Raw genomic sequence first — 57,671 nt, forward strand, 5'->3', positions numbered from 1 at the left:
ACGCACCGCGGGTGACGCCCGCCTGGAGTGTGACCTCCGGGGGGTCGGCGGCGTCCTCTACGTCGCACTCCCCGGTCTCGGCCCGCCCGCCGCGGCGCCGCGGCGCGGCCCCACCGCCGGCCATGGTCGGGCCGCCATCCCGGACGCGGTCCGGGACGCCGGGGGCGCCCTCGCGGCGCCCCGCCAGGTTCGGGCCGGGGTGCCCGCGTACCTGGACGACCTGACCATGGATCTGCTCGACGCCGAGATCGCTCCGCCGTCGTCCGACGTGCTGGCGGCCGAGTTGGCCCGGCTGGACGTGCCCGCCGAGGAGGAGCACTACCTCGACAACGGCGGGCCGCTGCGGTTCGCCGCCGACACCGAGGACGAGCCGTCACCGCTGGCCGCGGCCGGTGGTCGCAAGGTCGCCATCGGCATCGCCGGCCTGCTGGCGGTCGCCCTGGTCGGTCTGCTCATCGGCATCAGCGCGCTGGGCGGCGACGACAAGGACCCGCAGAACAGCGCCGGGGCCACGCCCACCGCCAGCGCTCCGGCCGGCGAGGCCACCCCGGCCGCCGCCACGGTCCGCAACCTCGGCGTGCAGGGCATCCGGATCATCGACCCGGACAGCAGCAAGCGCGACGAACTCGGTGGCGCCGACAAGATCATCGACGGCGACAACGACAAGGGTTGGGAGACCGACCGCTATCCGAACGCCACGTACGGGAACCTCAAGGCCGGCATGGGTGTCTGGCTGGACCTGGGCTCGCCGCACACGGTGAAGTCGGTGCAGGCCGTGCTCTCCGGTCGAGGCGCCACCGCGAAGCTGCTCGCCGGCACGTCCGGCTACCCGTCGACCTCCAACGGCGACAAGCAGATGGTGGCGAACTACAAGACCGAGATCGGTGTCCTGAAGGAGCACGACGGCACCACGATGACCTTCAACGGCTTCAACGCCGACGAGAAGTACCGCTACCTGCTGCTCTGGTTCACCGAGCTGCCGGCCATCGGCGACGAGGACGGCTTCCGGCTCGGCGTGCAGGAGATTACGGTCCAGGGTTCGTGATCCGGCCAGCACGACCCGGGCACCGCATCCGCTGGACGTGGTGATGGACGGGCGCGACGCGGCAACGGACCTCGAGCTGCTGCGCGCCCACGTCGCCGGTGACCGGGACGCCTTCGCGGTGCTGTTCCACCGGCACCGCGACCGGCTCTGGGCGGTGGCCCTGCGGACGCTCGGTGATCGCGAGGAGGCCGCCGACGCCCTCCAGGACGCCCTGCTGTCGGCACACCGGGCGGCCGGCCGATTCCGTGGCGACTCCGCCGTCACCACGTGGCTGCACCGCATCGTGGTGAACGCGTGCCTGGACCGGATCCGACGCCGGCAGGCACACCCCACCGTTCCACTGCCCGACGGCAACCGGTCCGGCGACGGATCGGGCACCGGCGGGGTCGAGCCGGCCGCGCCGGCGCAGGACCATGACACGGCGCTGGTCGTCCGCGCCGCGCTCGCCGCGCTGCCGATCGAGCAGCGGGCCGCCCTGGTGCTGGTGGACGTGCAGGGCTACCCGGTGGCCGAGGTGGCCCGCATCCTCGGTGTCGCCGAGGGGACGGTGAAGAGCCGCTGTGCCCGGGGTCGGGCACGGTTGGCGGTGCTGCTCGGGCATCTGCGGCCGGCGACGCCATCGCAGCCGGTCCCGGCCGGCCGGAACGCGGACGTGCCCGGCGTCACGCCGGGGAACCCGCGCCCGGCCGAGGGCGTCGGATCGGGGTCGGTTCGGTACCGGCAGGACACCAGCCAGGAGGACGCGTGACGAACGAGGGGTTCAGGGAGGTCGACACCGACCTGCTCGCTGACTACCTCGGCGGCGCGTTGGACGGCACACCACAGCAAGCCCAGATCGCCCGGCTGGTCGACGCGGACCCGGCCTGGGCCGAGGCGTACGCGCTGCTGGCTCCCGCGGTGACGCAGGTCCGCGCCGAGCTGGCCCGCTGGGCCGAGCCCTCCCCGGAGCTGCCCCCGGCCGTCGCCGAACGGATCGCCGCCGCGCTGGCCGCGGCCGACACCCCGACGGACGACGCCTCGGCCACCCTCACCGGCGCCACCGGGTCGCCCGAGCCGGGTGCTCCCGCGACGCCGGTCAGTGTCCCGGCACAGGGCGGGCGTCGCCCCGGCGGCCCGTCGCCGACCGAGTCGGGTCGCGGCAGAGCCACCGGCCCGGGTCGCCGGCAGCGCCGCTGGGCTCGGACCGCCGCTCCGGTGGCCGCCGCGGCGGTCGCCGTCGTCGCGGTCGGTCTGGGCCTGCACCAACTCTCGACGAACACCACGGACAGCGGTGCCATGGACCGTCCGGCGAGCGCACCCGATGTTGCGGCAGCGGCCGGGGCAGCCCGCACCTCCGGGCCGGCGTTGCACAGCGGAACCGACTACACCCCGCAGACCCTCGGCCAGACAGCGACCACACGGCCGTCGCCGCTGCTGGGGGAGAGCAGCGGCGGCCCCCGCGAGCAGCACGGGGTGGACGCCGAAGGGGGTCGACGGCCCGCCCCCGACGGGTCGGACCAGCTGGCTCGGCTGAGCGGCGAGGCGGCGTTGACCGACTGCCTGTCGGCAGTGGCGGCGGAGCACGGCTCGGCCCCGCTGGTCGTCGAAGTGATCGACTACGCGCGGTTCCAGGGCGAGCAGGCGCTGGTGATCCGGTTCACCGACGCGACCGGGGCCCGCTGGGCCTGGGTGAGCGGCCCCGAGTGTGGCGTACCCGGGTCCGGCTCGGACAGCCGGTATTCGGCGCGGGTAGGGTGAATCCGCGGTCGTCGGTGCGATGAGCGTCCACGTGACCTGACCCACGCCGATACCCGGCTCGGGAATCCCCGCTTCGTACGATGACGTTCTGGAAGTCAGCTGCCGGCACCCCCCAGGCGTCGGCACTCGGATCAGCATCGGTGCGCGCGCCGACGCCGAACACACACAACTCGGGAGACGGCAGTGGACGAGGTCCGCAACCTGATCATCATCGGCTCCGGCCCGGCCGGTTACACGGCTGCGGTCTATGCGGCGCGCGCCAACCTGAAGCCGCTGATCATTGAGGGCGTGCAGTCCGGTGGCGCGCTGATGACCACGACCGAGGTGGAAAACTTCCCCGGCTTCGCCGACGGCATCCTCGGCCCCGAGCTGATGGACAACATGCGCAAGCAGGCCGAGCGGTTCGGCGCCGAGTTCCTCACCGACGACGTGACCCGGGTCGAGCTGGTCGACACCGGCGACTCCGGCGCCGGCGCGGTGAGCACCGTGTGGGTCGGCGAGACGGCCTACCGGGCCCGCTCGGTCATCCTCTCCACCGGTTCGGCCTGGCGTCCGCTGGGTGTGCCGGGTGAGCAGGAATACCTCGGTCACGGTGTCTCCTCGTGTGCCACCTGTGACGGCTTCTTCTTCCGCAACCAGCACATCGTCGTCGTCGGCGGTGGTGACTCGGCGATGGAGGAGGCCAGCTTCCTCACCCGCTTCGCCGACTCGGTGACCATCATCCACCGGCGCGACTCCTTCCGGGCCAGCAAGATCATGGCCGACCGGGCGCTGAGCAACGAGAAGATCAAGGTCGAGTGGAACAGCACCGTCGAAGAGGTCCTGGGCGCCGACGGCAAGGTCACCGGCGTACGGGTCCGCAACGTGCACACCGGCGAGACCAAGGTGCTGGACGTGACCGGTGTGTTCGTGGCCATCGGTCACGACCCGCGCAGTGAGCTCTTCCAGGGCCAGGTCGAGCTGGACGACGAGGGTTACGTGAAGGTCCAGGCCCCCAGCACCCGGACGAGCGTGCCCGGCGTCTTCGCCGCCGGTGACGTGGTCGACCACACCTACCGCCAGGCGATCACCGCGGCCGGCACCGGCTGCGCCGCCGCGCTCGACGCCGAGCGGTTCATCGCGACGCTCAGCTGAAACAGGAAACACATCCCGGAGGAGGGCAATAGTGGGAAATACCAAGGCGGTCACGGACGCGAGCTTCGTCGCTGACGTGCTGCAGGCCGACAAGCCGGTGCTGGTGGACTTCTGGGCCGAGTGGTGCGGGCCGTGCCGCAAGGTGTCGCCGCTGCTCGAGGAGATCGCGGGCGAGATGGGCGACCAGGTCACCATCGTCAAGCTCAACATCGACGAGAACCCGGAGACCGCCCGCGCCTACCGGGTCATGTCGGTGCCGACCCTCACCGTCTTCAAGAACGGCCAGCCCGTGCAGTCGATCGCCGGCGCCAAGCCGAAGGGCGAGCTGGTCCGGCTCATCGAGTCGGCCCTCTGATCCGCAGGGACACCACCGAACCCCGTACCCGCTCGTCGGGTGCGGGGTTCGCTGTCTCCCCGGCCGGCACGAACGGCGTTTTTCCAGGCCGAGCCACCTGGTCGCCCCGGAACGCATAACCTCAAGCCGGGGCCGCCCGGCCAGCCAGATTCGTGCAGAGGGGGTCGTGCGTGCGTCCGATCCGAGCCGGAGACCGGGGACCCGCGGTCACGGAGATCCGTACCATCCTCACCGGCCTCGACCTGCTCGCCGCCGCCGGTCCGCACACCGACGAGTTCGACCTGGACACGGAACGCGCGGTCCGGGCGTTCCAGCAGTCCCGTGGGCTCAGCGTGGACGGCCGGGTCGGCTCGGAGACCTGGGGGGCGTTGGACGCCGCCCGCTGGCGGCTCGGCGCCCGCACCCTCTATCACGCGATCCCCGAGCCGCTCACCGGCGAGGACGTCCGGTCGCTGCAGGAACGACTGCTGGAGATGGGGTACGACGTGGGCCGCGCCGACGCCATCTACGGCATCCGGACCTCCCGTGCGGTGGCGCAGTTCCAGCGCGAGGTCGGGCTCACCCCCGACGGCTCCTGCGGGCCGCACACCATGGACGCGCTGCGCCGGATCGGTCGCAAGGTCGTCGGCGGCCGCCCCCAGTGGCTTCGCGAGTCCGACGCGATCCGCCAGTCCGGGCCGGCGCTGGTCGGCAAGACGGTGGTCATCGACCCCGGCCACGGTGGCACCGACCCGGGCATGGTGGTGCCGGACGGGCCGCTGCGCTGGACGGAGGCGGATCTCGTACACGACCTGGCGAGCCGGCTGGAGGGGCGGCTCGCCGCGTCCGGGGTGCGGGTTCAGCTCACCCGCGGTCCCGCGCCCGACACGTGCCTGCCGGACACCGACCGGGCGCTGCTGGCGAATTCGCTCGGCGCCGACGTCTTCATCTCGCTGCACCTGGACGGGCACGCCAACCCGGACGCGGACGGGGTGGCGACGTACCACTACGGCACCGACAACGGGGTGACGTCGGCGACCGGTGAGCGGCTGGCCGGGTTGGTGCAGCGGGAGATCGTGGCGCGGACCGGGCTGCGGGACTGCCGTACGCACGCCAAGGCGTGGGACCTGCTGCGGCTGACGCGGATGCCGGCGGTCCGGGTGGAGGTCGGCTACCTCACCTCACCCGTGGACCGCGCCCGGCTCGTCGACCCCCGGTTTCGGGACCGGGTGGTGGAGGCGATCGTGGCCGCGGTGCAGCGGATGTACTACCCGATCGAACGGGACGTGCCGACCGGCTCCCTCGACGTCAGCGAGCTGCGGGCGGTGGTGACCGCCGGCACGGTGGTCGACTGACGGCGAGCGCGTCAGCCGCTGGTGGAGCGGGTGGCCGGGGCGGGCCGGACCGGCCGGAGCAGGGTCTCCGGGCTCATCGACCCGAGCAGCTTCTCCAGCGCGTACTCGACGTCGGACTTCCAGCTCAGCGCCGTGCGCAGTTCGAGGCGCAGCCGGGGAAACCGGGGATGCGGACGTACCGTCTTGAAGCCGACGGAGAGGAAGAAGTCGGCCGGTGCCACGCACCCGCCGGCCGGATCGTCCGCGTCGCCGAACTTGGCGTCGCCGAACGCCTCGATCGCCTTGATCCCCCGCTTCGTCAGGTCCCGGGCGACGCCCTGCACCAACATGCGGCCCAACCCGCCGCCGGCGAACGCGGCGACCACGTTGGCGGTCATCAACAGGGCGGCGTCGGCGGAGACCGGCGACGTCGGGAAGGCCATCGAGCGGGGCACGTAGGCGGGCGGGGCGTACATCACGAAGCCCGCCGGCATGCCGTCGACGTACGCGAGCTTGCCGCAGGAGCCCCACTCCAGCAGGGTCTGGGAGACCCACGCCTCCTTCTCCAGGCCCGGGTCACCGGCGGCGCAGGCCCGGTCGGCCGAGACCGGATCCAGCTCCCAGTAGACGCACTGGCGGCAGGGGCGCGGAAGGTCCTCCAGCGTGTCGAGGGTCAGGCTGACCAGACGTCGCGACATATGGCGCATCCCCACAATAGGCTCGGTGGTGAGGCCGGCATGGAACGACAGCGCCGCCTTCCTGCCCCCGACGAGCGATCGTACGCCGCCGATCGACCGGACGGGAGGGGACGCGCAAATGCCCACCCCATCGGGGACGGTCCGCCATGTGGTCGATCCGTCCCGGCGCGGAGGCAGGCTGGCCTCGGCGGACTAGGATCGACAATCGGTGTCCCGTCCGCCATGGTCAGGAGCGTGCGGGGTACCCGGGGCGGGAGCCACCCGAGCTGCGATCGAGGTGAGGTCATGACCGGCACGACACTCGACGACTACACCGACCGGTACGCCCGGCGGGTACGCGGGATGACCGCCTCCGAGATCCGAGCACTCTTCGCGGTGGCCAGTCGACCCGAGGTCGTCTCCCTCGCCGGTGGCGCCCCGTACATCGCCGCGCTGCCGCTCGACGCGGTCGGCGAGATGCTGGGTCGGCTCGGCTCGGAGCACGGTGTGACCACCCTGCAGTACGGCATCGGGCAGGGCACCCTGGAGCTGCGCGAGCGGATCTGCGAGGTGATGTCCCTCTCCGGGATCGACGCCGCGTGCGGCGCCTCACCGGAGGACGTGGTGGTCACGGTGGGCGGGCAGCAGGCGCTCGACCTGGTGGCCCGGCTCTTCCTCGACCCCGGTGACGTGGTGCTCGCGGAGGGCCCGACGTACGTCGGCGCGCTCGGGGTGTTCCAGGCCGCCCAGGCGCAGGTGGTGCACGTGCCGATGGACGCCGACGGGCTGATCCCCGAGGCGTTGGAGACGGCCATCGCCGACCTCGCCCGTGCCGGTCGGCGGGTCAAGTTCCTCTACACCATCCCCACCTACCAGAACCCGACCGGCGTGACGCTCAGCGAGGAGCGCCGGGAACGCGTGCTCGACATCTGCGAGCGCGCCGGCCTGCTCGTGATCGAGGACGACCCCTACGGCCAGCTGGGTTTCGAGGGTGAGGCCCCGGCACCGCTGCGGGCCCGGCGGCGCGACGGTGTCTTCTACCTCAGCACCTTCTCCAAGACGTTCGCGCCCGGCCTGCGGGTCGGTTGGATCCTCGCGCCCCACGCGGTCCGCGACAAGCTGGTCATCGCGAGCGAGGCGCAGATCCTCTGCCCCAGCGGCTACGCGCAGGCCGCCGTGGCGACCTACCTCGGCACCATGCCGTGGCGGCAACAGCTCAAGGTCTACCGCGAGGTCTACCGCGAACGCCGCGACGCACTGCTCGACGCGCTGGCCGATCTGATGCCCGAGGGCACCAGCTGGACGACCCCGGCCGGTGGCCTCTTCGTCTGGGCCACCCTGCCGGACGGGCTCGATTCGAAGGCCATGATGCCGCGCGCCATCGCCGCCCGGGTCGCCTACGTGCCCGGCACCGGCTTCTACGCCGACGGCACGGGCACCGGCGCCATGCGACTGAACTTCAGCTTCCCGCCCCCGGAGCGGATCCGCGAAGGCGTCCGCCGACTGGCCGGCGTCATGGAGCAGGAGATCGCGACGCGCCGCGTCTTCGGCGCCGGGGCCGGCCCCGCCGGCCGGCGGGGCCGGCCCGGCTCCGACGTGCCGGGTCCCGACTTGGCATGATGCCGGCATGGGTACGACCGCTGCCGAGCGCTTCTCCGTGACCGATTCCGCCGTCGCGGCCGACCTGCGTGTGCTGGTGCTCGCCGGCGGGCTCTCCTACGAACGGGACGTGTCGTTGCGCTCCGGTCGTCGGGTGCTCGACGCTCTGCGTGCCGTGGGCGTCGAGGCCGAGCTGCGGGATGCCGACGTGGCACTCCTGCCCGCCCTCGCGGCCGATCCGCCGGACGCGGTCGTGATCGCCCTGCACGGCGCCACCGGGGAGGACGGCTCGCTGCGGGGAGTGCTGGACTTGTGCGGCATCCCGTACGTCGGCTGCGACGCCCGGGCCTCCCGGCTCGCCTGGGACAAGCCCTCCGCGAAGGCGGTCCTGCGCGAGGCGGGCATCCCCACGCCGGACTGGGTGGCCCTGCCGCACGACCGCTTCTCCGAACTGGGCGCGGTTGCCGTGCTGGACCGGATCGCCGACCGGCTCGGTCTTCCGCTCATGGTCAAGCCGACGCAGGGCGGCTCGGGTCTGGGCGCCGCGGTGGTCCGGGACGCCGCGTCACTTCCGGCCGCGATGGTCGGTTGCTTCGCGTACGACTCGACGGCACTGGTGGAGCGGTACGTGCCCGGCATGGACGTGGCGGTCTCCGTGATCGACCTCGGGGACGGCCCGCAGGCGCTGCCGCCGGTGGAGATCGTGCCGCGTAACGGCGTGTACGACTACGCCGCCCGCTATACCGCCGGTCGGACCACGTGGCACGCTCCGGCCCGGCTGGAGCCGGAGGTGGCCGCCTCGGTGGCCGAGGTCGCTCTCGCCGCGCACACCGCGCTCGGTCTGCGGGACCTGTCCCGGGTCGACGTGATCGTGGACGCCGCCGGCCAGCCGCACGTGTTGGAGGTCAACGTCTCGCCCGGCATGACGGAGACGTCGTTGCTGCCGCTGGCCGTCCAGGCCGCCGGCCTGGACTTCGGCCGCCTCCTCGGCTCGCTGGTGACCCGGGCCGCCGCCCGCCGCACGGCCTGACCCTGACCTCGACCCATCGCACTACCCGCCGGCCGTGCGGTCGGCGGGTGCCGCATCCGCGGACCTCTCGCCAACCCACGGCCGAACCGGCGGTCAGCGTGGCGCGGGTACGTCGGGTGGGATGCGCCCGTCGTCGGTGACGATGGTGGGGGCGCTGCGGGGGGACGGAATGACCGGGCCGCGTTGATCGCCTGTCGACTCGGGGGCGTCTTCGGGCGCCTTCGCGGATTCGGCCACGGCTTCGGCAGTCGAGCTGTCGGAGTGCGTCGACGCGGCAGCGTCCGCTGCCGTGGCGCCGGTTACCGTGGCGCCGGGGGATGCGGCCCCCGGGCTGGTGTCCAGGGCCGGGGTCTTCGGGCCGCCGTCCCCGTCAGCGCCAGGGTCGGGGGCGTCGGCGTCGCTCTCGACTGCTGGCTCCGGGATCTCCTCGGCCGCCTCGATGACCGACACGACCTCCTCCTGGGCGGCTGCGGCATGGGCAGCCGCCGCAGCGGACTGGGCCAGCAGGCTCGACGGCGCCTGCCACTGGATGCGGGGCGGCTCGGCCAGCGGCCGGCCACCGAACTCGGCGAGCCAGGCAGCGACGAGCGCTAGATTTTCCCGCCACTGCGCCTCGGAGATCGGCGGCAGGATCGAATCCCACAGGGACAGGAAGGTCCCTCGCAACTGAAGCCGGCCGTACGGTCGAGCCAGGAACCACATGTGCAGGTGGGCGGAGCCGTCGCCCCACCGGTTGACGTGCACCCGCGCCACGCCGTCCAGCGACCGGATGGCCCGCTCCAGACGTACGGTCATCACGCCCAGCTCGGCGGCGAGCAGATTCGGCAGGTCACCCAGGTCGAGGTGGGTCCGCGATTCCAGGATGAGCACCATCGGCAGGCCGGTCGGCCGGTCCATGGCGCGGACCCGCCACCGCTCTCCCACCCAGATGTAGGCGTCGTCCGGAGCGTTGCAGGCGGTGCATTCCCGGAGGCCCTCGCCCTTGCGTGGCGGTTCGACCGGGACCGGGTCGTCGAGCTGCTTCACGCGGAGGTCACCCTCGAAGGGAAACGAGGGCCACTGGGTGAAGTCCGGGACTGAGGGAGGGGTGTCGTGCACGACGCTGACCCTAACCGAGTCTGGCACCGCTGTCCCCTACCTGTTCGACCGGTCCCGACCCTCCCGATCAGCGTTCATCGTCGATCGCTGTTCCCGTCAGCGCTGACCGCCGGAGCGATATCCACAGGCTGCCGAGAACGCGAACACAGGCCGTCATCCACAGGCTGGCACCCGCTTTCACGCGGGGTTTCACGTGAAACGAGGGGTGCCTGTGGACAACGGGTGTGGATAACTTTTCGGCCCCTCAGTCGTTGCCGGCGTACCCCGTCGTCGCCGTGTTGGTACCGGGCGGCACCGAGGTCGCCTCGCCCGGAGGGTTGGGGCCTTGGCGGTGTGCCATGTGCCGGCGGGGCCGGTGCTTGCATGGTCGCCGTTTCACGTGAAACGGGTGGCTCTGGCTCAGCCCCGCGACGGACGCCCTTCAGGGCAGACGAGCAGGTGCCCCGTGCGGCCCCTCAGTGAGCCGCTGCCGTCCCGAGGGCGGAGAGGGGTGCCTCGGGTCGACCCGGCGCCCTGCGAGCGCCCCTCGGCGCCCGTGTAGGTCATCCGCCGTCCGGTCTGCCCTCGCGGGTCTCGCGCGCCGTGGGCTGGTCGGTTCCGTGCTCTGCTCCAGCTGACTCGGTGCTGCTGTCCTCGCTGACTCTGCACGGCTGAACCCGCACGGACATCGCGCGACCGTCGGCGCTCACTCCGCGCCACGCTCGCCAGCTTCGCGAGCGTGAGCCCACACTGACTTCGCGGTCGACCCACGCTGCGCTTCGCGCAGCCGGCGCTCGGCCTCTCGGGCCCGTCGACTCCCCAGGATCCGACAGCGCCCCGTCGAGGGACCGGCCGTCCCGGCCCAGATCTGGCACCGCGCCACCGAGGGCCGACCGTCCCGCCGCAGTTCTGGCGCCGCGCCGCCCAGGGGTCGACCATCTCGGTCTAGGTCTGGGCGCCGCGCCACCGAGGGCCGACCGTCCCGGCCTGGATCTGGCACCGCGCCGCCGAGGGGCCGACTATCGCGGCCCAGTCCTGGCACCGCGCCGCTGAGGCGTCGACCATCCCAGCCTAGGTACGGGCAGCGCGTCGCCGAGGGGTCGACCACTTCGACTTACCGAACTCTCGTGTGCCGCACCGAGATGGCACCGGTTCATGCGCTCGCCGCCAGGCACCTGCGGCCGAGCCGGCACCCGGGGCCGGGGGCTGGCCAGCCGAGAGCGAACAGGTTCTGACCGCTGAGCGCGTGGTGCCGTTTCACGTGAAACGGGGACGGATGCGGAACGGCCGCGCACCCCGGGGGGACGCGCGGCCGTAATGGGAGACGGGACGCTCAGTCCTCCGTCTCTTCCTCCTCCTGCGGCACGCCGATGATGCCGACGATCCGCTCCAGGTCGTCCACCGTGGCAAACTCGATCGTGATCTTGCCCTTGCTCCGGCCGATGTCCACCTTCACCCGGGTGTCGAAGCGGTCCGACAGTCGATCGGCGAGATCCGACAGGGCGGGCGCGTGCGGCTTCGGTCGCCGCTTGGCGGCCTGGCCCTTCGCCGGGCCGTCGTTCAGGGTGAGAGCCACGATCTCCTCGGTCGCCCGCACCGACAGCCCTTCGGCCACGATGCGCAACGCCAACTGCTCCTGGGCCTCCGAGTCGTCGAGGCTCAACAGCGCACGGGCGTGGCCGGCAGACAGGATGCCCGCGGCAACCCGGCGCTGCACCTGGGCCGGCAGGTTCAAGAGCCGGATCGTGTTGGAGATCTGCGGCCGGCTGCGGCCGATCCGGCGGGCCAACTCCTCGTGGGTGGCACCGAACTCCTCCAGCAACTGCTGGTACGCGGCGGCCTCTTCCAACGGGTTCAGGTTGGCCCGATGGATGTTCTCCAGCAGCGCGTCGCGGAGCATGGCGTCGTCGCGGGTGTCCCGGACGATCGCCGGGATGTTCTCCCGGCCCACCGCCTGGGCAGCCCGCCAACGGCGCTCGCCCATCACCAGCTCGTACTTCTCGTCGTCGAGCTGACGCACGACGATCGGCTGGAGGAAACCGACCTCCTGGATCGACGTCTTCAGTTCCTCCAGCGCCTCCTCGTCGAAGACCTGGCGGGGCTGCTTCGGGTTCGGCACGATCGCGTCGACCGGGATCTCCGCGAACCGGGCACCCGGCACGGGACTGAGCGTGGGCTCGGGCTGGTGGACTGTCGACACGACGGGAGCCGTCGACTGGGTCCCGGCGGTCGCACCGTCGTCGACGTCAACGTGCCCGTTCTCCGACTCGGCCGTCACGGTGCCGGCGGCACCCGGCACCGGCCCGGTCGGGATGAGCGCCCCCAGGCCCCGTCCCAGACCGCCCCGAGGACGGTTTTTCATGCCACGCCTCCCAGCGACTTGTCCCCACTACGCATTCCGACCCACCGGCTCCTTGACGCCCCGCTCGGCGATCTCCTGGGCGGCCTCGAAGTAACTCGTGGCGCCCCGCGAACCGGGATCGTAGGTCATCACCGACTGGCCGTAGCTGGGTGCCTCGGAGACCCGCACGTTGCGGGGGATGACCGCTTGGAGGACCTTGTCGCCGAAGTGGTTCCGGACGTCCTGCTCGACCGCGTCCGCGAGGCGGGTACGCCGGTCGTACATGGTGAGCAGGATGGTGGACACGTCGAGCTTCGGGTTGAGGTGTTGCCGCACCAGGTTGATGTTGTTGATCAGCTGGTTGAGCCCCTCCAGGGCGTAGTACTCGCACTGGATCGGGATCAGCACCTCCTGCGCGGCGACCAGAGCGTTGACCGTGAGCAGGCCGAGCGAGGGCGGGCAGTCGATGAAGACGTAGTCGAACTGGCCCGGGTAGGCGGCGATCGCGCGGTCGAGGCGCGACTCCCGCGCCACCACCGACACCAGCTCGATCTCCGCGCCGGCGAGGTCGATCGTGGCCGGTACGCACCACAGGTTGGGGATGCCCTCAACCGCCTGCGCCACCTCGGAGAGCGGCACGCTGTTGATCAGACAGTCGTAGACGTCGGGGATGCCGGTGTGGTGCGGCACGTTGAGGCCGGTCGAGGCGTTGCCCTGCGGGTCAAGATCGACCACGAGCACCCGGTTGCCATGCAGGGCGAGTGCCACCGCGAGGTTGACCGTGGTCGTGGTCTTACCCACGCCGCCCTTCTGGTTGGCGACGCACATGACCCGGGTCCGGTCCGGTCGAGGCATGGTCACCTCGCCACTGGGATTCAGGATCTGCACGGCGCGCATCGCCTCCATAGCCAACGGTGGGTCATCCTCTTCGCGCGTCGGGGTTTCACGTGAAACGTACGTGGGATCGGCCGCGACCGCGGCCAGCGACTCGGTCGACGTGACCGGTACGTCCGGGACCACCGGCGCCGCATCGCGTGCCGCCGCTGCGGTCGGCTGGTGCGGCACTGCCGGCTCGAAGCGAACCGCCGCGGCCGTGTTCCGCCGGCCGAGCGGCTGTCGCACCTCGGCGGCGTTGACCGGTCGACTGGGTCCGTCGGATGCTCGACGACCAGCCGTCGGCTCGGGAGTCTCCAACCCGGCGAGGTGAACCGCCGGGTCGTCCCGCGATACCAGCGGATCGCTGTCCGCTGGAGGGGTGGACGCCCCGGTGGCACCGGGCGACCAGCTGGGGTAGTCGGTTTCACGTGAAACAGGGTCGCTGGTTGACCCGGTCACGCGTGGATCGTCGTACCTGCCGTCGTCATGCACCTGTCATCCCTGCCCGCTTCGGATGGTCGGTCCGCGCCCCGGTCAACTTGGCCACACCCGCGCTCGCACCCCGGAGCGTACGGCCCCTCGGGAGCGGTCGGAGTCCGCGACGTCCGTCGGCCGCTCCACATTATCGACGCGCGGTCAGCCTACGGCGGACGGGCGCGGCCGGTCCACGTCGGGTTCTCATTCGCTCGTCCATCCGTACCGGTACAACGAGGCAACCCTCCGACCGGACGCCCGATGGCGCGATGGTCAGCGGCGGCGAGCTCGCCCGCCGCGGGAGCGCTTACTGGCAGCCGGCCGGGCCGGACCGACCATCCGCTCACGGACGATCTCCACCACGGTCGTGGGCGGGTCGATCACCCCGACACCACAGAGGTGTACGGCGGCTTCCCCGCCACCGAGTCGCGCCACGACGTCGGCGTGCTCCTCGATCTCCGCAGCGGCGGACGATCCCTTGAGCGCCAGCAGCCGCCCACCCCGCACGGCCAGTGGGAGGCACCAGGTCGCCAACCGGTCCAGCGGTGCGACCGCGCGGGCCGTCACCACGTCGCCGCTGATCGGTTCCCGGCCACTCGATCCGCTGGCGGCTTCGTCGGCGCGGCCGCGGAACACCCGTACCGACCTGGTCAGGCCGAGCCGCTCAACGACCTCGATCAGGAACGACGTCCGCCGAGCCAGCGGTTCGATCAGGGTGACCGTCAGGTCGGGGCGCGCGATGGCCAGCACCAGACCGGGCAGACCGGCGCCGGAGCCCACGTCGAGCACGCTCGCCCCGGTCGGAATGCGTTCGACCACCGCGGCGCAGTTGAGCAGATGACGGTCCCAGATCCGGGGCGCCTCGCGCGGGCCGATCAGACCGCGGACCACACCGTCGGTGGCCAGGATTTCGGCGTACGCGGCGGCCAGGTCGAGCCGGTCACCGAAGAGGGTCAGTGCGGCCGGAGCCAGCTCGGGCGGCAGCGCGACGTCCGACGGCGACGGTGTGCCGTCGGCCGAGGCGGCCGGTGGCGGCGAGCCGTCGGCGGGGAGAGCCGAGGACGGGCCGGCGGCAGCCTCGTCGTACTCCGTCGGGTCGGTGTCGGCAGTGGCACGCCGGACAGCGGACGGCCCGGACGGCGTACCGCCCGGGCCGGTCACGGCGTCAGCCGTGGTGTCGTCGTGGGTCACCCGGTCAGTCCGCCGGTCGCACGACGATGCGCCGGTTGGGCTCGACGCCCTCCGACTCGCTCTCCACGCCGGACATGGCGTTGACGACGTCGTGGACGCACTTGCGCTCGAACGCGGACATCGCCTCCAGGCGCACCGGCTCGCCGTACTCCTTGACCTTCTCGACGGCGTTCTTGGCGACGGCGGCGAGTTCCTTGCGGCGGTTCGCCCGGTAGCCGCCGACGTCGAGCAGCAGGCGGCTCGGCGTACCGGTCTGCCGGAAGACGGCGAGGCGGGTCAGCTCCTGGAGCGCCTCCAGGGTGGCGCCGCGCTGACCGACCATGTTCTGCAGTCGAGCACCGACCACCTCGACCACCGGACGGCCGCCGGCGACCAGCTCGTCGATGTCGCCGTCGTAGTCGAGGATGTCGAGCAGCCCCTCGACGTAGTCGGCCGCGATCTCGCTCTGCCGGAACAGGTCGGACTCGCCCACGGCCTTCTTCTCACGACCACCGGCGGCGGCCTCGGTGTCGTCGCCGTCGGCCTCGGTCTCGTCGTCCTCGGTGTCGTCGCCGTCGACCGCGAGCGTCGCGGTCTCCTCCTCGTCCAGGGACTGCTCGGCGCGGGGGATGCTGGTCTCGGTCACGGTCTCATCTCCGTACTCGCTCGGCCGGACCGTCGGGTCCGCTGGTTTCCCGGGGCCGGCGGGAGGTCGCCGGTGCCCACGGGCACGTCTGTACGGGCAGTGTCGCCCGTGACCGCGTCGTGCGCGGTCGGTTCCGCCCGGCGCCGGCCGTACGGCGGCTGCGCGGTGCGGGGTCGGGCCGCCGCCGGTTGCCCGGCGACGAGCCCTACGGGGTTCAGCCCTGCCGCTTGGCCGGGCGGCTCTTCTTCGGGTTGGCCGGCTTGGCGCCCGGCTTCGGGCCCGCCACCTTCGGCGCGGTCGCCTTGACCGGGGCCGTGGGGGCGGCCTTGCCGCGCCCGAACAGGCCGCCCGACTTGGCGGGCTGCACCGGGTTGCGAGTGGCCGCGGGGGCGGTGGCCTTCTTGGCGGTCACCGGCGGCGGGAACTTCCGCAGCACCCACTGCTGCTGCCCGAGGGTGAAGAGGTTGTTCGTGACCCAGTAGATGATCACACCGATCGGGAAGATCGAGCCGGAGATCAACAGCGAGGCGGGGATGCCGTAGAGCATCAGCCGCTGGATCATCCGCTGCTGCGGGTCCTCAGCCCACCCGGTCTTGAGGATCATCTGACGGCTGGTCAGGTAGGTGGTCGCGATCATGACCAGGACCAGGATACCGGCGATGATCTTGACCGTGGTGCCGTTGGCGCCGAGACGGGCCAGCTCGTCGGCGCTGGAGCCGAACTTGCCGGCGATCGGGGCGGTGAACAGCTTGGCGTTCGACGCGCTGTCGAACTGTTCGACCGTCCAGCCGTAGAGGGTCTTGCTCTGCTTGGCCGGGTCGAGGCGGCGCAGCACGTGGAAGAGGCCGAGGAAGACGGGGATCTGGAGGAACATCGGAAGGCAGCCCATGAGCGGGTTGGCCTTTTCCTTCCGGTAGAGCTCCATCATTTCCTTCTGGAGCGTCTCCCGGTCACCCTTGTGCTTCTCCTGCAGCTCCTTGACCTTGGGCTGCAGTGCCTGCATCGCCCGCTGAGACTTGATCTGCTTGACGAAGACCGGGAACAGGATCACCCGGACGGAGACCACCAGAAAGACGATGGCCAGGATCCAGGCGAAGTTGGTGCCGATCACCGCGTCGATGGGCACCCCGATGGCGTCCCAGGCGGAGTGCCAGGTCAGCAGGATCCACGAAATCGCGTAGTAGATCCAGTCGAGACTCAATTCGGTGCTCCAGTCACATCGGCACGGCGGCGACCGCCCGGCTCCGGCACCGGGTCATGTCCACCAGGGTGGAAGGGGTGGCAGCGCAACAGCCGCCGGACCGCCAGCGCGGCTCCCCGGAGCGCGCCGTGCCGGGCCACCGCCTCCTGGGCGTACGCACTGCACGACGGGTAGAACCGACAGCGAGCCGGCAGTGCCGGACTTATCCACCGACGGTACGCGATGATGGGCGCGATCAGCACCCTGGCACCGGTTGACGTCGGGCGCGGGGCGGTCGGGTCGGTGCTCACCGGGACCGCCTCTCCCGGGGGGTGCGGGCAACCGCGATGGCGGAGTCCAGATCCGCGGCGAGCCGGGGATACGACGCCTCGGCCGCGGCGGGCAGCGCCCGGACGACAAGGGTGCTGCCGGCGGGCAGCGCGTCCAGCCGCTCCCGGACCAACGCCCGCAGTCGACGCCGGACCTTGTTGCGGACCACCGCGTTTCCGACGGCCTTGGATACGACGAAGCCGGCGCGGGCCGGAGCGGAGGGCTGCTCCGCAACGGTGTCCCGCGCCGGCTCCGGCGAGGTCGTTGTGCTGGTCCCGGTGGCCGACGGCATGGTCAGGTGGACCACGACCGCGCCTCGGCCGACGCGACGGCCACCGCGAACCGCTGCGGCGAAGTCAGTGCTACGCCGCAGTCGCTGTGCGGCGGCCAGCACGACTGCCCACGTCCCCCGGACCGGCCCGGTCGGCTCAGGCCGACAGGGTGGTGCGACCCTTGGCGCGGCGGCTCGAGAGGATGGCACGGCCGGCACGGGTGCGCATGCGCAGCCGGAAGCCGTGGGTCTTCGCGCGCCGGCGGTTGTTCGGCTGGTAGGTGCGCTTGCTCACGTCAGGCTCTCCGTTTTCGTACGCGCCCCGCGCGACGGGATCGCCGGGGTCGTGGGGTGGTCCAGGCCACCTCGACGGTGGCCACCGATCGGTGCTGCCCTGCGGAGCCGAACCTCGGCGGTGCGGGGATGCGACCGCGGACAGCAAGCACCCATCACCCTAGCAGAGGACGAGAGAGCAGCCGCTCCAGCCTACGCAGGGGTGCAATGACCGTCAAACACCCACAGCGGGGGACATCGGGACGCGCCCGGGACCGAAGGGGCGGTTTTCGCTGATGCCGACAAGGCCGCTGCCGCGTCGCCGGTTGATGGGGCAGGGACAACGCTGTTACCGTGCCCGATTGCGGTGAGCGTCGGAAGCTCCGGTCGTCGCGCGCAGGCAAGACCGGACACGCTGGTGAATCGTTCGGCACGGTGAACCCGCTTCAGCGCACGTCCAGGCAGGGGGCAGGTCCCACCCGCGCCCGGCGGGCGGCCACAATCGGTCGGTACACAGGCTGTGGATAACCTGTGGACGACCGCTGGTCAGCTGTCCGGGTGGGTGTTGTTCCACCCGCGCACGCGGCGGGCCCGGGACGGCCGGCTGGCAGACAGCGGCGGCCGGGAGCAGAGGCGAGGGGGTGGCACGACGGTGGCCGGTACGACCGACCTTGCCGCGGTGTGGTTGGCGGCGACCGACGAGCTCGCCGACGAGATCATCTCTGCCCAGCAACGTGCCTACCTCCGGCTGACCCGGCTCCGGGCGATCGTCGAGGACACCGCGCTGCTCTCCGTACCGGACGCGTTCACCCGGGACGTGATCGAGTCGCGGCTCCGCCCGGCGATCACCGAGGCGCTGACCCGCCGGCTCGGCCGGCCGATCCAGGTGGCCGTGACCGTGCGGGTGGCCGAGGACGCCACCGGGCGCCCGGCCGGCACCGTCTACCGCAGCACCCCCGAGCCGGGGCTGCTCGACGTCGAGGATCCGCCGTCCGCCCCGCTCGGCGACGAGTACACCGGGCGAGGTGTGGCCGACGAGGCAATTGGTGAGCAGCAGCGCCCACCCGCGAGCGCCGTGCCGCCGGCACCGGCGGGTCCGCCTCCCGCGTCGGCCGTCGACGGGCACCGGTCCGGCCTGATCCCCGCCAGCCGGGACGGGCAGGAGGCCCTCTTCAGCGCGGCCTTCGTGGAGCCGATGCGGTCGCCCCGACCGGCGCCCGAGCGGCGCGGGTACGACGAACAGGCGGCCCGCCTCGACCCGCCCGGCCCCGACACCCGGCCCTACGAGCCCCGCTACCGCGAGGACGCCGCGTCCCCCCGGGACCAGCACGTGATCCGTTCGCTGCCCCGTGACGGTGCGACGGACAGCGGTCCGGGCCGCAGTGGGATGGAACACCGCGCGGGCGGCCGCGACGACCGCCGACTGCCCGGCACCGACACCGGCGGCAACCGGCTGAACCCGAAGTACATGTTCGAGACGTTCGTCATCGGCTCGTCCAACCGGTTCGCCCACGCGGCGAGCGTGGCGGTGGCCGAGTCGCCGGCGAAGGCGTACAACCCGCTGTTCATCTACGGCAGCTCTGGGTTGGGCAAGACGCACCTGCTGCACGCCATCGGGCACTACGCCACGACGCTCGGCAACGCCCGGTCGGTGCGGTACGTCTCGACCGAGGAGTTCACCAACGACTTCATCAACTCGCTGCGGGACGACAAGACCAGCGCGTTCCAGCGGCGCTACCGCGACGTCGACATCCTGCTGATCGACGACATCCAGTTCCTGGAGAACCGCGAGCGTACGCAGGAGGAGTTCTTCCACACCTTCAACACCCTGCACAACGCCAACAAGCAGATCGTCATCACCTCGGACCGGTCGCCGAAGCAGTTGGCCACGCTGGAGGACCGGCTGCGGACGCGCTTCGAGTGGGGTCTGCTCGCCGACATCCAGCCGCCGGATCTGGAGACGCGGATCGCGATCCTGCAGAAGAAGGCGGCGCAGGAGCGGCTGTACGCCCCGCCGGACGTGCTGGAGTTCATCGCCTCCCGGGTGTCGAACTCGATCCGGGAGTTGGAGGGCGCGCTGATCCGGGTGACCGCGTTCGCGAGCCTGACGCGGTCGACCGTCGAGCTGTCGCTGGCCGAGGAGGTGCTGCGGGACTTCATCCCGGACGGCGCCGGCCCGGAGATCACGGCGGACCAGATCATGGTCTCCACGGCCGACTACTTCGGGGTGAGCCTGGAGGACCTGCGCGGCCAGTCCCGCTCCCGGGTGCTGGTCAACGCCCGCCAGGTGGCCATGTACCTGTGTCGGGAGCTGACCGAGTTGTCGCTGCCCCGGATCGGGCAGGCGTTCGGCGGCCGGGACCACACCACGGTCATGCACGCGGACCGCAAGATCCGCCAGCAGATGGCCGAGCGGCGTTCGCTCTACAACCAGATCGCCGAGCTGACCAACCGAATCAAGCAGAACACCTGAGGGATACGTCGCACGACGCGGCGGACACGCCCGGCCGGAGATCCGGCCGGGCGTTCTTTTTTTCGACTCCGGCGGGCCTCGGCTCGCCTCCCGGGCGGCTTCGGCTTGACCCTCGACATGGTGCAGACCACAGGATCGACGCCGTGTCCACCTTGATACTCACTCGTTGTCCACAGCTCGTTATCCACCGTCGGTGGATAACTACGGTCCGTCCTCCGCCAGTTACCCACAGGCTGTGGAGAAACCCTGTGTACGACGCTGTGGACGGCTGGGGACAACGACGAGGTTGTCCACCGATGACCGTCGACCTGTGTACGAGCTGTTGAAGGTTCTGGGGACAACAGCAATGGTGATCTTCTCGGTCGTCCACAGGCATGGGGAGAAAGTCGGTGGATTACCGGTGGACAACCGGTGGACAACGGTGGACAACCGGCCGTCGTCGCCGGGCTGTGGACACCCGAGGCAGTTGTACCCCCGGTTCTCCACAGCCAACTCACCGGTGGATAACCTGTCTGAGCTGCGCAGACCCGAGTTCTCCACAGTTTGCACAGGTGCGATGAAGACGATGGGTTATCTCTTCTAAGAGAACAAAAACCAATCATCACCGTTGGGCTTTCTGTGGATCGGGCCGAACGCTGCCGGACAGGCCGGTCAGCATCGACACGATCCACGGGGTCGGGCGCACAGCCGATGTCCCTGCGCCCTAAGGTGCGATGGGTACCCGCACGGTCGGGCGGGACGGTAGGCAGCGGTCGGCATGAGAGAGTTGTCGGTGACGTCGACGCGGAGGCATTGATGAAGTTCCGAGTGGAGCGCGACGCGCTCGCCGAGGCCGTGGCGTGGACCGCGAAGAGCCTGCCGAACCGGCCATCCGTACCGGTGCTCGCCGGGGTGATGCTCCGCGTCACCGACGGCAACCTGCGGGTCTCCGGTTTCGACTACGAGGTTTCCAGTCAGGTGACCGTCGAGGTGCAGGGTGACGCCGACGGCGCCGCGCTGGTCTCCGGTCGCCTGCTCGCCGAGATCACCAAAGCGTTGCCGGCCAAGCCGGTCGACATCGCCGCGGTCGGCGCCCACCTCGAACTGGTCTGCGGCAGCGCCCGGTTCACCCTGCCCACCATGCCGGTGGAGGACTACCCCGCCCTGCCCGAGATGCCGCAGAGCGCCGGCACCGTCGACGCCGCGGCGTTCGCCACAGCGGTCTCCCAGGTGGCCATCGCCGCCGGCCGGGACGAGACGCTGCCGATGATGACCGGCGTCCGCGTCGAGCTCTCCGGCAACACGCTGTCGATGCTCGCCACCGACCGGTACCGGCTGGCGTTGCGCGAGATCCAGTGGCGGCCCGACGACCCCGAGGTCAGTATCAACGCCCTGGTCCCGGCCCGCACCCTGAACGACACCGCCAAGGCGCTCGGCCCGCTGGGCGGCGAGGTCACCCTCGCCCTCGCTCAGGGCGCGGCGGGCGAGGGCATGGTCGGCCTCGCAGGCGGCACCCGTCGCACCACCAGCCGGCTGCTCGACGGCGCCAACTACCCGCCGGTGCGCTCGCTCTTCCCGGCCACCCACAACGCCGAGGCCCGGGTGTCGGTCAGCACCCTGATCGAGGTCGTCAAGCGGGTCGCCCTGGTGGCCGAGCGCACCACCCCGGTGCTGCTCAGCTTCAGCGCCGACGGGCTGGTGGTCGAGGCCGGCGGCTCCGAGGAGGCACGGGCGAGCGAGGCGATGGAGGCCACCTTCACCGGTGACGCGCTGACCATCGGCTTCAACCCGCAGTACCTCATCGACGGCCTGGCGAACCTGGGCTCGCAGACCGCCGTGCTGTCGTTCGTCGACGCCTTCAAACCCGCGGTGATCTCACCCGCCGGCGAGGATGGCGAGACCATTCCGGGGTATCGGTACCTCATCATGCCGATCCGCGTGTCTCGCTGATCGCGCCCAGCAACACCCAGATCCACGGAGGTAGGAACAAATGCAGCTCGGCCTGGTAGGACTCGGCCGGATGGGCGGCAACATGCGCGAGCGGTTGCGGGCTGCCGGCCACGAGGTGGTCGGTTTCGATCACAACCCGCAGCTGAGCGACGCGGCAAGCCTCGCCGAGCTGGCGCAGAAGCTGGAATCGCCGCGGGCGGTCTGGGTCATGGTGCCTGCCGGCGTCACCGACGCCACGATCGACGAACTCGCCGGGGTGCTCGGCGAGGGCGACATCATCATCGACGGCGGCAACTCCCGCTTCAGCGACGACGCTCCCCGGGCCGAGCGGTTGAACGAGCGCGGCATCGGCTACGTGGACGTCGGCGTCTCCGGGGGCGTCTGGGGCCGGCAGAACGGCTACGGGCTGATGGTCGGCGGCGCCCAGGAGCACGTCGACCGGCTCATGCCGATCTTCCAGGCGCTCAAGCCGGAGGGGGAGTTCGGTTTCGTGCACGCCGGCCCCGTCGGCGCCGGGCACTACTCGAAGATGGTGCACAACGGCATCGAGTACGGCCTCATGCACGCCTACGCCGAGGGCTACGAGCTGTTGACCGCCTCCGAGCTGGTGACCAACGTCCCGGGCGTGTTCAAGTCCTGGCGCGAGGGCACCGTGGTCCGCTCCTGGCTGCTCGACCTGCTGGACCGGGCCCTCGACGAGGACCCGGAGCTGGCCGATCTGAGCGGCTACACCGAGGACACCGGCGAGGGTCGCTGGACCGTCGACGAGGCGGTCCGTCTCGCCGTCCCGCTGAACGTCATCACCGCCTCCCTGTTCGCCCGGTTCGCCTCCCGGCAGGACGACTCACCCGCCATGAAGGCCGTCGCCGCGCTGCGCCAGCAGTTCGGTGGCCACGCCGTCCACAAGCGCTGAGCGGTATCCACACCCTGTGTACGTCCACCGGCTGGAACTGGTCGACTTCCGCTCGTACGAGCGGGTCGCCGTCGACCTCCAGCCGGGGGCGAACGTCCTGATCGGCGCCAACGGCGTCGGCAAGACCAATCTCGTCGAGGCGCTCGGCTACGTGGCGACCCTGGATTCGCACCGGGTCGCCACGGACGCGCCGCTGGTCCGGATGGGCGCCACCTCGGCGGTGATCCGCTGCGCGGTAATCCACGACGGCCGGGAACTCCTCGTTGAGCTGGAGATCGTGCCGGGCCGGGCCAACCGGGCGCGGCTGGGCCGCTCCCCGGCGCGCCGGGCGCGGGACGTGCTCGGCGCCCTGCGACTGGTGCTCTTCGCGCCGGAGGACCTGGAGCTGGTCCGCGGCGATCCGGCCGAGCGCCGTCGCTACCTGGACGACCTCCTGGTCAACCGGCAACCCCGCTATGCGGGAGTACGGGCCGACTACGAGCGGGTCGTCAAGCAGCGCAACGCTCTGCTGCGTACCGCGTACCTCGCCCGCAAGACCGGCGGTTCCCGGGGCGGCGACCTCGGCACCCTCGCCGTCTGGGACACCCACCTGGCCCAGCACGGCGCGGAGCTGCTCGCCGGGCGGCTGGAGCTGGTCGCCGCGCTCACCCCGCACGTCGCCAAGGCGTACGACGCGGTGGCCGCCGGACGGGGCGCGGCCGGTATCGCCTACCGGCCGTCGATCGAGCTGGCCGAGCCGACCACCGACCGGGCCACGCTGGCCGAGGCGCTGACGACCGCGCTCGCCGCCTCCCGCACCGCCGAGATCGAACGGGGAACCACCCTCGTCGGCCCGCACCGCGACGAGCTGGCCCTGTCCCTCGGTCCGCTCCCCGCCAAGGGGTACGCCAGCCACGGCGAGTCCTGGTCCTTCGCGCTCGCCCTGCGGCTGGCCGGGTACGACCTGCTGCGCGCCGACGGTATCGAGCCGGTCCTGGTGCTCGACGACGTCTTCGCCGAGCTGGACACCGGGCGCCGGGAGCGGCTGGCGGAGCTGGTCGGCGGGGCGAGTCAGCTGCTGGTCACCTGCGCCGTGGACGACGACGTGCCGGCCGCGCTGCGCGGCACCCGCTATCAGGTCGGCGAGGGGACGGTACGACGTGTCGGATGAACCGGACGCCAGGCGGTCAGGCGCCAACCGCACCGGCAGCGGCCGGCAGGCCGGTGACGCCGCGAACGCGCGTACCGCACGGTCGGGAGCGACCGGAGACGGCGCCGGCGGTCCGGTCGTGGCCGGAAGCGGCGCGGCCGGTGTCGACGGCGGCGGGCCGGCGGACGGTGCGACCGGGCCGGAGCTGGCCCGGGCGGTGCTCGACGCGGCGCTGTCCCGCCGGCAGGCGGCGGCGCGCACCCGGCGTACCCCCGGGAGCGGCGCGGACGGCGCCAGCGGCTCGGGACGGCGGCTGCGTGGCTACTCGGGCCCCGGCCCCGACCCGCGCGACCCGCAACCCCTCAGCGCCGTGCTGAACCGGTTGGTCAAGGCGCGCGGCTGGCAGCAGCCCGCCGCCGAGGCCACCGTGTTCGGCGCCTGGGAGCGGGTGGTCGGCGCCGAGGTCGCCCAGCACAGCCGGCCGGTCAAGCTGGAGAACGGCGAACTGACCGTGGAGGCGCGCTCGACGGCCTGGGCGACCCAACTGCGGCTGCTCGCCGGCTCGCTGCTCAAGCAGATCGCCCAGGAGGTCGGGCACAACGTGGTGCGCAAGCTGCACATCCACGGCCCGGCCGCGCCGTCCTGGCAGAAGGGGCCGCGCCGGGTGCGCGGTCGGGGGCCGCGCGACACGTACGGCTGAGCCCGGCCCTCTCAGCGCCGCCGGTCGGCTTCGCGGGCCGCCCGCTTGCGCTCGCGCTGCTCCTGGGTGTAGCGCTTGCGCTCGGCCAGGTCGCGTTTCCACGCCTCGCGGGCCTCGGCCGAGCCACCCTGCACGGCGCCCGCGACCCCGTCGGCCGGGCCGGCGAGGTTCCGGAACGTCCACCGCATCAGGCGACCACCCTCGCCCGGCGTCCTGTTCGCCGTGCCGTCCTCGCTCATCCGCAGTCCCTCCACGCGATCAGTTGCCACACCAATGATTGGCACACCAACGATCGCTACGATAGTCAGCATGCAGTCAGCGAGCAACCGATGAGCGGGCAGCCGGAGGGCGTCGATCCGTTGGCGCTGGAGCAACAGGTCTGCTTCGCCCTGTCGGTCGCCGCACGCAGCGTGGTGGCCGTCTACCGGCCGCTGCTGGAACCGATGGGGCTGACCCACCCGCAGTACCTGGTGATGCTGGCGCTGTGGCAGCACGCGCCGTTGTCCGGCCGCGACCTCAGCCGCCTGCTGCAGCTCGACCCGGGCACCCTGTCGCCCCTGCTCAAGCGGCTCGAAGCAGCCGGCTACCTGCGCCGGGAACGCGACGCCGCCGACGAACGCAGCCTCGCCGTCACCCTCACCGCCACCGGCGCCGCGCTGCGCGTCCAGGCCGAGCGGATCCCGGCCGCGATCGTGCAACGCCTCGGGCTGCCCGTCGAGGACCTGCAGCACCTGCACGCGGTGCTCACGCAGGTGATCGCGGCGGCCAACCGGCCCGGCGGCGACCCGGCCGCCCCGCAGAGCGGGACGGCCGCTCAGGCGTCGGCGTAGACGGCGAAGCCGCGCTCGGCGCAGCGTCGGTAGAACGCCGCCAGCACGCCCAGCTCCGCGCAGGTGAAGTTCCACTGCGGCGGATCACCGCGCTCGTCGCGCAGCGCGTCGAGTCGGGTCTCCAGCCAGCGCAGCTGCTGCTCGGCCAACCGGCCGTCGCCGAGCAGCGCCCGCAGCACCGTGCTCACCGAGTCGAAGGTGACCGTCTCGCCGTACTCCCGGTGGCCGGCCACGAACCGCTCGATGCCGCCGGCGATCCAGGCGCAGCCGTCCGGGTCGATCACCGGATCCTCGTCCTCGGCGGCGGCGTCTGTGGCATACAACACACCTTCGAGGCCGAGCAGGAGATCCACCAGCTCGGTGTACGCGGTCGCCCGGACGGTGCCGGTCTTCGCGATCAGCTCGGCCAGCGCCGCCGTCGGCGCGGAGATCCGTGGCAGGTCGACGATCTCGCCGAAGTCGACGAACTCGGCCGGCGCCACCGGATCGTAGAAGCGGCCGGTCCGCGGCCAGTGCACCGCGACGTTGTCCAGCCCCATCTGTCACCTCTTAGAGAGCACGTGTCGGGTCGATCGGGTCGATCGTCCCGGTTCCGGCCGGTAAAGATCAAGGCCGCTTCCGGGGCGCCGCAAACGTACGGCACGGACGGTCCGGCCGCGACCCCCGACCCGCCCGAGCGCGGGTCAACCCGTCCGGGGGCGGCGCGTCCGATCAAAGCCTGGCGTGTGGGGGGAGTCGAGGGTAATGGGGTTCTGCCGGCTACGGACATCTCAGCCGCCTCGTTGAGGGTGCCGAGTGGTGGTTCTGTCCTCCGCGCACAGTAGGATTGACAGTGAGACGAAGACCCGGTGCGGGGCGAGGGACGGGGCCGGTGGCCCCAGCATCATTCTCCACTCCGGGTTGAGCCGATCGCGATCCGCGGGCAACCGCGGCGACCGGCGCGTTCGACCCGCTGTCCGGAGGTCTCGGGCACCGGTCCACGCGTCGACGTCGCGTCCTGTCCGCCGAACCCGCGCCCGACGCGCCCTCCCGGCGCCGACGACGCGAGAAAGTGGCCGAGGGTGGCAGCGCAGGACAAGCAGGAGTACGGCGCAGAGTCGATCACCGTTCTCGAGGGGCTGGAGGCGGTTCGCAAGCGGCCCGGTATGTACATCGGGTCCACCGGCGAACGCGGTCTGCATCACCTCGTCTGGGAGGTCGTCGACAACGCGGTCGACGAGGCGCTGGCCGGATACTGCGACACCATCGACGTGGTGCTGCTCGCCGACGGCGGCGTCCGGGTCACCGACAACGGCCGAGGCTTCCCCGTCGACCTGCACCCGAAGCTGAAGAAGCCGGGTGTCGAGGTCGCGCTGACCATCCTGCACGCCGGCGGCAAGTTCGACGGCAAGGCGTACGCGGTCTCCGGCGGTCTGCACGGCGTCGGCGTCTCCGTCGTGAACGCGCTCTCCACGCGGATGTTCGTCGAGATCCACAAGTCCGGCTCCGTGTGGCGGCAGCACTACACCAACTCCAAGCCGAGCCCGCTGGAGAAGGGCGAGGCCACCGACCGCACCGGCTCGGCGGTCTCCTTCTGGCCGGACCCCGACGTCTTCGAGACGGTCGACTTCGACTTCCAGACCATCTACCGGCGCCTACAGGAGATGGCCTTCCTCAACCGTGCCCTGCGCATCCACCTGCTCGACGAGCGGGTGGCCGAGGAGGAGGACGGCCGGCAGCGCGAGGTCACCTTCTTCTACGAGGGCGGCATCGCCGACTTCGTCCGGCACCTCAACGCCTCCAAGAACCCGATCCACAAGACGGTGGTCGAGTTCGAGGCCGAGGAGGAGGGCATGTCGGTTGAGATCGCCATGCAGTGGAACGAGTCGTACGGCGAGTCGGTCTACACCTTCGCCAACACGATCAACACCCACGAGGGCGGCACTCACGAGGAGGGCTTCCGGTCCGCGCTGACCAGCGTGGTGAACCGGTACGGCACCGACAAGAAGCTGCTCAAGGGCGACGAGAAGCTCTCCGGCGAGGACATCCGGGAAGGGCTCGCGGCGATCATCTCGGTCAAGCTGGCCAACCCGCAGTTCGAGGGCCAGACCAAGACCAAGCTCGGCAACACCCCGGTGAAGAGCTTCGTGCAGCGGGTCTGCAACGACCGGCTGGTCGACTGGTTCGACCGCAACCCGGCCGAAGCCAAGATGATCATCACGAAGGCGTCCCAGGCGGCCCGTGCCCGGATCGCCGCGCAGCAGGCGCGCAAGCTGGCCCGGCGTAAGTCGCTGCTGGAGTCCGGCTCGATGCCGGGCAAGCTGGCCGACTGCCAGTCCACCGACCCGCGCGAGTCCGAGGTGTTCATCGTCGAGGGCGACTCGGCCGGTGGTTCGGCCAAGCAGGGTCGGGACCCGCGCACGCAGGCGATCCTGCCGATCCGCGGCAAGATCCTCAACGTGGAGAAGGCCCGGATCGACCGGGTCCTGAAGAACAACGAGGTCCAGGCGCTGATCACCGCGCTGGGCACCGGCATCCACGACGACTTCGACATGGAGAAGCTGCGCTACCACAAGGTGGTGCTGATGGCCGACGCGGACGTCGACGGCCAGCACATCCAGACGCTGCTGCTCACCCTGCTGTTCCGCTTCATGCGTCCGCTGGTCGAGCTGGGTCACGTCTACCTGGCCGCTCCGCCGCTCTACAAGATCAAGTGGAACAAGAAGGGCGACGACGCGCAGTACGCCTACTCCGACCGCGAGCGGGACGGGCTCATCGCGCTGCGCCAGCAGAAGAAGCCGAACGCCAAGCCGGACGACATCCAGCGCTTCAAGGGCCTCGGCGAGATGAACTATCCCGAGCTGTGGGAAACCACGATGAACCCGGCGACGCGTACCCTGCGTCAGGTCACGCTCGACGACGCCGCAACCGCGGACGAGTTGTTCAGCGTCCTGATGGGTGAGGACGTCGAGGCGCGCCGGTCGTTCATCCAGCGCAACGCCAAGGACGTGCGGTTCCTGGATATCTGACGGACCTCGGCGGGCCGGTCGGGCACCACCCGGCCGGTTCGCCGGTCCACAGAGTTATCCACAGCTTGGTCGGTATCCACAGCCGTTATCCACAGCACGAAAACGACTCTGAGTCTGATAAGGGTATACAGTGACCGATTCCCCCGAGTCCACACCGAACGAGCCCGAGGTTCCCGCCGAGGCACTCGCCGCCGTGGTCGCGCACGACCGGATCGAGCCGGTCGGCCTCGAGGTGGAGATGCAGCGCTCCTACCTCGACTACGCGATGAGCGTGATCGTCGGGCGCGCGCTGCCGGACGTCCGGGACGGGCTCAAGCCGGTCCACCGCAAGATCCTCTACGCGATGTTCGACTCCGGCTACCGGCCGGACCGCGGCTACGTGAAGTGCTCCCGGGTCGTCGGCGACGTGATGGGTCAGTTCCACCCGCACGGCGACTCGGCGATCTACGACGCGCTGGTCCGGATGGCGCAGCCCTGGTCGCTGCGCTACCCACTGGTCGACGGCAACGGCAACTTCGGCTCGCCGGGTAATGATCCGGCTGCGGCGATGCGTTACTGTATTTCGGGAAATGTCCGTATTCGTACTGCCGATGGTAGCGTGCGGATTGCGGACATGGTGGCGGACGCCGCGCCGTCCAGCGAGACCGACATCGACCTGAAGGTCCGCGACCGCAACGGCGACCTGGTCCGCGCCTCGAAGTTCTTCCACTCCGGCGAGCACCCCACCCTGCGGCTGCGCACCCGCGAGGGGTACGAGCTGACCGGTACGCACAACCACCCGGTGCTCTGCCTGGTGGACGTGGCGGGCGTGCCGACCCTGCTGTGGAAGCTGCTCGCCGAGATCGCCCCCGGCGACCGGGTCGTCCTCCAGCGCAGCGTGCCGGACGAGATCGGCTACCCGATGCTGGAGCACGTCGAGGCTGCTGTCCTCGCCGGTGCTTTCGTCAGCGAGGGCTGGGTCTCCCCGAACCGGGCCGGGTTCAACAACGTCGACCGGGAGTTCTTCGTCCGGGTTCTCGCGGCCTACGACCTTGCGGTGGGCGGTCCGCGTTACGCCAGCGAGCGGGTCATCGCCTCCGGCAGCACTCTGCACGAACTCGACGTGCAGGACCTCAGCGCGCTGCGGACGAGCCTTCTCGGCGACCTTGTGGGCGCTCGTAGCGCCGCGAAGTTCGTTCCCGAGTTCGTCTGGCAGGGGCCGGCCGCGGTCAAGCGGGCGTTCCTCCAGGCGCTGTTCGAGGGTGACGGCTCGTCGTCGCTGCTGCCGCGCAACACCATGCAGATCTCGTACTCGACCCGCAGCGAGCGCCTGGCGGCCGAGGTCCAGCAGTTGCTGCTGGAGTTCGGTGTGATCAGCCGGCAGACCCGCTACGACAGCGGCGAGATCAAGGTCGTGGTGACCAACCGTCGCGACGCCCGGATCTTCGCCGCGCACGTCGGGTTCCTCGGTCGGAAGCAGGCCAAGTTGGAGGCCGAGCTGGCCCAGGTGCCGGCGAGCAGCACGGCGCTCTCCAGCGACCATGTGCCGTTGGTCGCCGACTTCATCCGTGAGCACGGCGCGCAGCGCTGGACGGAGCGGGACTGGCTGCGCCGGCACAACGTGGACCGGGTCGAGCGGTGGGAACGCGACCGCGACGAGATCGCGGCCCGGATCACCAACTCCGAGGTGCTCGACGTGGTCGAGCCGTTGGTCGACGGGCGGTTCTACTACGCCGAGGTGGCGCAGATCACGGACGCCGGCGTGCAGCCGGTCTACAGCGTCCGGGTGGACACCGACGACCACTCGTTCGTCTCGGACGGGTTCGTCAGCCACAACACCGAGTGCAAGCTCGACCCCCTCGCGATGGAGATGCTGCGGGACATCGACGAGGACACCGTCGACCTGCAGGACAACTACGACGGCCGGGCCAAGGAGCCCACGATCCTGCCGTCGCGGATCCCCAACCTGCTGGTGAACGGCTCCGAGGGCATCGCGGTCGGCATGGCCACCAAGATCCCGCCGCACAACCTGCGGGAGATCGGCGCGGCGGTGCAGTGGTGCCTGGAGCACCCTGAGGAGGACGAGGAGACCACCCTCGAAGCCCTGCTCGGCATCGTCAAGGGCCCGGACTTCCCGACCCACGGCCTGATCGTCGGCACTACCGCCATCCAGGACGCGTACCGCACGGGTCGTGGTTCGATCCGGATGCGGGCCGTGGTGGAGGTCGAGGAGGACAAGCGGGGTCGGCCCTGCCTGGTCGTCAGCGAGCTGCCCTACCAGGTCAACCCGGACAACCTGGCCGAGCGGATCGCTGAGCTGATCAAGGAGGGCAAGCTCGCCGGCATCGCCGACATCCGCGACGAGTCCTCCGGGCGTACGGGCATGCGGATCGTGCTGGTGCTCAAGCGCGACGCGGTCGCCAAGGTGGTGCTGAACAACCTCTACAAGCACACCCAGCTCCAGGAGACCTTCGGCGCCAACATGCTGGCGCTGGTCGACGGGGTGCCGCGCACGCTCAACCTGGCCCAGTTCATCCGCTACTACGTCGAGCACCAGATCGACGTGATCCGCCGGCGGACCGCGTTCCGGCTGCGCAAGGCCGAGGAGCGGGCGCACATCCTGCGCGGTCTGGGCAAGGCACTGGACGCGCTGGACGAGGTGATCGCCCTGATCCGGCGCTCGCCGACCGTGGACGACGCCCGGCAGGGCCTGATCCGGCTGCTGGAGATCGACGAGATCCAGGCGACCGCGATCCTGGACATGCAGCTGCGCCGCCTCGCCGCCCTGGAGCGGCAGCGGATCGTCGACGACCTGGCCAAGCTCGAAATCGAGATCGCCGACCTCAAGGACATCCTCGCCAAGCCGGAGCGGCAGCGCCGGATCGTCTCGGAGGAGCTGGGCGAGATCGTCGCCAAGTGGGGCGACGAGCGGCGTACGCAGATCATTCCGTTCGACGGCGAGGTCTCGATGGAGGACCTCATCGCCCGGGAGGACGTGGTCGTCACGATCACCCGGACGGGGTACGCCAAGCGGACCAAGGTCGATCTGTACCGCTCGCAGCGGCGCGGCGGCAAGGGCGTCAGTGGCGCCACGCTGCGGCAGGACGACATAGTGAGCCACTTCTTCGTATGCTCGACGCACGACTGGATCCTGTTCTTCACGAACAAGGGTCGGGTGTACCGGGCCAAGGCGTACGAGTTGCCGGAGGCCAGTAGGGTAGCCAAGGGCCAACACGTGGCCAATCTGCTCGCCTTCCTACCTGACGAGCAGATCGCGCAGATCATCGAAATCCCGAACTACCAGGTAGCCCCCTATCTGGTACTGGCCACGAAGAACGGCCTGGTGAAGAAGACGCGGCTCGAGGAGTTCGACTCCAACCGTTCCGGCGGAATCATCGCGATCAACCTGCGCGATGAGGACGAGCTGGTCGGTGCTGCGCTGGTGGCGCCGGAGAACGACCTGCTGCTGGTCTCCAAGAAGGCGCAGGCGATCCGGTTCAACGCCTCCGACGAGGCGCTGCGGCCGATGGGCCGGGCCACCTCGGGCGTGATCGGCATGCGCTTCACGGACGACGACGTCCTGCTCGCCATGGAGGTCGTTCGGGACGGTTTGGACGTCCTGGTGGCCACGAACGGGGGATACGCGAAACGTACCCCGATCGAGGAATACCCGGTGCAGGGCCGGGGAGGTAAGGGCGTGCTGACTGCGAAGATCACCGAACGGCGCGGTGGTCTGGTCGGTGCCGTGGTGATCGACCCAGACGACGAGTTGTTCGCGATCACCAGCAACGGTGGTGTCATCCGGACTCCGGTGAAGCCTGTACGCCGTACGCGTGACCGGAACACAATGGGGGTCAAGCTGATGGACCTCCCGGACGGCGTGACTATCGTGGCGATTGCTCGCAATGCCGACGAGCCTGACGAACAGGACTAGTTGAATGACGGAGACACAGGCGAAGTCGGGGAACACGGGGACCTCGGCCAACCCGGTCGACGAGGAGGCCGCCAAGGGCGGCACACCAGCGACCGGCCGCGCGGCCGTGGGCCGGGCCACGGTTCCCGCCGACGCGCCTGCCCCGAAATTCACCCGGGCTCCCGGCATGACACCTCCGCCGGAGCAGCCCGGCGAGGACGGGGGATCGGGCGACGCCAAGGCCGAGACGTCGGCTGTCGAGGCACCGACGTCCGCCGGGGTGGCCCCCGCGGCGGCCGCCCCGACTCCGGCTCGGCCGACGACCACCCAGCCGATCAACACCCGGCCCGGTCAGGCGACATCGACCGGGGCCACCGGCACCCAGCCGCGGATCACGCCGGGCATGACCCAGCCCGACTCGGGGCGTACGGCCGCTGGCGGTCGCCCCGCGAGCGGTGGTGGCCTGCCGCCGGGGATCGGCAACGCGTCGGCCGTCGGGGCCGCTCGCGTGGGTGAGGCGGTACGCGCCGCGCGTACCTCGGTCAGCTCGGCGGCGTCCCGCGGACCGCGCCGGGCCCGGCTGAACCTCAAGCGGATCGACCCCTGGTCCGTGATGAAGTTCGCGTTCGCCGTCTCGGTGGTGCTGTTCATCGTCGTGGTGGTCGCCACGTCGGTGCTCTACCTGGCGCTGGACGCGATGGGCGTGTTCCAGAGCGTCAACGACAGCCTCAGCGACCTGGTCAACGCGGGCGGTGGGCAGAGCACCAACGGGTTCCAGATCACCGCCAAGGGCGTGATCCTCAGCTCGGCGCTGATCGGCCTGGTCAACGTGGTGCTGTTCACCGCGCTGGCCACGCTGGGAGCATTCGTCTACAACGTCTGCGCCGACCTGGTCGGCGGGATCGAGCTGACGCTCGCCGAGCGGGACTGAGTGTGACCGGGGCGCCGGGGCACCGCGGAATGCGGTGGCTCCGGCGCCCCGTACTCGGTTAGGTTTTGCAGGCGGCGACGGCCCGGCTCGCAGGTTCGGACCCCGATTTGGGGCCGGCAGAGCGGATGGGTTAATCTTGCTCGTCGCAACGCGGGGCTATAGCTCAGTCGGTTAGAGCGCAGAGCTGATAACTCTGAGGTCGATGGTTCGATTCCATCTAGCCCCACCGCACATCGTCCGACGCTAGTCGAGCGCGAGGGGTCGCCCCATGTTCAAGAAGCTGCTGATCCTGGCCGGCGTCGTCGGCGTGGCTGCCGTCGTCTTCAACAAGGTCAAGGCCGCCAACGACGAGCGTGCCCTGTGGCACGAGGCGACCACCGCGCCCGACCTGCGCTGACGTCCGGCCGGCGGCGAGCGACGCACCGCCGCCGCCGCTCACGGGGCCCTAGCTCAACTGGCAGAGCACTGCCTTTGCAAGGCAGGGGTTAGGGGTTCGAGTCCCCTGGGCTCCACCATCACTTCCCCCTCGGCCCCGCGCCCCGAGTCTCGTGGTCGTGGACCGAGCGGTGCTGATCGTTGACGCATGAGCGGCATGACACGCCGAGCGTCGAGCTGCTGCGCTGTCAACGATCTGAGCCGGCGACTCCCGCGTCACCGCGGAACGGACTCCTGACCAACCAGCATGACGTCGTTGAACGCCAACGCGCCCGGCCGGACGAAGTGTCGGACCGGGCGCGTCAGATCGAGCTACGCCACGAAGCGGGAGCGGCGTCGCCGTGCGAGCACGAAGCTCGCGCCACCGACGAGCAGGAGCGCACCGCCGATGCCGGCCACGGTCGCGGTGTCGGCACCGGTCAGCGGCAGTCCGCCGCCCTCGCCGCCGGCAGCGACCGGGCTCGTGGAGGTGGCCGCGGTCGGAGTGACGGTCGTCGTGGCGCTCGGAGTCGGAGTGGGCTGCGACGAGGCCGTCGTCGTCGGCGTCGGGGTGGGCTGCGACGCGCAGTCGAGCGCACGCGCGGCGTACAGGCCCTCGTTCAGGTAAGCCAGGTAGCCATCGGTGGTCGCGTCGTCGAGCGTCGTCTGCGCGGCCTTCTTCACCTTGGGGCCGGCGCCGGTCAACGTCTGGTCCACCTTGACCCGCAGATTCACCGACCAGACGGTCTGCACGTCCTTCTTGAGGAATGCGCGGAGATCGTCCGAGCTGCCATCGAGTTTCTTCTGAATGACGTCAGGCAGGGTGGGCAGGGACTCGGTGTTCGCGGCGTACAGGATCTGGGCCGTCAGCACCCGGAGCTGGGTGGTGGTGGCGGTGTCCAGGTCGATGGTGAAGAGCTCGCGGATGTCCTTGTACGTCTTGCGCTCGACCGTCTGGCAGGTTTCGTTGAGCCCGGGCGACCCGGTCTGCGCCACCGCCGGTGCCGCCGGAACCATAAAGGCCAGCGCTATTGCCACGCCGGCCGGGATCTTCCATCGCATGTGGATCTTCCTCCCCGTTGTAGATCAAAGACTGGGGATATTACCGTCGTCTGGGGATTGGCGAGGCCCCGGAAGGCTCGCTCACTGACCGCTTCGGCAATTGCCTGTCGGGTCGGGCAGCGCACTTGTCATGATCCGTGGATGGATGAGCAACCAACCTCCGTCACCGTGCACATCTACTGTCGGGTCGAGGTGGTCGTCACCGACCCCGCAGCGGTCACCGGTCACGCGATCGCCGACCTGCGTGCGGCCGACATCGACTGGTCCGAAGAGGCGGACGATCTCGAGACGGCCGTCGAGGAACTACGGTCGGACCTCGCCACCTCCCTGGCGGCTGTGGTGGACATCAGCCAGCTCGGTGACGGCATACCGGGCGTGGAGTTTCGCGGTGGTCTGTGTTGGGCCGAACAGGGGCCGGCCCGGGACCCGTTCCGTGCCGAAGAGCGGTGACGGAGGGCGTCAGAAGCGGGAGCGCCGCCGGCGGTCCAAGCGCTGAAAGCGCGGACCGGCCCAGAGCCAGAAGAGCGACGCCGTCAATCCAGTGGCCCCCATGGCGACGATCACGCCTCGGGGCAGCTCGGTGTTGACCGGCATCGGCATGCAGCTGGCCGGGGTGTAGTCGACTGTCAGTCGCTGGTACAGCGGGGGTAGCCGCCGCTCGGGGAACGACCGCTCGTAGATGCCGCAGGTGGTCGGCCCGTCGGCCGTGTCGACGCGTACCAGCACGTAGGGGCCTTGGGCGGTCTGGGCCGGTTCCACCGCGACCACCGTCGCCGGCATCAGCACGCCGGCCGGTGGGGGCGGCTCGCGGTCGTCGGTGACACCGATCAGTACCAGCAGGCTGCACGGCACCAGCAGCGCCAGCGGTAGGGCCGGCCAGGCCTTCGGACGAGTTCTATTGGCCAAGAACGACGGCATGGCGTCAGGCTAGTCAGCGAGATCAATGAGGGTGCCCGGCCCACTGCCAATCCGCCGCTCATCCGCAGCGCCGGGTCCGTGCGTCGGCGCGACCACAGACCCTTTCCGAGGTACGCCCGCTGGCCGCGGTGCAGGAAGTTCACCTCCCCCGGCTCCGGTACCCCAGCCGGTCCCGCTCAAGCGTCAGCCGTCCGTGGCCGTCCCCTCGGTCCCGGGAGTGGGCTGCGCGAGGTCGGGTCGTGCCGACGGAAGGTGCTCCACCAGTTTGGTGAGCGCGCCGTTGGCGAAGGTGGCACCGAGCGCCGATCCGGCGCCGATGGTCCAGCCCACCGGGCCGAGCGGCGTGCACCCGAAGAACTGGCTCACCCCCGGCGTCTGCACCACCACGACCAGCACTCCCAGCGACGCCGCCGTGGACGCCAGCACGGCCGGGCTGGTGCCGCCGGCCAGGATGGTCTGGCCGAGCTGGGTGCCGACGAGCGAGACGAGGGCGACCGTTCCGGCCCGCCGCTGCCGGCCGGTGTACCGCGCCAACGTCCAGCCGACGGTCGCGCCAAGCGTGGTGGACGCCGCGCGGAGCCCGATCTCCCTGCTGAGGGTCTCACCGAGCGACGCGTCGGGGCCCTCCCGGAGCAGACTGTCGGTGCGGTCCGAGGCGGGTGGGCGGACCGCGATGGCCAGCGCCGGCGCCAGGTCGGTGAGCAGGTTGACCAGCAGCAGTTGCCGCCCGGTGAGGGCGGAACGGCCGGTCACCGCGGCGGTGAGCACGCTGAACGCGATCTCGCCGAGGTTGCCGCCGACGAGGATGCTCAGCGCGTGGCGGACCGACGACCACATCGCGCGACCCTCGACCAGGGTGGCGATGATGGTCTCCAACCGGTCGTCGGTGACCACCAGGTCGGCGGCGGCGCGGGCCGCCGGCGTGCCGCGTTGGCCGAGGGCGATGCCGACGTCGGCCAGCCGGATCGCCGGGGCGTCGTTGGCGCCGTCGCCGGTCATCGCCACGGTCCGCCCGCACTTCTGCAACGCCTGGATGATGCGCACCTTGTGCGCCGGGGTGCAGCGGGCCACCACGTCGGTGTTGGCCAGCCGCTCGGCGAGCGCGTCGTCGTCCAACTGGTCGAGTTCGGTGGCGGTGACCACCCGCTGCTCGTCGTGCTCGCTGATGGTGGCGGCGATCGCCTCGGCGGTGGCCGGGTGGTCGCCGGTGATCATGATGGTGTGCACCCCGGCCTGCCGGATCCGGCGTACCGCCGGGGCGGCGCTCTCCCGGACCCCGTCCGCGAGGGCCAGGAACCCCACGAAGGTCAGACCTCGGACGTCGGCGTCGGTGATGTGCGCGGCGTCCACCTCGCACTCCGCGACGGCCAGGATCCGGTGCCCCGCCCCGGCCCGGTCGGCCAGCAGACGGTGCAGTTCCGCGCGGCCGGCGTCGTCCAGCGGCTCCTGCCGGCCGTCGGCACGCCGCGTCGCGCAGCGTGGTAACACCGTCTCCGGGGCGCCCTTGACGCTCAGCAGCAGGCGGCCCTCGGTCTCGCCGATGCTCGCGTGGTAGCCGCGGGACGGTTCGAACGGCAGCCCGCCGGCCGCCCGCCAGCCGGCGGCGCCGGTCTGCTCCACCACCTGAGCCGTGGCGGCGCCCCGCCGGACCGCCCGGTCGGTCTGCAACGCCAACTCCTCCGGCTTGGCCGCGGCGGGGGTGGCCCGCAGCGCCGTGGCGAGGGTCAGTCGGAGTCGGTCGTCGAGCCGGTCCACCGCGGCGTACCGGTCGCCGACGCCGTCGCCGACCCCGGCGAGCAGCAACTGGCCCTCGGTGAGGGTGCCGGTCTTGTCGAAGCAGAGCACGTCCACCCGGCCCAACGCCTCGATCGTGCGGGGGTTGCGGACCAACGCGCCGTGCTCGGCCAGCCGCCGGGCGGCGGCCAGCTGCGCGGCGCTGACCAGGAACGGCAGCCCCTCCGGCACCGACGCGACGGCGAGGTTCGCGGCGGTCGCCGCCGTTTCGGCCAGCGGTACGCCCCGGAGCAGCCCCGCCCCGGCCACGGCGATCGCCGAACCCGCGGCCAACGGAATGGCGGCGCTGGTCAACGAGCCGAGCCGGGCCTCCACCCCGCTGGTCGGGGGCGCCTGCCGGACCAGCGCCAGGCTGCGTCCGGACTCGGTGTCGACGCCGGTCGCCACCACCACGGCGGTTCCTTGGCCGGCGGCGACGGTGGTGCCCTCGTACAGCATCGAGTGCCGGTCGGCGATGGCCGCGGCGACGACCGCCCGGCTGCTCTTGGCGACCGGCAGCGACTCGCCGGTCAGCGACGACTCGTCCGCCTCCAGCCCCACCGATTCGAGCACCCGGCAGTCGGCCGGCACCGAGTCTCCCGATTCGAGGGTGATGACGTCTCCGCGGACGAGGTCTTCGGCCGCGACGATTCGCTCGACGCCGTCCCGGCGGACCCGGGCCGTCACCGCCGAACGCGACAGCAGCTCCGCCAGCGACCGTTCGGTGTTGCGTTCGTGCACCGCCCCGATCAGGGCCGACCCGCCGACGACGCTGCCCACCAGCGCGGCGTCGACAAGCGAGCCGAACGACGCGGAGAGCACCGCCCCGGCGGCCAGTACGGGGGTGAGCGGGTTGGACAGCTCGTCCAGGAACGCCCGCAGCAGGCCACCACCGGCGGGTGTGTCGCCGCCGCCCGCCCCCTGGCCATCGTGTCGGCGCTGCGCCTCCGCGCTGGCCAGCCCGTCCGGCGTGGTGCCCAGCTGGTCGAGCACGGTCCGGACCGGCATCAGGTGCCAGGCGGTCGTCACCGGCACCGGCGTGTCCGACCGGTCGGGCAACCGGCTGGCCCGCCAGACCCCGTTCGCGAAGGCCAGGCCGGCCGCGCCGTTGACCGCGACGAGCGACTTGTGGGGCAGCTGGGTCGGTGGGGCGGTGAACGCGCCCAGCGCCCCGAGGCCGGTGCCCGCCATGGCGAGCCGGATGTTCTGCCGCGTCATCCGCCGGGCCGCCCCGGTCGCCTCGATGACCAGGGCCGCCACTCGCAGGTCGGTGCCGACCAGCAGGTGCGCTCCCCACGGCGGCAGCTCGTCCGGAGCGGACATCCCGAGGCCGCAGTCGGACGCGCCGAGCGCCGCCCGGTCCCCGGAGACCAGCATCACGACCGCCCCGTCGCGCTGCAACCCGCGTACGGTGTCGGCCAGGTGGTCCCCGCCGGGCAGCAGCGCGTCGGCGAAGCCGTACCGCTGCTCGTCGCCGCCGGCCACGATCAGCTTCAGGCCGGCGTGGCGGGCAGCGGCCGGCAGGCTGTCGACACCCGGCGCGGGTTCGGGTTCGACCCGCAGCAGCGCCGTGAGCCGACCCGAGTGGGTGAGCCCGAGCAGTTGCCCGCCGGCCGCGCGCAGCCGCTCGCCGTCCGGCACGTCGCCGGGATCGCCCGCCGGGAACTGGTCCAGGGGTGCCAGCCGCCAGCCGTCCAGCTCCGGTGAACCGGTCGGGTCGCTCGGGTCGAACAGCGCGAACGCCCGCTCCGCCACCTCGTCGACGTCCACCTCGGCCGCCGGCGCCAGGTCGGCGAGTACGCCCCGCTCCGATCCGAGCACCGCCGCGTCCAGCACCAGCGTGTCGATCCGGTCCAGCTCCCGCAGCACGCCACGGTCCATCGCGATCACCCCGCGCCGGGCGAGGATCCGGCCGAGCTGTGCCGCGTACCCCTCTCGCCCACTGCCCGGGGCCTTGGGCAGCGCGGACAGGCCCAGCGCGGCGGCTCGCTTGCGCCCGGCGATCGGTGTCGCCGCCGCGGCGGCAGCCACGCCGGCGGTCAACATACGGTTGATGTAGTGCTCGACCGGGCCGTCCGGTTTCGGGCGGGGACGGTCGACCGCGGGCCACCGCGCGGTGGCGCGCTCGGGGTCGCCGGTCAGCCGCGGCTCGGCCTTCTCCCACGCGGCGAGTTGGGCCCGCGCCTCCCCCCACTGCACCATCCGTTGGGCGCCGTCGAGCACTATCCCCGTCCACCGGCCGGTCAGACCCTGCACCACCGCCTCAGCCAGCGGAAAGATGACGTCGGCGCGCGGGTCGGAGCGCAGCCGCCTGCCGACGAAGGCGTGCAGCTTCGGTTGCAGGTCCGCAGCGGCCAGCAGGCCGGCGACCTCGCCGGGCAGCGGCGCGAACGGCAGGAGCCGGGTGGCCGCCGTGATGGTCAGGCCCAGTGCGTCCGAGGCGAGGGCGCCCAGGGTGCGCGGCGTACGCGGCCCCTCCTCCGGCGGATGCGGGGGCGGGATCTCCGGATCCGGTTCGTGGTCGCAGGTTCCCTCGATCCGCCCGATCGTGGCGATGAGGTCCCGCAGCCGCGGCTCGGGCGCCTGCACGGCCACCACCACCCGGCCGGACGGGGCGTTCACCCGGGCCCAGGCCACCCCGGGCAACCGCTCCAGCGCGGCCTCCACCTGCCGGGCCAACCGGTCGCCACCGTCCTGGCAGACGCCGTGCACCTCGATGTGGTGCCGGCCGGGGCGCGACCAGACCCGACGCCGGGTCAGCCCGACCGTCCGGGCCAGCCGGGTCGCCGCCGACCCGACGGTCCGGGACGCCTCCCCGACCAGGTGCGGCACGCCGATGGACGGCAGGAGGCGGCCGGCGGCGCGACCCGCCGCCGTCATCGAGGCGTACGGCCGGACGGACGCCGACCCGACTCCCCGTTGTCGCTTGTGCCGTCGGTCATCTCGCCCTCCCACCGCCTCACGTCCGGCGGCCTGGCTTCCCGACCTGGCGTCCGTTATGCCCCTCGGACCACCGGAACTTTGCGGGGCTGGCCGCGCATGGACGGGGTGGACGGTGGAATCCGACGACCATCACCGGACACGGGGAGGCCGGAATGAGCACGCTGACACGACACCTCAACGGTTCACACGAGAACGTTCGGATGTACAGCCGACGGGTGGAGCTGCCGATGGTGGGCGAGGTGGCGGTGCCACCACCGGACAAGATCGCCTACTACGCCGGGCTCGGCGTGCTGGCCGCGTTGCAGGTGATCGAATGGCCGCTCGCCCTGGTGATCACCGCCGGGCATCTCCTGGCGGACCAGCACTTCTCGGGACTGGTACGCGGCGTCGGGGAGGCGCTCCAGGAAGCCTGACGAGAGCCGGGTCACCCCCGGTTGACATGAATCCGGGTTGAGGTCGCAGGCTCGGTGCATGTCGAGCCGAACCGCCACCCCCGTTCCGGTCCCCGCCGGGTTGTTCGCCCCCCGGCTGCGGGCGATGACGGTGGGCAGCGTCGCGCTGGTGTCGCTGCTGGCGTTCGAGGCGTTGGCGGTCGGCACGGCCATGCCGACCGTCGCGCGGAGCCTGGACGGGCTGGCGCTGTACGGGATCGCGTTCGGTGGCCCGTTCGCCGCCGGTGTGGTGGCCATGGTCGTTTCCGGGATCTGGTGTGACGCACGGGGGCCCCGAGGACCGATGTGGCACGGCGTCGGCTGGTTCGTGGTCGGGCTGCTGGTCGCCGGGACCGCGCCGACGATGACCGCGTTGGTGGTCGGACGGGTCGTGCAGGGGTTCGGCTCGGGGTTGCTCTCGGTGGCGCTCTACGTGATCGTCGGGCAGGCGTACCCCGAGGAGTTGCATCGGCGCATCTTCGCCGCGTTCGCTGCGGCGTGGGTCGTACCGTCGCTGGTCGGGCCGGCGCTGGCCGGCCTGATTGTCGAGTACCTGGGCTGGCGGTGGGTCTTTCTCGTGGTGCCGGCGGTGGCCGTCCCGGCGGTGCTGCTGATCCATCCGGGCCTGCGGTCGCTCGACGCAACCGTGCCGAGCCGGCCACCGGCCGGCGCGATGGCCCGCATCGGCTGGGCCTGTGGGGCGGGCGTGAGCGCCGCACTGCTGCACATCGGGGGACAGCAGCGCGGCGTGACGGCCCTGGCGGTGATCGCGCTCGCCCTGGCCGGCCTGCTGGTCTGCGCTCCGCGCCTGCTGCCGCCGGGGTTCCTCCGGGCGGCCCGCGGACTGCCCACCGTGATCGGTCTGCGCGGTCTGGCGTCGGCGGCGTTCGTCGGCGCGGAGGTGGTCATCCCGCTGATGCTCTCCCGGGAGCGAGGGCTGTCGCCGACCGCCGCCGGGCTTGTACTCACGGTGGGCGCGTTGGCCTGGTCGGTGGGCTCCTGGGTGCAGGGCCGTTTTCCCGTGCCGGCCTCCCGGGCCAGCTTCCCCCGCGTCGGGTTGTGCTGCATCACGGCCGGCACCGCGACGGTGGCGTTGGCCGTCCGACCCGAGCTGCCGGTGGCCGTCGCCGTGCTGGGCTGGGCGGTGGCGGGGCTCGGTATGGGACTGCTGTACCCGTCGTTGTCGGTGCTCACCCTGGAGCTGTCCGCGCCCGGCGAGCAGGGGCGCAACAGCTCGTCGCTGCAACTGGGCGACTCGCTCTTCGCGGCGACCGTGCTGGCGCTCACCGGTGCCGTACTGGCTGCCGGGAGCGCGCCCGGCCCCGCCAGCTACGTGGTGACCCTGGCGGTGGCGGCCGGTCTGGCACTGGTCGGCGCGCTGCTGGCCGGCCGGGTGGTGATGGACGCAGACCACACGGCCGGGCGGGTGATCGGCTGAGGATTCGACGTGTCCGCACCGGGCGGGCGCGAGGATGGCAGGCGATGAACCTCCTGACCGTCCTGCCGCTGGCCGTGGTGATGGTCGCCGGAACGCAACTGGTCGTGGCGGTCTTCCTCGCCTCGTCCGACCGGCCCCGGGCCGCGTCGCTGGGCTTCCTCGCCGGCGCCGGCCTGGTGGTCGCCGTCGGGGTGACCGTGAGCTGGTTGTTGACCCGGTTGCTGGGCGGGTTGGCGACCGACGCCAGCGCGGCCGCCAGCAGGATCGATCGCGGTCCGGTCATCGACCTGGTGGTGCTCGCGCTGCTGGTGTGCCTGGCCCTGGTGGTCTGGCTGCGCCGCAACCGGTCCGGGCCGCCGCGCTGGTTGGGCAGCGTGAGCCACGCCCATCCGCGCTGGGCCGCACGGATGGGTGCCCTGCTCTTCGTGGTGACACCCACCGACGACCTCACCATGGCGACGGTCGGCGCGACAGTGGCCCGACACAACCTCCCCTGGTGGCACCTGGTGCCGTTCGTGCTGCTCACCGTGCTCCTGCTCGCGGTGCCGCTGCTGGCGTTGGTGCTGCTCGGGCAGAAGGCGGCGCGGGTGCTGGCCCGGATGCGGGAGTGGGCCGAGGGGCACTCCTGGATCGTCAACGAGATCGTGATCGCGTTCTTCGCGCTCCTGACCGTGCTGGATCTGGTCCGTTCGGGGTGAGCCGTCACGTGTGCCGTCGCGCGGCCGTCATCAGCACGACGGGTCCGCGGAGGAGGAGGGGACGATGAGGGTTCTGGTCACCGGGGCGGGTGGTCGACTGGGGAGCCACGTGCTGGCGCGGCTGCGCGACGACGGGATGAGCGTCCGGGCCAGCAGCCGCCGGCCGCGTACCGGCTCGGACGTCGAGTGGGTCGTGGCCGACCTGGCCACCGGCGACGGGCTGGCCGAGGCGGTGACCGGGGTGGACGCGGTGGTGCACCTGGCGTCCTCGCCCCGGGGGCGTACCCACCAGGTGGACGTGCTGGGCACCCGTCGGCTGGTGGTCGCCGCCGGCGCGGCCGGCGTCCAGCACCTGGTCTACATCTCGATCGTCGGGGTGGACCGGGTGCCGATCCCGTACTACCGGTACAAGCTGGCAGCCGAGCAGGTGGTCGCGGCCGGCCCGGTGCCGTGGTCGGTGCTGCGCGCCACCCAGTTCCCCGAGTTCCTCGACGATCTGCTGGCGACCAGCGCGCGGCTGGGCCCGGTGGTCGGCGACCGGGCGGTGCTCGCCCAGCCGGTCGACCCGGGTGAGGTGGCCGCCCGGCTCGCGGCCCGGGTGGCCGCCGGCCCGCTCGGGGGCATCGAGGAGTTCGGTGGGCCGCAGGTGCTCCGCTTCGACGAGGCGGTCCGTGCCTGGCGGGAGGCGCGCGGGTCACGCCGGCCGCTGCTGCCGGTACGAATCCCCGGCCGCCTCGGGCGCGAACTGCGCGCCGGTGGGTTGGTCACCGAGGCGCTGCCTCGCGGTGTGCGTACCTGGGCCGACCACCTCGCGGACACGTACGGGGGAACCGCACGGAGATGAGACGGATAGCGGTTCACGTTCGCCTTACGGTGACGCCATGTTCGTTGTCGTCACCACGGTGATCCTCTACGTTTTCGGTTTCGTCTTCCTCTACGGCGTGATCCGGCTGGGTGTCCGGCACGCGATGGAGGACCTGGAGCTGCAGCGGGCCAAAGCCCGACGCGAGGAGGAACTGGCGGCCGCCCGCGACCGTTCCTTCCTGCGCGACAACGCGTTCCTCGCCGGCAGTTGAGCCGCGACGTGGAGGTGGTGTCGCGAGACGGCTCGGGAGTCGGCGGGCGATCCGGCGGCGCGGGTGCGAGGATCGCACCCGTGATGGGAACGCTGAAGACCGAACCGGCCCGTGCCCGCCTCGATCTGCTCGCCGCGCCGGTGGCGGAGGCCATCGCCCAGTGGCCGGCCAACGCGCCGGTGGACGTCGACGACGTCCTGGTCGCGCCGATCGACGCCGACCTCGCCGACACGGCGGCGTTCTGCGAGGCGTACGAGGTGGGGCTGGACGTGTCGGCCAACTGCGTCGTGGTGGCCGGAAAGCGCGAGGGTGTGGTCCGCTACGCGGCCTGCATCGTGCTGGCCACCACCCGGGCCGACGTGAACGGCGTGGCCCGGCGGGCGCTGGACGTGCGCAAGGCGAGTTTCGCCCCGATGACCGACGCGGTCGAGTTGACCGGCATGGAGTACGGCGGCATCACCCCGATCGGGCTGCCGGCCCAGTGGCCGATCCTGGTGGACGCGCGGGTGATCGCCACCCCGCACGTGATCATCGGGTCCGGCGTACGGCACAGCAAGATCGCGCTGCCGGGGCCGGCGCTGGGCGCGCTGCCCGGCGCGCAGGTGGTCGAAGGGCTGGCCAGGCCGGCCTGACCAGCCACCAACATCGATACCGTTGCACGTGAAACATCGACCTGGTCGATGTCTAGCGTGCTGCGGCCTCCCGCTGCTCGACCTCGGCCAGCGCGGCGAGGAGCGTGGACGTCTCCTGGGCGCCGCTGACCGCGTACTTCCCGGCCAGCACGAACGTCGGCACGCTGGTGATGCCCAGGTCACGGGCGGCGGCGAGTTCGGCGGCGAGTTCGGCGGTCCGCTCGTCGGAGTCGAGGAACCGGCGGGCATCGGCGGCGTCCAGGCCGATCGAGCCGGCGATCGTCGCCAGCACCTCCCGGGAACCGATGTCGAGGCCCTTCGTGAAGTGTGCCTGGTACAGGGCGTCCACCATCTCGGCCGCCCGGTCGCGCTCGGCGGCGTAGCCGACCAGCCGGTGCGCGTCGAAGGTGTTGGCGGCCACCGCGTGGTCGTAGTCCAGCCGAAGCCCGTCACCCGCCGCGGCCTGGGTCACCCGCGCGACCATCTGCCGCGCGCGCTCCGGGCCGCCGAACTTGTCGGCCAGCGCGTCGATGACCGGGCGCGGCTCGGGTACCGGCGACGGGTCGAGTTGGAACGGCCGGTAGCGGACGGTCACCTCGCCGTCGTAGCGGGCGAGCGCCTCGTCCAGGCGGCGCTTGCCCAGGTAGCACCACGGGCAGACGACGTCGGCGTAGATCTCAATCTCCATGATCGGTGCCAACTGCCGGCTCAGTCGAGTTGTTCCCGGACCTGCCGCTTGAGCCGGCCCAGGATCGCCGTGCCGCCGCGCACCCGCAGCGGGCTGATCGCCTGGGCCAGGCCCATCCGCTGGTACAGGTCGTCCGGCACGGCCAGCACCTCCTCGGCGCTCGCGCCGGCCAGACCCTCGGCGAGGATCCCGGCGAACGCCCGGGTGGTGGGCGCCTCCGGCGGGCAGTCGAAGAGGGTCTCGACGGTCCCGTCCGGCGTCACCCGGGCGCGCAGGAAGAACGCGGTCTGGCACTCGGGCACCTGCTCCATGCCCTCGTGCCCGGCGGCGTCGGCGGGTAGCGGCGGGATGACGTCGGCGTACTCCAGCAGCATCTCCAGCACCAGGTCGCGTGGCGCGGCGGCGAACTCGTCGACGATCTCGGCCAGTCGGGCCGGCATGTCAGCCATGTGTCGAGGCTACCGCTGGCGCCGACGGCTCACGTGGTCGGAGACTGTTCGCTGATCTCGCTCAACGCGCTGGTCGGGTCGAGCTGCATGGCCAGGTCACCGAGCGAGACGATCCCCACCAGCTTGCGGTCGCTGTCGCAGACGAGCACGCGGCGGATGCCACGGTCCCGCATGAGCGCCGCAGCCTCACCCGCCGTGCAGTGCTGCTCGATCATGACCACCTCGCGGGTGACGATCGAGCCGATGGTGGTGGCCGCCGGTGAGCTGTTCTCGGCCACCGCCCGCACCACGATGTCCCGGTCGGTGAGCATGCCGGCGAGGGTGGCGCCGTCGGTGACCACCACGTCGCCGATGTCCGCCTCCTTCATCACCCTGGCCGCCTCGTCCAGGGTGGTCTCGGCCGACAGGTACACGACCTGTTTGGTCATCACGTCGCTGACCCGGTAACCGGTCATGAGATCCTCCGAAGACGTATCACCCGATCCGACTGCACTACCCCGTGACGCGGTGGCTACACCAGGTTCGCACGCTCCCGGCGGGCCGCGTCGACGATCCGCTCCACCACACCGTTCACCGGCAGCTCCGCGCGCCCGTCGCCGGCCCGCTCGCGCAACTCCACGTACCCGTCGGCCAGTCGGCGGCCGACCACGACGGTGCGGGGGATGCCGATCAGCTCCGCGTCGGTGAACTTGACCCCGGCCGAGACGTGCGTCCGGTCGTCGACCAGCACCCGCAGGCCGGCGGCGGCCAGGCGCCCGCCGAGGTCCAGCGCCGCGTCGAGCTGCGGGCCCTTGCCGGCGACCACCAGGTGTACGTCACACGGCGCGATTGCCGCCGGCCAGATGAGTCCCCGGTCGTCGTGGTGCTGCTCGGCGATGGCCGCAACCGCCCGGGAGATCCCGATGCCGTAGCAGCCCATGGTGGGCCGGACCGGCTTGCCGGCGGGCCCGAGCACGTCGACCGCGAACGCGTCGGTGTAGCGGCGACCGAGCTGGAAGATGTGCCCGATCTCGATGCCCCGCCGGATGGCCAGCTCGCCGTCGCCGCAGTCGGGGCACGGGTCGCCGGCGCGCACCTCGGCCGCCTCGACCGTGCCGTCGGGCGTGAAGTCCCGCCCGCAGACCACGCCCGTCGCGTGGCGACCCGGCTCGTTCGCCCCGGTCAGCCACGCGGAGCCGGTCACCACGCGAGGGTCGACCAGATAACGGATGCCCAGCTTGCCGAGCATCTGCGGACCGATGTAGCCGCGCACCAGCTCCGGATGCCCGGCCCATTCGTCGAAGACGGCCACCTGGGCGGGCTCCAGCGCGGCGGCGAGCCGCTTCAGGTCGACCTCCCGGTCACCGGGCAGCCCGATCACCAGGAGTTCGGCCCGCTCGGCGCCCGGCTGACGCACTGTCAACACGACGTTCTTCAGGGTGTCGGCCGCGGTCCAGTCGTCCCGGTCCCCGAGCCGGCGGGCGTTCGCCACCTCGACCAGGCTGGCGATCGTCGCGGTCTCGGGGGTGTCGTGCACCTGCGTCGCGGGTGCGGTGGCGAGGTCGCTGGCGGCGGGTGCCCGGGTGACGACGGCCTCGGTGTTGGCCGCGTAGCCGCACGCGGTGCAGCCGACGAACGTGTCCTCGCCGACCGGGGTCGCGGCCAGGAACTCCTCCGACGCCGAGCCGCCCATCGCGCCGGACATCGCGTGCACCACCGTGTGCTCCAGGCCCAGCCGGTCGAAGATCCGCTGGTACGCCGCCCGGTGCCGGGCGTACGCGTCCCGCAGGCCCGCCTCGTCCAGGTCGAAGGAGTACGCGTCCTTCATCAGGAACTCCCGGCCGCGCAGCACACCGGCGCGGGGCCGCGCCTCGTCGCGGAACTTCGTCTGCACCTGGAACAGTGTCACCGGGAAATCCCGGTACGAGGTGAACACGTCCTTGACCAGCAGCGCCGCCATCTCCTCGTGGGTGGGCGCCAGCAGGTGCTCGGCGCCGCGCCGGTCGGCGAGGGTGAAGAGGAGGTCGCCGTACTCCGTCCACCGGCCGCTCGTCCGGTACGGCTCGGCGGGCAGCAGCGCTGGGAAGTGCACCTCCTGGTCGCCGATCGCGACCAGCTCGGCACGCACCACCTCGGTGATCCGGTCCAGCACCAGCTTGCCCAGCGGCAGCCACGTGTAGCCGCCCGGTGCGGCGCGACGGATGTAACCGGCGCGCAGCAGCAGCCGATGGCTCGGCACCTCCGCGTCGGCCGGATCCTCGCGCAGGGTCCGCAGCAACAGGGTCGACATGCGTAGCAGCATTCGGGCAGCCTAAGACCGCCGGTCCCGGTGCGGCGATCCAATTCGGTCCCGGGTTACGTGTCGCCGGGAAGGCGGCCCTCGCAGCGGACGTCCGGGTCGGCCACCGGCCGCCGGGGCATCATCCAGTTGAGCGCGGTCTCCTCCACCGGCCAGCCCCGCACCGACACCAGGCTGTACGGAACCGCCGCCGGCTGGGGGCAGAGGACCTGCGACTCGACCCACCCGTTCGGCAGGAACCGCACGGTGGCGGTCCGGTCCAGCATGATCGTCGACGTGTCGGTAACCGTGATGAGCGCGCCGAGCACCACCTCCGGGCCGCCGTTGGCCGTCGGCGGGCCGTCCCCACCGTCCAGGCCTGCCGTGCCGCCGTTCGTCGGAGCAGCCGACGCGCTCGAGGCCGGGCCGCCCGGGGCTGCCGAGGCCGTGACGTCCGGGGCCGGCGAGGCCGATTGCTTCGGGACCACCTCGACCGCGGCGGTGGGCAGCAGCGGCACCCGGAGGAAGACCGCGCCCATCACCACCGGGAGCACGGCGGCGACCGTGAACGCCAGACCGTGGGTCAGCGTCGGGGCGATCCAGCCGGGGATCGGGCCGGTGAGCAGCACGGTGGCGGCGGGCGGCACCGCCAGCAGCGCGGCCGTGGCCACCTCGCCATCCTGATACGCCGTCCAGATGGCCGGGCCCAGCACCGTGTACGCCAGGACCGCCGCGGCCAGCGGCAGGGCCACGCTGACCAGCAGGATCCGGGTCGGCTGGTCAGGATGCAGGTAGCGGGTGCGCAGCGCGAGCAGCCAGAGGCCGAGCATCAGCAGCGACGGCAGGAAGCGGAGCTGCCAGGTGAGGGCCCCCAGCGCGACCGCCGCGCTGATCACCCAACCGGGGGTACGTGCCGTCCCGGAGGCCAGTAGTGACCGTTCCGGGTCGAACCGGTCCGGAGCGCTGAGCCGGAGCAGTCGACCGAGGACGCCGAAGGTGAGCACGACCACGGGGAACGCCCACACCAGGGCGATCAGCAGCGCGCTGAGCAGGCCGAGCGGACTGACGTACTGGACCAGCAGCAGCATCGTGGACATGTCCTGTTGGCTGAGCTGCCACAGCCGCAGCACCAGGAGCAGGACGGGGAAGGTGGGAAGGAGGGTCAGCAGCCACTGCTGCGCCTGCCGCGCCCCCGCCATCCGGCGCGGGCGGACCGCCTTGGCGGAGCTGGTGGTGATCCGGGGTACGCCGGGGGCGGTAGCGCGATCCTCTCCCACGGCCACTGTCGCACCTCCACCTTCCTCGGATCGGGTTGCTGCTGTTCCGCGACCGGCTGCGGGAGGTTGTATCCCTGCTGCCAACGGAGGTTGGCGTTGTACGCGTTCTCCCAGGCCGAGTCGTTCTCGTCCTTGGCCGACTTGTAGAGCGCAAGGTCGACCAGGTCGAGCAGGGCCTGGTTGGGGCCGGTGTTGACGCCCCAGCGCTCCTGGGGCGACGAGCCTATGTCCCAGTGCCGCAGCGGTTTCACGTTCTTGAGGGTCACCGGGAAGTGTTGACCGTCGCCGTCCGGCTGGTCGCCGGTGACGAAGCCGGCGAGGATCGCCGCGTCGGTGGTGACGGCCTGCACCTTGCCGTCGTACAGCTCCTGGATGCACTCGCTGATCCTGTTTCGACCCACCGGCGAGGCGCCGGCCTCGGCGAGGCGCTGGATGGACGTCGAGGTGGTCAGCGAGCAGACCGTCAGCCCACGCAGATCCTCCAGGCTGCTCACCTGCTTCTGGTAGCTCTTCAACGTCACCACCGACTGCTCGGTGTTCAGGTACGCGGCCGAGAAGACGGCACCCTCCTCCCTGCGCTTGTCGTTGATGCTGTACGACGCGATGACCAGGTCGACGATGACGAACCCCTCGCCGTCCTGGGCCTGTCGACGGGCCCGGTCCTCGCTCTCGATCGGCACGAAACGCACCTGGGAGTGGTCGAACCCGAGGTAGCTCGCGATCATGTACGCGATGTCGACGTCGAAGCCCTTCCAGACGTTGTTCGGGAGGCGCTGCGAGATGCCCGGCTGGTCGTCCTTCACGCCGATGACGAGCTGCTGCTTGCCCTTGAGGCCGGCGTCCTCCAGCAACTCGTCCCGGGTCGGCGGGCCCATCGCGAGGACGATCGGGACCAGGGCGGCGGCCAGGACGGCCAGCGCGACGATGAGCCCCACGAGTCGGATCTGGCGGGTCCGCGTGGTGCGCGACGATGGGGGCACCGCCGGGGCCGGCCCGGTGGGGCTCGGCTCGCTTGCCTGACTCAACTGGGCCCTCCCCACTGCGCGGTCCGGTGACCGGCCCCTCATTGTGCGGCCTCAATGCGAGCCACGGCACTCCACCACCAGCCGGATTGGCGACACGACGCCATCTCCCCGATATCGGGGTATCCGGGGCAGTGGGACACCGCGACATCGGCGATCCCGTGCGGATCAAGTGCGTTCCGCCACGTCGGCGGATCGGGGCGTCGCCGGCCGTGCCTCCGGTGACAGACTGGTCGCCGCAGGCAACGGGTGAGGGAGGCGCGGTGCGCTGGCGCAGTTTCGTCGCGGTCGGGGACAGCTTCACCGAGGGTATGGACGACGCGTACCCGGACGGCACCTACCGAGGCTGGGCGGACCTGGTGGCGACCCGTCTCGCCGCCGAGGCCGGCCCGGACTTCCGGTACGCGAACCTGGCCATCCGGGGCCGGCTCTTTCCCGGTGTCGTCGCCGAGCAGGTGCCCTCCGCGGTGGCGATGAAGCCCGATCTGATCAGCTTCGCGGCCGGCGGCAACGACGTGCTGCGGCGCACCTTCGACCCGGACACGTTGGTCTCCCGCTTCGACGAGGTCGTCCGGCAGCTGCGCTCGGGCGGCGCGGACGTGCTGCTCTTCCGATTCGCGGACGTGATGGCACGGCTGCCCGGTCAACGTCTCGTCGCTCCCCGGGTGCAACTGCTCAACCAGGCGGTCGGTGAGACCGCCGAGCGGCACGGCGCCATCCTGGTCGACCTGTACGCCGACGACACGTTCCTCAACCCGATGCTCTGGAGCACCGACCGGCTGCACCTCTCCCCGGCCGGGCACCGGCGGGTCGCCGGGCAGGTGCTGAACGCGCTCGGCGTGGGCTGCGACGAGGAGTGGCTGATGGTCCCGCCGCACCCGGCGCCGTCGCCGTGGCTGGCCGCCCGCGCGGCCGACCTGCGCTGGGCCGGGCAGTACCTGGCCCCGTGGATCAGGCGGCGGCTCACCGGCCGGTCGTCCGGTGACACGGTGACCGCGAAGCGTCCGCTGCTCGGCCCGCTCGTCGACTGACCGTGCGCACCCTGCACACCGCGCCGCTGCTGCGCCGTGAACGGGACGGCGAGCCGGTTCCGGAGCACGCCGTGCTGGTGGACGGCGACCGGGTCGAGGCCGTGGGTCCGCTGGCCGAGCTGAGCGAGACGTACGCGGGGGTGCGGGTCCGCCGGTGGGACGGCGTGCTGGGTCCGGGCCTGCTGCACGACGGCCCGCTGCCGGCGGCACCCACCCCGCGCGAGCGGGTGCACGCGCTGCTGCGTAGCGGAGTGACGGCGGTGCTGGCGGAACACCTGGCCGAGCCGGCGCTGCGGGCCGCCGTCGACCGGAGCGACCTGCTGGTGCTGCCGGCGCCCGTGGTGCCGAGCCTGCATCCGGGTGGACGCGCCGACCTGTCGGCGCACGACGCCGACGGCGCCTGCATCGCGACCGTGGCCGCCGGCCGGATCGTCCACCGGCGGGCGTGAGCACGCCTCACGTGGGCCGCGTCGCATCTGATGGCCGACCGTCGGGCGGTGTTGCGGCGTAACTTGGGGATCATGTCTGTGCCGAACGATCCTGATCCCCGCCTCCAGTCGTACGCCGACCCGCAGCGGCTGGTCACCACCGACTGGTTGGCCGAGCACCTGGGCGACGAGGGCCTCGTCGTGGTCGAGTCCGACGAGGACGTCCTGCTCTACGAATCCGGTCACATCCCCGGTGCCGTCAAGGTCGACTGGCACCTCGACCTGAACGACCAGGTCACCCGGGACTACCTCGACGCGACGAGCTTCGCCGAGATGTGTGCCGCGAAGGGCATCGGCCGGGGCGACACCGTGGTCTTCTACGGCGACAACTTCAACTGGTGGGCCGCGTACGCCCTCTGGGTGTTCTCGCTCTTCGGCCACGCCGACGTGCGCCTGCTCGACGGCGGCCGGCAGAAGTGGATCGCCGAGGGGCGCGAGGTGACCCGCGACAAGCCGGCCCGGCCCCGCGCCGACTACCCCGTGCCGCTGCGGGACGACGCGCCGCTGCGGGCGTTCCGTGAGCAGGTGATGGCGCACATCGCCGTGGGCCGGCCGCTGGTCGACGTCCGGTCCCCGGGCGAGTACACGGGCGAGATGCTGCACATGCCCGACTACCCGCAGGAGGGCGCGCTGCGCGGCGGGCACATCCCGGGCGCGGTCAGCAAGCCCTGGAAGTCGGCGGCGAATGAGGACGGCACGTTCAAGTCCGCCGACGAGCTGAAGGCCATCTACGCCGACCAGCTCGGGTTGAGCCCGGACGACGACGTGATCGCGTACTGCCGGATCGGTGAGCGGTCCAGCCACACCTGGTTCGTGCTGCGGCACCTGCTGGGCTACCCGCAGGTGCGCAACTACGACGGCTCGTGGACGGAGTGGGGCAACCTGGTCCGGGCGCCCGTGGTGAAGGGCGACCAGCCCGGCGGCATCGCCGCCTGACCGGTTCTGCGGAGCTGGCCGGCTGAGGGCTCGACGACTCTCAGCCGGCCAGCGCCAGCACGCCGGGTAGGTCCCGGATGATCCCGGTGATCTCGCCGGTCTCCGGGTCCCAGCGAGCCAGGGCGGCCGGTTCCAGGCTGAGCAGCACCGCTCCCTTGTTGTCCCAGCCCAACACCGGGCAGCAGCCCTTGGCGCGATCCCGACCGAGGTCGAGCAGGTGGGTCACCGCGCCGGTACGGGAGTCCAGCACGGCCACCCCCTCGGCGCCGTCGATGTCGTTGTTGGTGATCATGGCGGCCCTCGCCAGGCGACCGCCGTGCAGCCAACCCCGGCCGTAGAACTCATTCACCTCGTACGGTGACGGCAGCACGCCGTCGGTTATCCGCTGCTCGGAGCGGATCGTGGCCTCGCGGGCGGACCGGTTGCGCAGCGTCAGGCTGCCCCGTTCGCCGATCATCTCGATCAGCGCCGCCTCGCGGCCGGCTTCCGGGTCGGGTGCCACCACGTTCCAGGCCGACACGTCGATGGTGCCTGCCGCCTCGGTGTCGCGCTCCACCGCGTACGTCCGGTTGCCGCCGCCGACCAGGACCCGGTCGTGCGCCCACACCACCAGCTCCAGGTAGCCGTCGAGCGGGATCCGGCGTACGCCCGCCGCGGTGAGGTCAACCATGATCAGCTCGTTGGTCTGCGGGAAGGCCGCCCAACGCCCGTCCGGCGACAACACTCCCGGCTGTACGGCGGTCGCCTCGTTGCCGTCCGCGTCCCGGGTGGGCGCCAGCGTCACCACGTCGAGACCGCGCACGACGCCGTCGTCGCCGAGGATCCGGACCGGGCCGTCCGCGCGGTTCTCCTCGTCGACGGGCTGAAACAGCGCCAACGCCCGCTGGACCGGTCGCTCGGACAGCGGCACGGTCGCCGGGCCGCTCAGCCGGTTCAGCGGATCGGGTGGGTACGTCAGCTCGGTCGGCGGACGCTGCACGGGATCGGCGTGGGTGGGCTCGACGGTCGGCGCCACCGTGTGGTTCAGGGGCGGACCGGGGGACGGCCGGCGGACGGCGACCGTGCCACCGCCGACCAGCACCACGGCCAGGACTGCCGCGCCGAGCACCCGTCGGGTACGACGCGTGCGCCGCGCCCGGTCCCAGCCGGCCGTCGCGGGCTTGCTGGGCAGCACGTCCTCCACGCTGACGGCGAACAGTTGGCGCAGATCCCGCTCGTTCACTGGTTCACCTCCAGGTCGGCGGTCGGTTCGCCGGAGCGGGTCGCGCCCCGGCTCGATCGGCCATCTCCGGTGAGATCGGGGGCCACCTCGCGAAGCCGGCGCAGCGCCATGTGGCACTGGCTCTTCACGGTGCCGACGGTCACCCCGAGCGCCTCCGCCGTGGCGACCTCGGTCAGGTCCTCGTAGTAGCGCAGCACCAGCACGGCCCGCTGCCGGGGCGGCAGCAGCCCCAGCGCGTCGTGCAGGGTCAGCCGCAGCGCGCCGTCACGGTCGGGGGCCACCTGTTCCGGCGGTGCGGGGCTGAGCCACTCCCGGCGTCGACGCCGCCACCACGACACCGCGTCCCGGTAGAGGATGGCCCGCACGTAGGCGGCGGGATCGCCGTCGCGGACGGAGGTCCAGCGCAGCGCCAGCTTCAGCAGGGCGTCCTGGAGAAGGTCCTCGGCCTGGTGCCGGTCGCCGCAGATCAGGAAGGCCGCACGCAGCAGACGGTGCTGGTTGCTCTCCACGAAGGCGAGGTAGCCGTCGCGGCCGTCGTTCACCGTCGATCCCATCCGCACCCCTTCCGGCCGCCACGGTGCGCGTCACCCGACAGACGCATGGGGAGGGGAAAAGGTTGGGTCAGGTCTGCGGCAGCCCGGTCAGGTAGCGCTGGAGGGTCGGCGCGACCCAGGAGACCAGCTCCTCCGGGTCGACGTCCACCATCGGTGGGAGCCGGACGACGTAGCGGGTGAAGGCGAGGCCCAGGATCTGGCTGGCCACCAGGCCGGCACGCCGGGCGGTCAGCGCCGGGTCGGTGCCGAACGTGGCCACGGCCGCGGTGAGCTGGTCGGCGAAGATGCCGCGCATCCGTTCGGCCGCGCCCGGGTTGGTGCTGGCGGCCCGCAGCAGCGCCACAAGCGTCTCGTCGCCCTCCCACCGGGCGAGGAAGTGCCGGACCAGCACCTCGCCGAGCTGCTCGGACGACACGGCGGCCAGGTCGGGCAGGCGGAGGTCGAACTCGGCCGCCGCCGCGAACAGACCCTCCTTGCTGCCGTAGTACCGCATGACCATCGACGGGTCGATCCGGGCGTCGGCGGCGATGGCCCGGATCGTGGCGCGCTCGTATCCGTCGGCGGCGAACCGCTCGCGGGCTGCTCGCAGGATCGCCGCGCGGGTGGCGTCCGATCGGCGGGGGTGGGTCGGGTGGGCGGGCGCGGTCATGTCAACGACCGTATGCCAACGGTTGTTGACACACAACGACCGCCGTCCTAGCGTTGCCAACAACCGTTTGCCAACACCCGTTGGCAACAGTCGTTCCGGAGGTGGCCATGCTGCCCACGAGCACCGACGTCCTGGTGGTGGGTGCCGGCCCCACCGGCCTCGCCACCGCACTGACGCTGGCCCGTCGCGGGATCGACGTGACAGTGCTGGACCAGCAGGCCGAACCGCCACAGACGTCCCGCGCGGCCGTCGTGCACGCGTACACCCTGGAGGTGCTGGACCGGATCGGCGTCGCGGCGCCACTGGTGGCCCAGGGGGTGCGTGCGCCGCGCTTCACGGTCCGCGACCGGGACCGGACGCTGCTGTCGGTTCCGTTCCACCGGTTGCCGTCCCGTTTCCCCTACGCCCTGCTGGTCTCCCAGGCGGTCACCGAGGCCGTGCTCGTCGGGCAGTTGGCTGACCTCGGCGTCCGGGTACGACGGCCGTGCCGGCTGACCGACCTGAGCCCGACCGCCGACGGGGTGCTCGCGCGGGTCGACGGTGCGGACCTGCGCGCCCGGTACGTGGTCGGCGCGGACGGCCTGCACAGCACGGTCCGGCAGGCGGCCGGCATCGGCTTCGCCGGCCCCAGCGACGAGGAGTCCTTCGTGCTCGCCGACGTGCGGGTCGACAGCGCGCTGCCCCGCGACGAGGCCGCGCTGTTCCTCGCCCGCCCCGGGCCGCTGGTCTGGGCGCCACTGCCGGACGGCGTGGTCCGGTTGGTCGCCGCTGTGCCGACGGCACCGCCCGAGCCGGATCGGGCGTACCTTCAGTCGCTGCTCGACGAGCGCGGCCCGACCCGCCGGCCCGACCGGGTGACCGAGGTGCTGTGGGGTTCCCGGTTCCGGGTGCACCACCGGATCGCCGACACCTTCCGGGCCGGGCCGGTGCTGCTGGCCGGAGATGCCGGACACGTGCACAGCCCCGCCGGCGGGCAGGGCATGAACCTCGGCATCTGCGACGCGGTGGCCCTCGGCACGGCTCTGGCCGAGGTGCTCGCCGGTGGCCCGGAGACGCTGCTCGACGACTACACCGCCCGGCAGCGCCCGATGGCCGAGGACGTGATGAGCTTCGCCGCCGGGCTGACCCGGCTGGCCACCACCTCCCCGGCCCGCCGACCGGCCCGGGACGCGCTGCTCCGGCTGCTCGGGGCCGTACCCCCGGTCCGGCAGCGGATCGCGCTGCGCCTGTCCGGGCTGTCCCACGCGGAACGCGGCGCGGGCTGAGGTGCACGACGTGCTGCTCAGCGCGACGGCTGGGGTGCTGTGCTGTCGTCGGTGGGGGCGACCACCGGCGACACCGACGCGACCGGCCGCAGCGTTCGCCACGCCGCCAGCGTGACCAGCGCGAACGTGCCGGCCGCGGCGCCCGCCACCGGCACCGTCCCGTACGCGGCGGCGGCCAGCCCGGCGACCGCCGCGCCGACGGGTGCGGTGAGCAGCCCGACCATCCGCTGCGCGGCACCCACCCGACCGAGCAGCCCGCCCGGCACGTGCCGCTGCCCGTACGACGCCGACAGGCTGTTCCACACGACGGTGCCGGCGGCGAAGACGGCCAGCGCGATCCCGCCCGGCACCGGTTGCCGGGCCAGCGCGAACCCGACCAGCGCGACGGTCTGCACGGCGAGCACCGCCCGCAGCGCGGGCACCGTGCCGAGCCGGGCGGCGAGCCGGCCCGCCCCGAGCGCCCCGCCCACGCCGCCGACAATGGCGCCCGCCGCGAACAGTCCGTATCCGGCCGGCGGCACGCGCAGCACGTCCAGCGCGTAGAGCACCAGCACCGCCATGAGACCGCTGATCGCCAGGTTGCTCGCGGCGGCCAGCAGGGTGACCCGCCACAGTGTCCGGTCGCCGCGCAGCCAGCGCATCCCCTCGGTGATCTCGCTCCACACCGACAGGCGTCCAACGGTCGGCCCGGTGACCACGGCGGGCGTCGGAGTGAGGGCCAGCACGAGCAGGGCCGCCACCGCGAAGGTGACGGCGTCCAGGGCGAACGGCAGCGCGGGGGCGGTGGCGAAGAGGACACCGGCGGCCGGCGCACCGAGGAAGCCGCCGGCCACCGCGCTCCCCGCCTGGAGCCTTCCGTTCGCCCGGGGCAGCGCGGCCGGCGACACGACCGTGGGCAGCAGCGCGAACGAGGCCGAGTCGAAGAGGGTGCCCAACGCGGCGAGGAGGAACGCGGCCGCCAGCAGCGTCACGACGGCAGCCCGGTCGAGGACGACCGCCACGGCCACCGCCGCCACCACCGCCGCGCGTACCCCGTCGATGCAGGCCATCGTCCGTCGGCGGTCCCAGCGGTCCGCGTACACGCCGCCGAGCAGGCCGAAGAGCAGCGGCGGAAG

The 57,671-nt window shown here is 71.8% G+C and carries 53 protein-coding genes, 2 tRNA genes and 1 pseudogene (1 of these 56 running past the window's edge); 31 read left to right on the forward strand and 25 right to left on the reverse strand.

Annotated elements, in window-relative coordinates; all coding sequences use genetic code 11:
• From ABZU46_RS03520 to ABZU46_RS03545, 6 genes and pseudogenes are all read left to right on the forward strand, one after another.
• A pseudogene (locus ABZU46_RS03520) lies at positions 1-1,045 on the forward strand (serine/threonine protein kinase); the annotation flags it as partial.
• 43 nt (positions 1,046-1,088) lie between these two features.
• A complete protein-coding gene (sigM, locus tag ABZU46_RS03525) occupies positions 1,089-1,793 on the forward strand; it encodes an RNA polymerase sigma factor SigM (RefSeq protein ID WP_354854816.1) in 705 nt (234 codons plus the stop codon).
• On the forward strand, positions 1,790-2,782 hold the full coding sequence (locus ABZU46_RS03530; protein WP_354854818.1) for a hypothetical protein: 993 nt from the start codon (positions 1,790-1,792) through the stop codon (positions 2,780-2,782). Before sigM ends, ABZU46_RS03530 begins: the two co-directional genes overlap by 4 nt.
• Before the next feature lie 183 nt (positions 2,783-2,965).
• Positions 2,966-3,916: a thioredoxin-disulfide reductase gene (gene trxB, locus ABZU46_RS03535; RefSeq protein ID WP_354854819.1), complete on the forward strand. Its 951-nt coding sequence runs from the start codon at positions 2,966-2,968 to the stop codon at positions 3,914-3,916.
• Between the two features lie 31 nt (positions 3,917-3,947).
• A complete protein-coding gene (gene trxA, locus ABZU46_RS03540) occupies positions 3,948-4,271 on the forward strand; it encodes a thioredoxin (RefSeq protein ID WP_007453873.1) in 324 nt (107 codons plus the stop codon).
• Between the two features lie 170 nt (positions 4,272-4,441).
• Complete coding sequence (locus ABZU46_RS03545) at positions 4,442-5,605, forward strand: N-acetylmuramoyl-L-alanine amidase (RefSeq protein WP_354854821.1); 1,164 nt, start codon at positions 4,442-4,444, stop codon at positions 5,603-5,605.
• 11 nt (positions 5,606-5,616) lie between these two features.
• Here the strand turns inward: ABZU46_RS03545 and ABZU46_RS03550 are convergent, their stop codons facing one another.
• Entirely contained in the window at positions 5,617-6,282 is a 666-nt protein-coding gene (locus ABZU46_RS03550) for a GNAT family N-acetyltransferase (RefSeq protein WP_234588686.1), read from the reverse strand.
• 285 nt (positions 6,283-6,567) lie between these two features.
• Between ABZU46_RS03550 and ABZU46_RS03555 the strand changes: the two genes are divergently transcribed.
• Together ABZU46_RS03555 and ABZU46_RS03560 are read left to right on the forward strand one after the other, a co-directional pair.
• Entirely contained in the window at positions 6,568-7,881 is a 1,314-nt protein-coding gene (locus ABZU46_RS03555) for a PLP-dependent aminotransferase family protein (protein ID WP_354854824.1), read from the forward strand.
• 7 nt (positions 7,882-7,888) lie between these two features.
• Positions 7,889-8,890: a D-alanine--D-alanine ligase gene (locus tag ABZU46_RS03560; RefSeq protein ID WP_354854826.1), complete on the forward strand. Its 1,002-nt coding sequence runs from the start codon at positions 7,889-7,891 to the stop codon at positions 8,888-8,890.
• 93 nt (positions 8,891-8,983) lie between these two features.
• On the opposite strand, the gene ABZU46_RS03565 is transcribed toward ABZU46_RS03560, so the two are convergent.
• The 9 genes from ABZU46_RS03565 to rpmH all read right to left on the reverse strand — a co-directional run bounded on the left by ABZU46_RS03565 (position 8,984) and on the right by rpmH (position 17,550).
• Positions 8,984-9,988 carry a hypothetical protein gene (locus ABZU46_RS03565; RefSeq protein WP_354854827.1) on the reverse strand — a complete coding sequence of 335 codons (1,005 nt, stop codon included), beginning with the start codon at positions 9,986-9,988 and terminating at the stop codon, positions 8,984-8,986.
• 1,312 nt (positions 9,989-11,300) lie between these two features.
• A complete protein-coding gene (locus tag ABZU46_RS03570) occupies positions 11,301-12,329 on the reverse strand; it encodes a ParB/RepB/Spo0J family partition protein (protein WP_354854829.1) in 1,029 nt (342 codons plus the stop codon).
• 27 nt (positions 12,330-12,356) lie between these two features.
• A complete protein-coding gene (locus tag ABZU46_RS03575; RefSeq protein ID WP_354854831.1) occupies positions 12,357-13,676 on the reverse strand; it encodes a ParA family protein in 1,320 nt (439 codons plus the stop codon).
• Positions 13,677-13,931: 255 nt separating this feature from the next.
• Complete coding sequence (gene rsmG, locus ABZU46_RS03580) at positions 13,932-14,642, reverse strand: 16S rRNA (guanine(527)-N(7))-methyltransferase RsmG (protein WP_308195401.1); 711 nt, start codon at positions 14,640-14,642, stop codon at positions 13,932-13,934.
• A 211-nt stretch (positions 14,643-14,853) separates the two neighbouring features.
• Entirely contained in the window at positions 14,854-15,474 is a 621-nt protein-coding gene (locus ABZU46_RS03585) for a R3H domain-containing nucleic acid-binding protein (RefSeq protein WP_354854833.1), read from the reverse strand.
• Positions 15,475-15,688: 214 nt separating this feature from the next.
• Complete coding sequence (yidC, locus tag ABZU46_RS03590; protein ID WP_354854835.1) at positions 15,689-16,675, reverse strand: membrane protein insertase YidC; 987 nt, start codon at positions 16,673-16,675, stop codon at positions 15,689-15,691.
• Entirely contained in the window at positions 16,672-16,965 is a 294-nt protein-coding gene (gene yidD / locus ABZU46_RS03595; RefSeq protein WP_354854837.1) for a membrane protein insertion efficiency factor YidD, read from the reverse strand. Before yidD ends, yidC begins: the two co-directional genes overlap by 4 nt.
• Complete coding sequence (gene rnpA, locus ABZU46_RS03600) at positions 16,962-17,378, reverse strand: ribonuclease P protein component (RefSeq protein ID WP_354854839.1); 417 nt, start codon at positions 17,376-17,378, stop codon at positions 16,962-16,964. The genes yidD and rnpA overlap by 4 nt, the downstream gene beginning before the upstream one ends.
• Before the next feature lie 34 nt (positions 17,379-17,412).
• Positions 17,413-17,550, reverse strand: coding sequence for a 50S ribosomal protein L34 (rpmH, locus tag ABZU46_RS03605; RefSeq protein WP_007453904.1), 138 nt, complete (start codon positions 17,548-17,550; stop codon positions 17,413-17,415).
• Positions 17,551-18,180: 630 nt separating this feature from the next.
• Between rpmH and dnaA the strand changes: the two genes are divergently transcribed.
• The 5 genes from dnaA to ABZU46_RS03630 all read left to right on the forward strand — a co-directional run bounded on the left by dnaA (position 18,181) and on the right by ABZU46_RS03630 (position 24,672).
• Positions 18,181-20,001: a chromosomal replication initiator protein DnaA gene (dnaA, locus tag ABZU46_RS03610; protein ID WP_354854841.1), complete on the forward strand. Its 1,821-nt coding sequence runs from the start codon at positions 18,181-18,183 to the stop codon at positions 19,999-20,001.
• Between the two features lie 795 nt (positions 20,002-20,796).
• A complete protein-coding gene (gene dnaN, locus ABZU46_RS03615; RefSeq protein ID WP_354854842.1) occupies positions 20,797-21,930 on the forward strand; it encodes a DNA polymerase III subunit beta in 1,134 nt (377 codons plus the stop codon).
• Positions 21,931-21,970: 40 nt separating this feature from the next.
• Entirely contained in the window at positions 21,971-22,843 is an 873-nt protein-coding gene (gnd, locus tag ABZU46_RS03620; protein ID WP_354854844.1) for a phosphogluconate dehydrogenase (NAD(+)-dependent, decarboxylating), read from the forward strand.
• 16 nt (positions 22,844-22,859) lie between these two features.
• On the forward strand, positions 22,860-23,993 hold the full coding sequence (recF, locus tag ABZU46_RS03625; RefSeq protein ID WP_354854846.1) for a DNA replication/repair protein RecF: 1,134 nt from the start codon (positions 22,860-22,862) through the stop codon (positions 23,991-23,993).
• 118 nt (positions 23,994-24,111) lie between these two features.
• On the forward strand, positions 24,112-24,672 hold the full coding sequence (locus tag ABZU46_RS03630; RefSeq protein ID WP_354855010.1) for a DciA family protein: 561 nt from the start codon (positions 24,112-24,114) through the stop codon (positions 24,670-24,672).
• A gap of 11 nt (positions 24,673-24,683) precedes the next feature.
• Here ABZU46_RS03630 and ABZU46_RS03635 read toward each other — a convergent pair whose 3' ends face one another.
• Positions 24,684-24,911, reverse strand: a complete 228-nt coding sequence (locus ABZU46_RS03635; RefSeq protein WP_354854848.1) for a hypothetical protein — start codon at positions 24,909-24,911, stop codon at positions 24,684-24,686.
• A gap of 90 nt (positions 24,912-25,001) precedes the next feature.
• Between ABZU46_RS03635 and ABZU46_RS03640 the strand changes: the two genes are divergently transcribed.
• The gene (locus ABZU46_RS03640) at positions 25,002-25,502 is read left to right on the forward strand and encodes a MarR family transcriptional regulator (protein ID WP_354854849.1); all 501 of its coding nucleotides are present in this window, start codon (positions 25,002-25,004) and stop codon (positions 25,500-25,502) included.
• Here the strand turns inward: ABZU46_RS03640 and ABZU46_RS03645 are convergent.
• Complete coding sequence (locus ABZU46_RS03645) at positions 25,487-26,041, reverse strand: hypothetical protein (RefSeq protein ID WP_234584449.1); 555 nt, start codon at positions 26,039-26,041, stop codon at positions 25,487-25,489. The two genes, ABZU46_RS03640 and ABZU46_RS03645, sit on opposite strands and share 16 nt — an antisense overlap.
• Positions 26,042-26,563: 522 nt before the next feature.
• Between ABZU46_RS03645 and gyrB the strand changes: the two genes are divergently transcribed.
• From gyrB to ABZU46_RS03675, 6 genes are all read left to right on the forward strand, one after another.
• Positions 26,564-28,510 carry a DNA topoisomerase (ATP-hydrolyzing) subunit B gene (gene gyrB / locus ABZU46_RS03650; protein ID WP_354854851.1) on the forward strand — a complete coding sequence of 649 codons (1,947 nt, stop codon included), beginning with the start codon at positions 26,564-26,566 and terminating at the stop codon, positions 28,508-28,510.
• 193 nt (positions 28,511-28,703) lie between these two features.
• Positions 28,704-32,423, forward strand: a complete 3,720-nt coding sequence (gene gyrA, locus ABZU46_RS03655; protein WP_354855011.1) for an intein-containing DNA gyrase subunit A — start codon at positions 28,704-28,706, stop codon at positions 32,421-32,423.
• A 4-nt stretch (positions 32,424-32,427) separates the two neighbouring features.
• A complete protein-coding gene (locus ABZU46_RS03660; protein WP_354854853.1) occupies positions 32,428-33,333 on the forward strand; it encodes a DUF3566 domain-containing protein in 906 nt (301 codons plus the stop codon).
• 152 nt (positions 33,334-33,485) lie between these two features.
• Positions 33,486-33,559, forward strand: a tRNA-Ile gene (locus ABZU46_RS03665).
• 42 nt (positions 33,560-33,601) lie between these two features.
• Entirely contained in the window at positions 33,602-33,730 is a 129-nt protein-coding gene (locus ABZU46_RS03670; RefSeq protein WP_007453934.1) for a DLW-39 family protein, read from the forward strand.
• A gap of 42 nt (positions 33,731-33,772) precedes the next feature.
• A tRNA-Ala gene (locus tag ABZU46_RS03675) sits at positions 33,773-33,848 on the forward strand.
• 232 nt (positions 33,849-34,080) lie between these two features.
• Here the strand turns inward: ABZU46_RS03675 and ABZU46_RS03680 are convergent.
• Positions 34,081-34,809, reverse strand: coding sequence for an LPXTG cell wall anchor domain-containing protein (locus ABZU46_RS03680; RefSeq protein WP_354854855.1), 729 nt, complete (start codon positions 34,807-34,809; stop codon positions 34,081-34,083).
• Between the two features lie 141 nt (positions 34,810-34,950).
• On the opposite strand from ABZU46_RS03680, the gene ABZU46_RS03685 reads away from it, so the two are divergent.
• Positions 34,951-35,259 (forward strand): hypothetical protein, encoded by a 309-nt coding sequence (locus ABZU46_RS03685; RefSeq protein WP_354854856.1) that lies wholly within the window; start codon positions 34,951-34,953, stop codon positions 35,257-35,259.
• 9 nt (positions 35,260-35,268) lie between these two features.
• On the opposite strand, the gene ABZU46_RS03690 is transcribed toward ABZU46_RS03685, so the two are convergent.
• Together ABZU46_RS03690 and ABZU46_RS03695 are read right to left on the reverse strand one after the other, a co-directional pair.
• The gene (locus ABZU46_RS03690; RefSeq protein ID WP_354854858.1) at positions 35,269-35,727 is read right to left on the reverse strand and encodes a hypothetical protein; all 459 of its coding nucleotides are present in this window, start codon (positions 35,725-35,727) and stop codon (positions 35,269-35,271) included.
• 183 nt (positions 35,728-35,910) lie between these two features.
• Positions 35,911-40,380 carry an HAD-IC family P-type ATPase gene (locus ABZU46_RS03695; RefSeq protein WP_354854860.1) on the reverse strand — a complete coding sequence of 1,490 codons (4,470 nt, stop codon included), beginning with the start codon at positions 40,378-40,380 and terminating at the stop codon, positions 35,911-35,913.
• A gap of 215 nt (positions 40,381-40,595) precedes the next feature.
• Here ABZU46_RS03695 and ABZU46_RS03700 point away from each other — a divergent pair, with 215 nt between their 5' ends.
• The 6 genes from ABZU46_RS03700 (at position 40,596) to ABZU46_RS03725 (ending at position 44,718) form a co-directional block, all read left to right on the forward strand.
• Positions 40,596-40,856, forward strand: a complete 261-nt coding sequence (locus ABZU46_RS03700) for a hypothetical protein (protein WP_354854862.1) — start codon at positions 40,596-40,598, stop codon at positions 40,854-40,856.
• 58 nt (positions 40,857-40,914) lie between these two features.
• Positions 40,915-42,312, forward strand: coding sequence for an MFS transporter (locus tag ABZU46_RS03705; protein WP_354854864.1), 1,398 nt, complete (start codon positions 40,915-40,917; stop codon positions 42,310-42,312).
• Between the two features lie 44 nt (positions 42,313-42,356).
• On the forward strand, positions 42,357-43,010 hold the full coding sequence (locus tag ABZU46_RS03710) for a GAP family protein (RefSeq protein WP_354854866.1): 654 nt from the start codon (positions 42,357-42,359) through the stop codon (positions 43,008-43,010).
• Between the two features lie 64 nt (positions 43,011-43,074).
• Positions 43,075-43,854 carry an NAD(P)H-binding protein gene (locus ABZU46_RS03715; RefSeq protein WP_354854868.1) on the forward strand — a complete coding sequence of 260 codons (780 nt, stop codon included), beginning with the start codon at positions 43,075-43,077 and terminating at the stop codon, positions 43,852-43,854.
• A 37-nt stretch (positions 43,855-43,891) separates the two neighbouring features.
• Entirely contained in the window at positions 43,892-44,086 is a 195-nt protein-coding gene (locus tag ABZU46_RS03720) for a hypothetical protein (RefSeq protein ID WP_354854870.1), read from the forward strand.
• Between the two features lie 83 nt (positions 44,087-44,169).
• Entirely contained in the window at positions 44,170-44,718 is a 549-nt protein-coding gene (locus ABZU46_RS03725) for a YbaK/EbsC family protein (protein WP_354855012.1), read from the forward strand.
• Between the two features lie 52 nt (positions 44,719-44,770).
• Here ABZU46_RS03725 and ABZU46_RS03730 read toward each other — a convergent pair whose 3' ends face one another.
• The 6 genes from ABZU46_RS03730 to ABZU46_RS03755 are packed head-to-tail and all read right to left on the reverse strand — an operon-like array spanning position 44,771 to position 50,414.
• Positions 44,771-45,406 (reverse strand): DsbA family oxidoreductase, encoded by a 636-nt coding sequence (locus ABZU46_RS03730; protein WP_354854872.1) that lies wholly within the window; start codon positions 45,404-45,406, stop codon positions 44,771-44,773.
• Between the two features lie 20 nt (positions 45,407-45,426).
• Complete coding sequence (locus ABZU46_RS03735) at positions 45,427-45,855, reverse strand: SufE family protein (RefSeq protein ID WP_234584468.1); 429 nt, start codon at positions 45,853-45,855, stop codon at positions 45,427-45,429.
• 29 nt (positions 45,856-45,884) lie between these two features.
• Positions 45,885-46,310, reverse strand: coding sequence for a CBS domain-containing protein (locus ABZU46_RS03740; protein WP_354854874.1), 426 nt, complete (start codon positions 46,308-46,310; stop codon positions 45,885-45,887).
• A gap of 56 nt (positions 46,311-46,366) precedes the next feature.
• Positions 46,367-48,136, reverse strand: coding sequence for a proline--tRNA ligase (locus tag ABZU46_RS03745; RefSeq protein WP_354854876.1), 1,770 nt, complete (start codon positions 48,134-48,136; stop codon positions 46,367-46,369).
• 53 nt (positions 48,137-48,189) lie between these two features.
• Complete coding sequence (locus ABZU46_RS03750; protein ID WP_354854878.1) at positions 48,190-49,389, reverse strand: hypothetical protein; 1,200 nt, start codon at positions 49,387-49,389, stop codon at positions 48,190-48,192.
• Positions 49,275-50,414, reverse strand: coding sequence for a transporter substrate-binding domain-containing protein (locus ABZU46_RS03755; RefSeq protein WP_354854880.1), 1,140 nt, complete (start codon positions 50,412-50,414; stop codon positions 49,275-49,277). Before ABZU46_RS03755 ends, ABZU46_RS03750 begins: the two co-directional genes overlap by 115 nt.
• Before the next feature lie 260 nt (positions 50,415-50,674).
• On the opposite strand from ABZU46_RS03755, the gene ABZU46_RS03760 reads away from it, so the two are divergent.
• The 3 genes from ABZU46_RS03760 (at position 50,675) to ABZU46_RS03770 (ending at position 52,866) form a co-directional block, all read left to right on the forward strand.
• Entirely contained in the window at positions 50,675-51,442 is a 768-nt protein-coding gene (locus tag ABZU46_RS03760) for an SGNH/GDSL hydrolase family protein (RefSeq protein ID WP_354854882.1), read from the forward strand.
• 2 nt (positions 51,443-51,444) lie between these two features.
• A complete protein-coding gene (locus tag ABZU46_RS03765) occupies positions 51,445-51,891 on the forward strand; it encodes a hypothetical protein (RefSeq protein WP_354854884.1) in 447 nt (148 codons plus the stop codon).
• Between the two features lie 72 nt (positions 51,892-51,963).
• Positions 51,964-52,866, forward strand: coding sequence for a sulfurtransferase (locus ABZU46_RS03770; protein WP_234584475.1), 903 nt, complete (start codon positions 51,964-51,966; stop codon positions 52,864-52,866).
• Between the two features lie 40 nt (positions 52,867-52,906).
• Here ABZU46_RS03770 and ABZU46_RS03775 read toward each other — a convergent pair whose 3' ends face one another.
• The 3 genes from ABZU46_RS03775 to ABZU46_RS03785 form a co-directional block, all read right to left on the reverse strand.
• On the reverse strand, positions 52,907-54,088 hold the full coding sequence (locus ABZU46_RS03775) for a hypothetical protein (protein WP_354854886.1): 1,182 nt from the start codon (positions 54,086-54,088) through the stop codon (positions 52,907-52,909).
• Entirely contained in the window at positions 54,085-54,642 is a 558-nt protein-coding gene (locus tag ABZU46_RS03780; protein WP_354854888.1) for a SigE family RNA polymerase sigma factor, read from the reverse strand. Before ABZU46_RS03780 ends, ABZU46_RS03775 begins: the two co-directional genes overlap by 4 nt.
• Before the next feature lie 67 nt (positions 54,643-54,709).
• Positions 54,710-55,291, reverse strand: a complete 582-nt coding sequence (locus ABZU46_RS03785; protein ID WP_354854890.1) for a TetR family transcriptional regulator — start codon at positions 55,289-55,291, stop codon at positions 54,710-54,712.
• Between the two features lie 107 nt (positions 55,292-55,398).
• On the opposite strand from ABZU46_RS03785, the gene ABZU46_RS03790 reads away from it, so the two are divergent.
• The gene (locus ABZU46_RS03790) at positions 55,399-56,556 is read left to right on the forward strand and encodes an FAD-dependent oxidoreductase (RefSeq protein ID WP_354854892.1); all 1,158 of its coding nucleotides are present in this window, start codon (positions 55,399-55,401) and stop codon (positions 56,554-56,556) included.
• 17 nt (positions 56,557-56,573) lie between these two features.
• Here the strand turns inward: ABZU46_RS03790 and ABZU46_RS03795 are convergent, their stop codons facing one another.
• On the reverse strand, positions 56,574-57,671 hold the 3' portion of the coding sequence (locus tag ABZU46_RS03795) for an MFS transporter (protein ID WP_354854894.1). The gene runs 159 nt beyond the window's last position; only the last 1,098 of its 1,257 coding nucleotides appear in the window; its start codon lies beyond the right edge, outside the window; its stop codon occupies positions 56,574-56,576.

The organism is Micromonospora sp. NPDC005197 (genome assembly GCF_040608295.1).
GTDB lineage: Bacteria > Actinomycetota > Actinomycetes > Mycobacteriales > Micromonosporaceae > Micromonospora.

Coding starts and splice junctions, on each gene's coding strand:
- sigM (WP_354854816.1), top strand. CDS start 1,089: ATGGACGGGCGCGACGCGGCAACGGACCTCGAGCTGCTGCGCGCCCAC.
- ABZU46_RS03550 (WP_234588686.1), bottom strand. CDS start 6,282: ATGTCGCGACGTCTGGTCAGCCTGACCCTCGACACGCTGGAGGACCTT.
- ABZU46_RS03555 (WP_354854824.1), top strand. CDS start 6,568: ATGACCGGCACGACACTCGACGACTACACCGACCGGTACGCCCGGCGG.
- ABZU46_RS03560 (WP_354854826.1), top strand. CDS start 7,889: ATGGGTACGACCGCTGCCGAGCGCTTCTCCGTGACCGATTCCGCCGTC.
- ABZU46_RS03570 (WP_354854829.1), bottom strand. CDS start 12,329: ATGAAAAACCGTCCTCGGGGCGGTCTGGGACGGGGCCTGGGGGCGCTC.
- dnaN (WP_354854842.1), top strand. CDS start 20,797: ATGAAGTTCCGAGTGGAGCGCGACGCGCTCGCCGAGGCCGTGGCGTGG.
- gnd (WP_354854844.1), top strand. CDS start 21,971: ATGCAGCTCGGCCTGGTAGGACTCGGCCGGATGGGCGGCAACATGCGC.
- ABZU46_RS03635 (WP_354854848.1), bottom strand. CDS start 24,911: ATGAGCGAGGACGGCACGGCGAACAGGACGCCGGGCGAGGGTGGTCGC.
- ABZU46_RS03640 (WP_354854849.1), top strand. CDS start 25,002: ATGAGCGGGCAGCCGGAGGGCGTCGATCCGTTGGCGCTGGAGCAACAG.
- ABZU46_RS03645 (WP_234584449.1), bottom strand. CDS start 26,041: ATGGGGCTGGACAACGTCGCGGTGCACTGGCCGCGGACCGGCCGCTTC.
- ABZU46_RS03660 (WP_354854853.1), top strand. CDS start 32,428: ATGACGGAGACACAGGCGAAGTCGGGGAACACGGGGACCTCGGCCAAC.
- ABZU46_RS03670 (WP_007453934.1), top strand. CDS start 33,602: ATGTTCAAGAAGCTGCTGATCCTGGCCGGCGTCGTCGGCGTGGCTGCC.
- ABZU46_RS03680 (WP_354854855.1), bottom strand. CDS start 34,809: ATGCGATGGAAGATCCCGGCCGGCGTGGCAATAGCGCTGGCCTTTATG.
- ABZU46_RS03685 (WP_354854856.1), top strand. CDS start 34,951: ATGGATGAGCAACCAACCTCCGTCACCGTGCACATCTACTGTCGGGTC.
- ABZU46_RS03690 (WP_354854858.1), bottom strand. CDS start 35,727: ATGCCGTCGTTCTTGGCCAATAGAACTCGTCCGAAGGCCTGGCCGGCC.
- ABZU46_RS03695 (WP_354854860.1), bottom strand. CDS start 40,380: ATGACGGCGGCGGGTCGCGCCGCCGGCCGCCTCCTGCCGTCCATCGGC.
- ABZU46_RS03700 (WP_354854862.1), top strand. CDS start 40,596: ATGAGCACGCTGACACGACACCTCAACGGTTCACACGAGAACGTTCGG.
- ABZU46_RS03705 (WP_354854864.1), top strand. CDS start 40,915: ATGTCGAGCCGAACCGCCACCCCCGTTCCGGTCCCCGCCGGGTTGTTC.
- ABZU46_RS03710 (WP_354854866.1), top strand. CDS start 42,357: ATGAACCTCCTGACCGTCCTGCCGCTGGCCGTGGTGATGGTCGCCGGA.
- ABZU46_RS03715 (WP_354854868.1), top strand. CDS start 43,075: ATGAGGGTTCTGGTCACCGGGGCGGGTGGTCGACTGGGGAGCCACGTG.
- ABZU46_RS03720 (WP_354854870.1), top strand. CDS start 43,892: ATGTTCGTTGTCGTCACCACGGTGATCCTCTACGTTTTCGGTTTCGTC.
- ABZU46_RS03725 (WP_354855012.1), top strand. CDS start 44,170: ATGGGAACGCTGAAGACCGAACCGGCCCGTGCCCGCCTCGATCTGCTC.
- ABZU46_RS03730 (WP_354854872.1), bottom strand. CDS start 45,406: ATGGAGATTGAGATCTACGCCGACGTCGTCTGCCCGTGGTGCTACCTG.
- ABZU46_RS03735 (WP_234584468.1), bottom strand. CDS start 45,855: ATGGCTGACATGCCGGCCCGACTGGCCGAGATCGTCGACGAGTTCGCC.
- ABZU46_RS03740 (WP_354854874.1), bottom strand. CDS start 46,310: ATGACCGGTTACCGGGTCAGCGACGTGATGACCAAACAGGTCGTGTAC.
- ABZU46_RS03745 (WP_354854876.1), bottom strand. CDS start 48,136: ATGCTGCTACGCATGTCGACCCTGTTGCTGCGGACCCTGCGCGAGGAT.
- ABZU46_RS03770 (WP_234584475.1), top strand. CDS start 51,964: ATGTCTGTGCCGAACGATCCTGATCCCCGCCTCCAGTCGTACGCCGAC.
- ABZU46_RS03780 (WP_354854888.1), bottom strand. CDS start 54,642: ATGGGATCGACGGTGAACGACGGCCGCGACGGCTACCTCGCCTTCGTG.
- ABZU46_RS03785 (WP_354854890.1), bottom strand. CDS start 55,291: ATGACCGCGCCCGCCCACCCGACCCACCCCCGCCGATCGGACGCCACC.
- ABZU46_RS03790 (WP_354854892.1), top strand. CDS start 55,399: ATGCTGCCCACGAGCACCGACGTCCTGGTGGTGGGTGCCGGCCCCACC.